The sequence below is a fragment of the Sphingobium estronivorans genome (genome assembly GCF_008692605.1).
Lineage (GTDB): Bacteria > Pseudomonadota > Alphaproteobacteria > Sphingomonadales > Sphingomonadaceae > Sphingobium > Sphingobium estronivorans.
In genome coordinates this window covers 1-57,671 of the sequence record NZ_LFCT01000021.1, presented here as the reverse complement: position 1 = coordinate 57,671, position 57,671 = coordinate 1, and the positions used below count along the sequence as shown (strand labels likewise).

Sequence of the window (57,671 nt, the reverse complement as noted above, 5' to 3'; positions counted from 1 at the left end):
ATGTGTTGCTGATCGAAGGGCTGTTCTTCGGGCTCAAGGCAGCCGTTCTGGCGATTGTGGCGCAGGCGGTGGCGCGCGTGGGCTCGCGCGCGCTGAAGAACAATGCCATGCGCGGCCTTGCGCTCGCGGCTTTCGTCGCGATCTTCTTTCTCGGCGCGCCCTTCCCACTGATCGTGCTGTCGGCTGGGTTTATCGGTTATCTCGGTGAGCGCATCGGCGTCGCCCAGTTCAAAGGCGGCGGCAGCCATGGGGCGGCCAGCGGGGAGGTCATTCATGACCGCGATACCGCCCTTGGCGAAGCGTTGCCCGAACATGTCAGGCCCAATCTCGGTTGGTCGCTGCGGATATGCTCGGTGCTGCTGCTGCTCTGGCTCGGACCGGTTCTGGCATTATTCCTGACGCTGGGGCCGGATGACGTGTTCTCGCAAATCGCCAGCTTCTTCAGTCAGATGGCGGTTGTGACCTTCGGTGGCGCCTATGCGGTTCTGGCCTATGTCGCGCAGGAGGCGGTGGGCACCTTCGGATGGCTACGCCCCGGTGAAATGCTCGACGGCCTCGGCATGGCGGAAACCACGCCTGGACCGCTCATCATGGTGACGCAGTTCGTGGGCTTTCTTGCCGCCTTCCGCGACGCCGCGCCGCTCGCCCCGTTGCTGGCGGCGACGTTGGGTGCGATCCTGACGACGTGGGTGACGTTCGTGCCCTGCTTCCTGTGGATTTTCGCGGGCGCCCCCTTCATCGAGCGGCTGCGCGGCAACAAGGCGCTGTCCTCGGCGCTGACCGCCATCACAGCCGCCGTGGTGGGCGTGATCCTGAATCTTGCGATCTGGTTCGCCATCCACACATTGTTCCGGCAGGTCAGGCCGGTCACGACACCGGCCGGATCGCTTGACGTGCCGGTGTTGGCGTCGATCGACATCCCGGCGGCATTGCTGGCGATCGGGGCCATGATCGCGGTCTTCCGCTTCAAGCTGGACGTCCTGCCCATTCTGGGCGCGTGCGCAGCAATCGGGGCGGGCTATGTCCTCCTTGTCTGACGAGAGGCTGGAATGACCGATCCCCTGCGGAGGCCAAGCTCCTGAGCGAGCCGAGCGCGCTCATTGCGGGGTTCGGCACTCTGACTGGTGGTGGAGCGGATCGGTCTGGAGGCAGGGCCATTGCGACACGTGTTTCGACGATCGCCCGGCCGCTGCCGCCGCAACCGCCGATGACGACGCCGACCTTGCCGGTCCTTTACTGCGCTTTCTCCCCAAGCAGTGCCAGCGTCGCTGAAAAGGCTTCGCGTGCGCGTTCCAGCGGGCTGAGCTTGCGCTGCAACCGCGCCTGATTGGGCGTTTCAACACCCAGTCGAACATGGGGCGGAAGGACGCCCAAAATTCCGGTCAGCGGAAATTCGCCTTCGCCGGGATAGAGCCGGTTCGCGACCGATTCCGGTCCGATCTCGTCCGGCGCAATGACAAGCGGACCGTCGCAGATCTGCACATAACCGACATGGTGCGGTGCAATCGCGGCGAGCGTCTGTGGCGATCCCCCGGTACGGATCAGGTGAAGGCAATCGACAACCAGTTGGGCGTTGACCCCAGCCGCCTCGATCAGGTCGACACCGTCCTGCAAGGTCCGCGTCACGCCCATCGAAATCGGTTCGACAAGGGTTTCCAGCCCATGTTTCGCGCACAGGGCATGAAAAGCCGCCAGCCGTTCGACAATGTCGGGACGAGGCACGCCGAAATTGATTGCCGTTGCCGTCCGCGCGCCCAGGCTCGCGCCAAAGGTCAGCGCCGGCTCATAGTCCGCTATTGGGCCGTCGATGTTCAGGTTGAACACTTCCAGATTGCCGAGCGAAACCCCGCAATCAGCCATGGCGCGCGCGATCTCTCCGTGCATTGCCGGCGTCGCCAGCATCACAGGATAGAGCGCGGGTTCCTGCACCCACAGGCTGGCAGAGTGGTATCCGGCCTCCGCAGCGATGCGGAACAGGTCAGCGGACCCAATATCGGGCAAGGTCAAACAATCGAGGCTGAGGTCGTTCATCCCTGAGCTTCGAAAACGGCATAAACTTCGGCGATGGAGGGATTGCGCCGCAGAGTCTGGCCGCCGCTGACATGGAGGACCTGCCCGGTGACGAAGCTGGATTCTTCGCTTGCCAGCCATAGCGCGGCGTTGGCGATGTCGGCTGCGACGCCGGGCCGCTGCAACGGAATTTCGCGCATGTAGAGCGCCCGCATCGCCGGGATGGCCATGCCCCCGCCCGACATCGGCGCGTCCGCCACGCCGCCCGCCGCGATGCTGTTGGCGCGAATGCCCTTGCCGCCAAACTCGTTTGCGATGGTGCGGATGACATGATCGATCCCCGCCTTGGTGCCCATATAGGCGGCATGGTCCTCGAACATGATCGTCGCGGTAACCGAGGAGATCTGGATGATCGATCCGCCATCCTTCATGTTGCGCACCAGCGCCTGGAAGAACTGGAAGGGCCCGGTGAACTGCACCGCAGCCATCTGTTCCAGTTCTTGCTTGCTGGTTTCGAGGAACGGGTTGAGCAGGCCCCAACCCGTGCTGTTGACCCCGATATCCAGCCCGTTCATCTTCGCGGCGGCATCCTCCACCGCCTTGTTGATGCTGCCCTCGTCGGTGATGTCGCAGGCGACCCAGTCCGCGCCAATCTCGTCTGCGATCTGTTTCAGGGGGTCGACCCGGCGCCCGGCGATCACCACCTGCGCGCCATGATCCCTGTAGGTGCGCGCGATGGCGGTGCCGACATTTTGGGGCGCGACCCCCAGGATCAGCGCCTTTTTGCCGCCGAGTCTCTTGTCCATACAGTCTCTCCTACAGAGCGGCGAAGTCGATCTCGCGAATGGGATTGCTGCCGTCCCATGTCTTGGCGGCGGCGCGGCCCTCGATGAAAAGCTGGCGCGTCCCTTCGCCCTCGATAAATTCGAACAACACGCCCTTTTCGCCGGGCGCCTCCAGATAGGCGACCTTCGTGGCGGCGTTTTCGGCGCGGAACACGACCTTCATCCCGTCCTTGAGCGCGTCCTCCACCGTCGTATCCAGATTGCCGGTCAGCCAGGCGATATGATGCATGCCGACGAGCAGCTTGCCCGCTTCGTCGCGATAGGGGCAGGGGCCGTCATTCTTCAGTTCGATAAACTCGATCTGGGTATCGTCCTGCCATGCCATGGCGACATCGATCATGACGGTGCCGGTCCGGCCATAGCATTGGCTTTCCATACTGACATTGCGGAACACGATCCAGGGGCCAAGACCCATGGTCTCGCTCCAGTGGCGGACGCTGGCGTCGAGATTTTCTACGACGAAGCCGATCTGATCGATCGGGCCATATTTCTGTCGGCTCATGGTCATTCCCTTATCGTGGCTGCATGACGCCCGGCGCGGCGCCCGAAGAAGGAGGCTTCGCCAAGGCAGGTGCCCGACGCATAGCCCGTGCTGTCCTGCGCAATGTTGGAGGCGCAGGCCCCCGCCGCATAGAGGCCGGGTATAACCGCGCCATCCGCGCCCAATACCGCACCATCGACGGACACTTTGAGCCCGCCCAGCGTGAAGCCGGTATAGACCGCCTTGCCGAAAGACAGGTCGAAGGCCGCATAGGGGCCCTTGTCCAATGGCTTGATCCATTTGGGATATTTGTGGAATTCCGGGTCTTCGCCGTTGGCGGCATGGTCGTTGTAAGTGGCCATGGTCGCCTGCAAGCTGCCTTCCGGCAGGGCCAGCCCCGCCTCCATCTCGGCGATGGTCTCGAACCCGTCGACAAGGCTCTGGTTGGTCAGCGATGCAAAGCGTGGATAGGCGAAGATGTCCGCGTCCACGACCAGATAGACGGTTCCCGCCGGCTGACGCGCGCAGGCCATGCTCGACCGGCTGTGATAGCTGTCCTCCGCGACGAAGCGCTTGCCCTCGCGATTGACGAGAATGCCCTTGAGCAAATCCTGCGGCGGATAGAAGGGGGAGGTGAGAAACGCCTCCTCCATATGTTCGGTCGCGCCGCCCGCCGCCATGCCCAGCCGGATTGCAAGTCCGTCGTCATGGGGGCTGCCCTGGACGAAGGCGGATTGCAGGATCGGCGCATGGCGCGCGACCATTTCGGCATTCTGGCCGAAGCCGCCGGCGGCCAGGATCACCGCCTTGGTCGCCTGCACGAAGCGCGTCTCGCCGAAACTGCGGATGCGCACGCCGACGATCCGGTCGCGCTCGCGCACCAGCGCCTCGACCTTGCTGTCGACCATCGCCGTCGCGCCCAGCGCCGCCGCGCGTTCCGACAGGATGCGCAGCGCCAGCGCGCCGCCGCCTTCTTCCCCGTCGAAAGCGACCTTGTGCCCCCGCGGTGCTGGCTCGGCCTTGTCGCGATAGGGCCAGACCTGCTCGTTACCAGTCCAGATCAGGCATTCACGGCCCGGCTGGACGACATTCTTCTCCGGATAATAGCTGCGGTCGAAAGGAATGCCCTGCGCCTCCAGCCAGTTGAAATGCGCGACGCTCCCGTTGGCGTAAAGGTGGATTTTTTCATGGTGCGGTTCCAGCGAAGCCGCCTCCAGATAGCGCGCCATGGCATCGGCGCTGTCGTCGAAACCGCAGGCCTGCTGCACCGGGGTTCCGCCGCCCAGATAGAAATGCCCCGCTGCTGCGGACGTGCTGCCCGACCCGCCGCTGCTCCGTTCGATGACGATGACGGAGGCGCCCGATTCGGCCGCTTCAATCGCGGCACAGGCGCCCGCCATGCCGAAGCCGACGATCACGACATCGGCGCTTTGCGTCCATTGGCCGACGCTCGATACGTCAATGATTAACTGCTCGTCGGCATTATCCATGCTGAACCCTCTCCTTAGGGAAAGGGATTTATACCGAACTATGAGTCTGGTCAATTAGGACATCGCGGACTGCGCGGGATCAGTCGATCAGACGCTGGCCCAGTTCTTCGGCAAGAATGGAAATATAGGCGTTGGCATCATCGGACGGGATGCTGCCCGGTCGCGTCAGCATTCCACATAGCTGATCGAGCCGATTCAGCAGAAGATGCAGCCGCGCCCGCTGGAACCGGGCCGCATGATCCGTGCCCATCGCGGCCGCAAAGCCGCGCAGCCCCGCCGTCGCCAACCGGTCGATCAGCGCGTCGCGGTCATGATCCAGGCGCATCCGGAAATTCTGCTCGAAAATCGCCAGTTGCTCGACCAGTGGCGTCACATAGCCATGGGCTACATACAGCTGGGCCAGCTCGGCGATCCACTCGCGAAGATCCCTGTTTCTCGCGGGGTCCAGTTCGGCCAGCCGGTCGAAATGGCCAATCCAGTCGGCCGCGATGCCGTCATAAATGGCGAGGGCGAGGGTGAATTTGGATTCGAAATGATCGTAGAAGGTCGCCCGGCTGATTTTCGCCGCGTGGATGATGTCGTCGATCGTCGCATAGACATAGGGCGTGGCCGCGAAGATATTGGCAGCAGCGTCCAATATGGCCGCACGGGTCTGCCTGCGCCGTTCTTCCTGATAGGGGCTGCGTCCGGGCGGCCTGCCGCGACGCGGCTTCGCAACAATCTCATCCATGGTGCCTGATGTGCGGATGAAAATCGGCACAGTCAAATTCTCTTACGCGAGCGGCAACCCCAGCAGCACCTCCAAAAGATCGCCGTGCGCCGACCGCGGCTTCCTATAGTCTCACAACCCGCAGCCCTCAATCGGGCAGGGCATAGGCGACGACCTGATCGCCGAGCTTCGTCCCCATGAATTGATGCCCACCCGCCGCGATCACGACATATTGTTTACCGGTGCGGCTAGACGTGTAACTCATCGGGCTGGCCTGTCCGCCTGCGGGAAGCCGCCCTTCCCAGAGCAGTTTTCCGCTTTGGGTGTCGAAGGCGCGCAGATAATGGTCGATCGTCGCCGCGATGAAGGTCACGCCGCCCTTCGTCACCACCGCGCCGCCAAGGTTGAACACGCCCGGCACCGCGATGCCAAGGGGGGCGTGGTCGCGGGTCGTGCCCAGCTTCGTTTGCCAGACGATCTGGCGCGTCTTCAGGTCGACCGCCGACAGCTTGCCCCATGGCGGCGCGTTGCACGGCAGGCCCAGGGGCGACATGAAGGGCGCGAAGTCGACGGCATAGGGCGTGCCATATTGCGGCGACAGGCCTGCGTGGCCATTGCCGGCGCTCGCGATGATCTGCTTGTCGGCTTCCTTGCGCGGCACCAGCCGGACCGTCAGCGGCATTGCCGAGCTGTTGACGATCATGATCCCCCGCGCTTCGTCCACCGCCACGCTGCCCCAGTCGATCACCCCGAAATTGCCAGGGAACTGGAGTGTGCGGTGGGTTGAGGGCGGGGTGAACTTGCCCTGATAGCGCATCTGCTTGTACTGGATGCGGCACCATAGCTGGTCCAGCGGGGTCGCGCCCCACATGTCCGCTTCGGTCAGCGGCGGCGGCGTGAAGCTGGGCATGCCCGTCGACCAGGGCTGGGTCGGCGCATAGCGTTCCCCGGGCACGTCGCCCTTGGGAACCGGCCGTTCTTCCACCTGCGCCAGCGGTTTGCCGTCGCGCCGGTCGAGCAGGTAGATGTCGCCATGCTTGGTCGGCTGGATCAGTGCCGGGACCGTGCCCTTGGGCGTCGGCATGTCGATCAACACCGGCTGCGATCCGACATCATAATCCCACAGATCATGATGCACAGTCTGGAAGGACCAGCGCGCCTTGCCCGTCACCGCATCCAGCGCGACGACCGAACTGGAATAGCGGTCGGCCAGCGCCGTCCGGGTGCCGCCGAAGAAATCCGGCGTGCTGTTGCCGGTCGGCACATAGACCAGACCCAGTTTCGGATCGGCGCTGAACAGCGTCCATGCATTGGGCGTGCCGGGGGTGTAGATCGCGCCCGGCTTCGCCGCCGCGGCGTCTTCCGGCCGGCCCAGGTCCCACGCCCAGAGCAGCTTGCCGTTGCGGGCGTCGAACGCGCGCACCACGCCAGACGGCAGGTTGGTCGCCACGCCGTCCAGCACGAAGCCGCCCACCACGGCGGCATTGCCAATGATCGTCGCCGGGGAGGTCGAATATTGGAACCCCGGCTTGGTCGGCCCAAGCCCCTCCAGCAGCGAAATCTGGCCGTTGGTGCCAAAGCTGCGGCAAGGCTTGCCGGTTTTCGCGTCGAGCGCGATCATGCGCCCGTCGATCGTGTCCACCAGCACGCGGGTCGGACAGTCGGCGACGGCTTCCTGCGCCTTGAAATAGGATACGCCGCGGCACACGAGCATGGCCACGCCCTGGTCGTTGGTTTTGGGGTCGTAACGCCACCGTTCCTTGCCCGTATCGGCATCCAGCGCGACCACGACATCGTGCGGCGTGCAGAAATAGAGCGTGTCGTCCACCTTGATCGGCGTCGCCTCGAACATGAAAGCCGATTTGGTGTTGGGGTAGTTGGCCTGGATGTCGCCGGTGCGATAGGTCCAGGCGACTTGCAGCTTGCCGACATTCTGCGGCGTGATCGCGCTGGCGGGCGAATAACGGGTGCCTGACTGGGTGCGCCCGAACTGCTCCCAATCATTGGGTGCCGTCGCTTCATCGGGCGAGACCAGCCCGGCTGCCTGCTTATGTTCGCCGGCCCCCCCGTTCAGCGGGAACAGGGCCGCGCCGATCAGGACGGCGATGCCGGCGACGGCTACCGTTCCTTCGCCCAGCCGCGCGGCTGATTTGCGCGCGGGCGCATCGCGGAACGCTCCCTGCACCCACGGCATCACCACATAGAGCGCCACGGCCAGCGGGCCGCCGACACGCGGCAGCAGCTGCCAGAAATCGGTCCCTACCTCCCACACTGCCCACAGCAGGGTCGCCAGGAAGACGCACAGATAGATTTGCGCCCCAAGACGGCGTCCGCGACAGATGAGAATGCCTGCGACGATGCAGCCAATGCCCGCCAGAACATAATAGGGTGATCCGCCCAGTCCGGCCAGCCAGCCGCCGCCGATCGCGAGCGCCAGCCCGACAAGCAGCAGAAATCCGCCAAGCGCCCACAGACCTATCCGTCCAGCCATCCTATCCTTCTCCCAAAGATTCGGCGGCTGAATCCTGTCCGTACCGCTTTCATCTGCCCCGTTCCGCCCCGGCGTCACGGCCGAATTCTGCGACAGGGGTTCCGCATTCGTGATTCGATCAAACTGCGGATATATTCATGAATATGCGGTCATTGCCTATAGAATATCATGCTATACGGCAAAATTTCTACGCATCCGCATAATATGGGAATTGTCTCGTCTGCGCGAGCCGGGAAAAGCCGTTCGCATCATTGAGGCTATTTTCACAATATCCGCGAAATGCCCGATAGAGGCCCGAGCGTCCCGGGCTTGGCAGCTATGGCGGCATGGGCGCGGGCGCGCCGACGCGGGCGCCGCAACGGGGTCACACCCCAGCGCTGACCTGCAGCGGTTTCCAAGGTCCGATGCGCGTCTACTCCATTTTGACGAGGTCAGGCATCGGCGGACGTGCAAGATCGCCAGACCACGCCAAGAGATGCACGGGGTCGGACGGGTCCCCAGCAGCGGATGAGGGGGCACTCGAAGGCAAGGTCGGGATCATTACCGGCGCGGCATCCGGCATCGGGTGGGACGCGGCAGTATCGAATGCCGGGACAACAAATATAGAGGGTTCAAAGGACGCATCCAGCCGACGGCGGATAGCGTTCCACAATCAAGGAGCGAGGATCATGGTCAGTCTGTCACATCGCGGGATTTGCGTGAGCGATATCGCGGCATCGGAACGCTTCTATCGCGAAGCGCTGGGCTTCGAGCCTTATCAGGACCACGGGCTCATCGAAGGTCCCGACATGTCCCAGACGATGGAGATCCCGGACGTCCGGTTGCGGGCGGTGATGCTCAAGCGCCCGGATGGACCGGTCATCGAACTGCTGCAGTTTCTGAATCCGCCAGCCACCGGCCCCCGCGAAAAGCGGTCAACCCTGCAATATGGCCTGGTGCACATTTCCTTTTATGTCGACGATATCGACAGCTGGGCGGCGCGTATCGCGGGCGCGGGCGGCACGGTCCATGAAGAGACCCGGGCCTATTTCGCCGGTAACACCACCACGATGCTTTATTGCACGGATCCGGACGGCGTGCGGGTTGAACTGATGAAGGCGTCGGGCGAAGCAGAGCGTTTTTCCCACAGCGGCATTTGCGTGGATGATATTGACATTGCCCTCTCTTATTATGACGCGCTGGGGTTCGCGCCCGCGGAAAACTATGTCCTCGATGAGGGCTATGACTGGCTGGGCGTCATCAACGAAGTGCCGGGGATCAAATTGCGCGCGCAGATGATGCGGGACCCCGCGGGCAACACAATCGAGCTGTTGAAGGTGTTCGAGCCGGCCTGCTTCGGGTCGCGCGAACGCCAGCCGCTCAACCGGTTCGGCCTCACGCATCTGGCCTTCTGGGATGACGATCCCGAAGCCACGGCGGCAAGGCTCACCGATCGGGGCGGCTATTTCGTCGAACAGGCCCATGTGAAGACCCCTGTCATCGAACTGCTGCACGGTGCCGACCCGAATGGCGTCCGTATTGAATTGATGCGGCCGGTTGCCTCTGCCGGTTAGAGTATCGCGCGGCGCTGGAGCATGTCCAAGGCGTGATGCGTCAGCATCGTAGCGCCTTGATATTAGAGCATCGTGCGGAAAAGTGGCAATCGGGCGCGTGTTGCGGAAGTCGATCGCGACTGGAATTAGGCGAAAGCGATCCGCTCCGGTCGCACGAGGCGTGACCGGAGCAGGTCGCTGGCCTATGGAAAGGCGATTGACCTTTTGTGCGATGCGAGGATTTTGCCGATGCGCGACGCGCCCATGATTTTGCACGGCTATTGGCGTTCGGGCACCAGCTACCGGACGCGGATCGCGCTGAATGCGAAGGGTCTTGCCTATGAGCAGGTGAGCCATGACCTGCGCATTGGGGAGCAGCGCGCCATGGACTATCTGGCGCTCAATCCCCAGGGGCTGGTCCCCGCATTGGAGGTGGACGGCCGGGTCATGACGCAGTCCACGGCGATTATCGAGTGGCTCGAGGAACGCTATCCCGACCCGCCCCTGCTTCCCGGCAATGCGGAGGACCGGGTCGTCGTTCGCGCCATGTCGTTGATCGTGGCCTGCGATATTCACCCGCTCAACAATGTGCGGGTGTTGAACCGGCTTCGCGATGGAATGGATGCGGGCGCCGATGCGGTGAAGGCGTGGATCGCGCACTGGATCGTTGCGGGCTTTGAGGCGCTAGAGCCGTTGATCGCGCGCCATGGCGGGGCATTTTGCTTTGGTGACGGGCTGACCATGGCGGACTGCCATATCGTGCCGCAGGTCTATTCCGCGGAGCGCTTTGGCGTCGCGCTCGATGCCTTTCCGTATCTTGTCGAAACCGTGATGCGTGTCCGCGAACAGCCCGCCGTTATGGCGGCCCATCCCGACCGGCAGGCAGGGGCGGGGTAGGAGGCCGGGCTGCCGTGCTTCCGGGCTGACCGCGGCGGCCGGCATGTCATCCAATCGCGGAGCGCCTTGTCGAGTCGGGGATCGAGCGTTATCAGCATCCTAAGAGGGGTTCACCCCGAATAAGGAGTCAGCCCCATGCCGGTCGAGCCATTCGACGACGAGCGCGCCCAAGCCGATCGGGCCGGCATGTCAGCATCGCACGCGCAGGCGGCGAGGGCGCATCCGCCGCTGGAGCGCGACCGTTTCGGCCGCGCGGAACGCAGGCATGACGGTCCCGTCGATGGTGATGCGCCGGTGTCCCGCAGCGACCTCCGCAAGGGCCCGGAGGAATTGCTCGAGCAGAACAAGGTGCTTGTCAATTGGGGGGTGCTGCTGATCTCGTCTGCGGTGATCCTGACCTTCTCGGTTTGGGCCATCCTGATGCCCGACGAGGCCCGGGCGACGATGAAGACTGCCGTCGAATGGATCGCGACGAACCTCGGCTGGTATTATGTGCTCACCATCACCCTGGTCATCGGCTTCGTGCTCTTCGTCGCTTTTTCCAAAGAGGGCGATGTGCGGCTCGGGCCGGATGACTCGCGGCCGCAGTACAAGCTCGTGACCTGGGTCGCGATGCTGTTTGCCGCCGGCGTCGGGATCGATATGCTGTTCTATTCCGTCACCGGCCCGGTGGCGCAATATCTGCATCCCCCCTCCGGCGAAGGCGGCACGCCCGCGGCGACGCAGGATGCCGTCGTCTGGACAATGTTCCATTATGGCATCGCGGGCTGGTCGATCTATGCGCTGCTCGGCATGGCGATGGGCTATTTCGCCTATCGGTGGGGGATGCCACTGTCGATCCGCGCGGCCCTTTATCCGCTGTTCGGCAAGCGCGTACGCGGCTCCCTGGGCGACGGCATCAGCATTATCGCGCTGGTCGGCACGGTGTTCGGCGTCGCTACCTCAATGGGTATCGGCGTCGTTCTGCTGAGCGTCGGCTTCGCGGTGATGTTCGGACTGGAGCCGGGCCTTACGCTCCAGATCGCGCTGGTCGTGGGTGCCGTGATCCTGACCATCGCCGCCACGACCTCCGGCGTCGATCGCGGCATTCGCTGGATTTCCGAGCTGAACCTCTGGAGCGCGGCGGTGATGATGGTCTACATCCTCGTCACCGGACAGACGGCGTTCCTGCTGAATGCCCTGGTCGAGAATATCGGCCAGTTTTTCGTTACCCTTCCCGTGCGGACGCTGCAAACCTTCGCCTATGAGCCGGGCGGCGCGGAATGGATGGGCGGATGGACGTTGTTCTTCTGGGCGTTCTGGCTCGCATGGGGGCCTTTTGTCGGCGTGTTCCTGGCCCGCATCTCGCGCGGACGCACGCTCCGCGAATTCGTGATCGCGGCGATCACCGCGCCCGTGCTGTGCGACTTCATTATCGTTTCGCTGTTCGGCAATTCGGCCCTGTACCATGTGCTACAGGGCGACAGGGCCTTCGCCGAACTGGCGGTGCAGAGCCCGGAACGCGGCTGGTACGCCCTGCTGGAGATGTTTCCAGCACCCATGTTCCTGGTGGGTCTGGCGACGCTCTCGGGCTTGCTGTTTTACCTGACGAGCGCGAATTCAGGCGCGATGGTGACGTCGAATTTCTCTGCCTCCATCCCGGACCCGTCGCAGGACGGGCCAAAATGGCTGAGAATCTTCTGGGCCGTGCTGACCGCCGTGCTGACCGTGGCGATGCTGTTGGCGGGCGGCGTGACGGCGATGGAATATGCCACGCTGATCTTCGCCCTGCCGGTCACGATCATCGCCTATCTGGTGATGGCGTCCTTCTACAAGGCGCTGCGGATGGAGCGGGCCGAGCGCGAGGGGCAGGTGCTGCGCAGGCGGTCCATGGCCCCGATCGGCGGCCATGTGCCGGAACGGTCGTGGAAGCAGCGGCTCGAACGGCTGCTCGCTTTCCCGACCCGGCGGCAGGCGGCCCAGTTCCTCGACCGCACGGTGCGGCCGGCGCTGGACGATGTCGCCGCTGAATTCCGCAACCAGGGCTATGAGGTCGAACGGAGCGCCGTGACCAACGCGAGCGGGATCGAGGAACCATTGCTGCGGGTGTCGATGGATATATTCCCCGCCTTCCATTATCAGGTCGCGATCGTCGCGGCGCCGGTGCCTATGTTCAGTGGCCGCATGTCGCGGGAGACCGACGTCTATTACCGGCTGGAGGTGTTCACGCCGAGCGGCTCGGGCGGCTATGACCTGATGGGCCTCACCAGGCAACAGGTGATCGACGATGTGCTGGAGCGATATGAGGCGCACCTCACGTCGCTCACCTCCGCTGCGGAAATCAGGAACTCCTGATCGACGCTGTCGCGTGGCTACAGGCACGGGAAACCGCCTTTTCAGCCGCTGGTCGAAAACAACGGATGCTCTCGCGATGGTTGACGTCGAACATAGAGGCGGTCACCGCGCGTAGCGCGTCGACGCTGCCAGTCCGTCATTGACTTTAAAGGTACCATCGTTACATTAAATCCCTGCCGGTTAGATAAGACGCAGGCGATGCAAGCATCGGACAGAATAAAGACCGGGAAAGGAGTGGAGGCTAAGGATGAGGTCAATCGTTTCGCGCACCGGCGAATTCGGTGCACGTCCTTCGCCCTTGCTGTTCATCCGGGATTGCATCCTCGCGAGCAGCAAGTCGGAAAATGAGCGAGTTGCTGCGCGGGAGGACGCGAGGGCATGGCCGGTAAATCGAAAAGGGACGCGATGAACCTTTCCCGCCTGGTTCAGGACAGCAGCGTTTCCCGTTGGGACGATGACGTCGACACGCTCGTGCTGGGCTTCGGCTGCGCGGGAGGCTGCGCCGCGATAGAGGCGGCGCGCGGCGGCGCGCGTGTATTGGTGGTCGAGCGGTCGAGCGCGCCGGGCGGGAGTTCCGCCCTGTCGGGCGGCGTCATCTATTGCGGCGGCGGTACGGCGATCCAGCGGGCCTGCGGTTTCGACGATAGCGTCGAAGCCATGCGGGCCTATCTCATGGCGTCGACCGGCGATTGCCCCAATGCGGAAAAGATCGACCTGTATTGCCGCGACAGCGTGGCGCATTTCGACTGGCTGGTCTCGCTCGGCATCCCGTTCAAGGCCAGTTACTGGCCCCACAATTACGAACCCACGACGGACGACTGTCTCTATTATTCGGGCAGTGAGGAATGCGCCCCGTTCAACCGTCTGGCGAAACCGGCGCCGCGCGGCCACACCGTCCAGGCCGAGGGGTCGTGCATGGGCGGCCGGCTGCTCATGGAAACGCTCGTCGACGTCGCGCTGCGCGAGGGCGTCGAGGTGATGACCGACGCGAACTGCATCGCGCTGGTGGCTGGCCGGGACGGAGCGATTGTCGGCGCGGCCGTGCGCCACGACGGCGAAACGCGGTATATCCGCGCGCGTGGCGGCGTCGTGATCGCCACCGGCGGTTTCGTCATGAACCGCGAGATGGTGGCGCGGCTCGCGCCCGCCGCCTCGCGCACCGCGCCGCTCGGCAATCCGTTCGACAACGGCTCGGGCATTGTGTTGGGCGAGGCGGCGGGGGGCGCCACCGCCAACATGCACGCCGCGATCTACAGCTGCCCGGTGCTGAACCCGCCGGGCCTGATCCGGGGCATTCTGCTCAATGAACGGGGGCAGCGGTTCGTCCCCGAGGATGTCAATCACAAACGCATCGGCGAGCATGCCGTGCTGCGTCAGGACGGCCGGATCTTCCTGCTGGTCGACAGCGAGATATTCGAACAGCCCGCCGGGGTGCGGCCGATTGTCGCCACCGGCGACACGCCCGAGGAACTGGAAGATGAACTGGGCTGGCCCCGCGGGTCGATCGGCGCGACGCTGGCAGTGTATAACCGCCATGCGGACGAAGGCCATGACCCTCTCTTCGGGAAAAAGGCGAAATTCGTCAAACCGCTGACCGCGCCGCCCTATGCCGTGTTCGACTGCGGCATAGAGGCGACCGGCGTCTATTATTCCTTCACCCTGGGCGGTCTTTGCACCGCTCCCACCGGCGAAGTGCTGAACGCGGAGGGCCGGGCCATTCCCGGCCTTTATGCGGTCGGCCGCGCCGCCACGGGTCTCAGTGCCCAGTCGGGCGGCTCGAGCGGCCTGCAACTGGCCGAAGGCACCTATTTCGGACGGCTGGCGGGCCGCGCGATCGCTGCCGCGCTCAAGTCGGAAGCGGCCTGATTACAGAAAGGATTGTTCATGGCATTGGCATTGCAGCCGTTCGGCACATATAGGGTCAGTTCCGATCTGTCGTCGCAAAATCCGGGGCCGGTGGCCTTCCGGTCGGCCAGTCGGCTGCATGACGGCAACTGGACCAACGATCTGTTCGGCACCGCGACCCTGCTGTTCGGCATGGGCGGATATCTGCAAGGCGACCATGGCGCGCACATCCAGATCCGCGCCGCCTTCGAGATTGAGGACGGCACGCGCTTCTTCATCGAATATATTTCGCGCGGGGAAATGAAGAGTCACGCCGCGGGCCAAACGCCCGTCATCCTGACCGGCCAGATCGACATCGATCCGGCCCATGAAAAATATGCCTGGCTCAATCACACGCAAGTCGCGGGGCGAGGGATGCTGACCCTCAATCCGGTTATCCAGACTTACGAAATGTATGTCCTGCGCTGATGGCAGATCGTCGGATCGGTCTGATGCGTCAACAGCATAAAATTGGAGAGGGAATGCCGGCCCGGTGCGTGGATCGCATATCTCAGAATCCATGACTCAGGGTCGCGCGAACATTACGCGGTTCACCATAAATATAACCGCCAAACCAGCTATGACCCACTTTCTCCGTCTCGCCGGTGGCGGGATTTTGCGTGATCTGGGGAGGCCGGCTTTCCCAGCAGGCTGAACCGCCCAGGCTGAAGACCGGGACCAGCCGGCTACCGTGCCGTCGGCATAGCTATAGGGCCATTGCGCCCACATCACGCCGCTGTGCTGGTCCTTCCGATCGCGCGGTGTCAGGTCCAGTCCGGCGGCGGCGGCATTCCTGTCTGTGCCGCTGCCTTAGACGACGATGATATCGGCTTCGGTTCGATTTGAAACGTCGCCGCCACGAAAGAAAGGTTGAAAGTCGGAAGACACGAATGGGCCATTGTCCACCCCCTGGAATGACTCGATTTTAGAAGAAGGCGGCCGTTCAGAACCGGAAGCCGACGGTGCCCATCACGTTGCGCGGTGCGCCTATGAAGCAGTCGCCCCGCGCCAGGCAGGAGGCATAGAATTTGTTGTTGAGCAGGTTGGTGGCGTTGATCGCGAAGCGCCAATTCTGCCAGCTTATCTCCGCCAACGCGTCAACGGTGGTGCGCGATGGGGCGACGATCGACCAGATCGAACTGGTCGATATGCTCTTGCCATTATAGACAACGCCCCCGCCTAGGCGCAGCTGGGCCGCGTCGGGCAGGCCGAATGTCTTGGTTGACCAGATCGACGCGGTGTGGCGCGGCATGTAGTCGAGGCTGGTGTTCACCTGCGACTTGAGCTTGCTGTAACCATAATTGGCCAGCAGTTCGAAATTGCCGGGCAGGGTGTGGCTCGCTTCGATCTCGAAGCCCTTGGTCGTCAGTTCGCCTGACTGGGTCGTGGCGCCGTTGGCCAGATAAAGGACACGATTGCGTTCCTTGATGTGGAAGGCGGTGGCGGTAACCAGCGTCTTGACGTCGGGTTGCCATTTGATGCCGACTTCATATTGGGTGCCCGTCTGGGGCTTGTAAGGAGCGCCGAAGGTGCCGTCGCCATTATCGATGGAGCCCGCCACCGGCAGGAAACTTTCCGTGTAGCTGAAAAAGGGCGAGATGCCCGCGCCGATTTCGCCGATGATGCCGGCGCGGAAGGTGGTGGCATTGTCCTTCTGGCCCGAAGAGCCGGTGACGCGGTCGCGGCGCGCGCCGAGCACGACGGAAACGCGGTCGTAGAAGCGGATCTGATCCTGCAGATAGATGCCCAGCTGCTTCTGCGATTCCGTGGTGAAGGGGCCGCTGGGATCGTAGGTCAGCAGCGCATCATAATCGATGTCGTAGAGGTCAACCAGTTGACCGCCGCCATCATAGCGCTTGCCCACCTTGTTCCAGCTATAGTCGATGCCGACCAGCAGTTTATGCTTGATGTTCGCGCCGGTGTTGAAAGCGAATTGCAGATTATTGTCGGTCGAGAAGACGTTCATCCGCGCGTCGCTGGCATCGGCGGTCAGGCCGATGGTGCGTCCATCGGTGCCGTAGACCGAAAAGGGATCGGTGGGATTGCTGTAGCTATCGGCATAGTGGGTGTTATATTCCAGGTCGCTATCGATATAGCGGGCCTTCATGCTCAACTTGATGCTGTCCGAAAATTGGTGGGTGACAGAGCCGCCGCCCTGGAGCGAGCGGCCGGCATAGCGGTCCCAGCCCGGCTTGCCGACGAAGCTGTACCGATCGAGTTGCTCGCCCGCGACGGTGTTGGGCCGGAAGGTGCCGACGATCGGCAGGAATTGCGAGGTCGAGCCGGTATCGTCCTCCTGATAGAGGCCGGTCAGCACGATATCCGTGTCGGGCGTGGGCTGCCAGCGGATTGACGGCGCGAACATCACGCGGTCGTCGGAGACGTGATCGATATAGGTGCCGGCATCGCGGACACGAGCGACGGCGCGGATCGCCAGATTGTCGGCCAGCGCGATATTGACGTCGCCCATCGCCTCCTTGCGATCATAGCTGCCATAAACGAGGTTCAGTTCGCCGCCCGTCCTGAACGTGGGCGTCTTGGAAACCAGGTTGACCAGACCGCCGATCGAGCCCTGACCATAAAGTACGGAGGCGGGGCCGCGCACGATTTCCACGCGAGAAAAATTGTACGGGTCCGATGTGATGCTGGCATAATAGCTGAAGATGTCGCGCATGCCGTCACGAAACTGCAGCGCGTCGATGCCGCGAATGTTGAAACCGTCGACGCGGGTATCGCGGCCATAGGGATTAGCCAGGACACTGGCGCCATATTTGACCGTGTCGCTGATGCTGATCGCGCCCTGTGCAATGAACTGGTCCGACGTGATGACCGTAATCGGCTGCGGCGTTTCGACCAGCGGGGTTTCGGTCTTGGTACCCGCATATTGCGACGCGGTGACGATGATGGAATCGCTCTGCTCTGCTGTCTGGTTCGCATCGACGGCGCCGTCATTTGCCAGGGCCGGCTGGATCGACAGCAAGCCTGCCACGCCGGCGATAGCGAAATTTTTCATGTACATTCCCTTTCTGCTGCAAGCCGGGGGCGCAATATATAAGATGAAACCGATTCTCAATAGCAATTTGCTTGCTCCCTCGCTGTTTGGGCGCTATCGGTGGGGTGATCGGAAGGAAGGCTGCCGAGGGAGGGCGCGTGTCTCAATCATTGCGGAAATGGATCCGCCTGTTCCTTGCCGGGCCGGGCGCGGTTTTCGTTTCGCTCGTCATCATGGGGGGAATGCCGCTCTGGCTCCCGCGCGGCGCTGCGGGCGTCGACAATCTGGTGCTGCCGTTGATCCTGGTTCCGTTGATATGGGCTGCGCTGTTCTTCCATGCTTGCCTTGATCGCAGGCTTGCCCGCGTGGCGATCGTGGCGGGCGTGCTGTTTCTCGTCCACGGGGGACTGATCGCGCACAAATTCTCCGAGCCACGGCCTGCCGCAAAGGAGAGCGGTCAGTGATCCATCTGAAAAAGGACCAGACCAAGCTGATGATTGCCGTCCACGGCTGGGCGGGCATTATGTTGGGTCTGCTGCTGTATGCCGTGGTGTTCACCGGCATGGCAGCGGTCTTCGCCGAGGAAATCGGCAGCTGGTCCTCCGGCCATGTCGAAAGTCGATCCGCTTTCGAGCGGCCGATCGACAGCGCTGTCCGGCGCCTTGCTGCTCAGACGCCGCCCAAATATCATGAAGGCGTCGATCTGTTCGAGGTGGGCGATCATAATCTGGGCGTTTTCTTCCACCGCCACGAAACCGATCCCGACGGGACATTCGTCAGCCGCGGCCTCTATTATCGGCTCAATCGGGAAGGCACGATCGCCAACACGCAATTCGGGACCGGAGAAGAAGTATTCGGTGCAAATAATGACGACGCACTCAGCCACTTTCTGGTCGATACCCATGTCCGTCTTCATGTGCCCAATCCCTGGGGGTTGCTGCTGACCGGGATTGTCGGCCTTGTCATGCTGGTGGCGGCGATTTCCGGTCTGCTGATCCACCGGCATCTGCTCAAGGACATCTTCACGCTGCGCCGCAACGCCAATCCGGTTCTGGTCGATCGCGACCGGCACAGCGTTGCGGGATCGTGGAGCCTGCCCTTCGCCTTCATCCTGGCGTTTACGGGCAGCTTCTTTTCCTTTTTCGGCACGATCGGCGTGCCGATTGTCGCGATGGCGGCCTTTGGCGGCGACATACAGGCGCTCAACGATACGGTGTTCGGCAATCCCGGCCGTCCCGATCCGCGCCCCGCCGTCATCGGCAATCTCGACCGTATCGCTGCCGATGCCATTGCTCGCAGCAAGGAGGTTCCCACCTTCGTCTCCATCGAGAATTTCGGCCGCGCCGATGCAAAAGTGACAAGTTTCCACCCGCCGCGCGATGGCGACATCGAACCTGTGACCTTGCTCTACGATGGCGCGAAGGGACGGTTTATCCAGACCAAGCCGTCGATCGGCACGCAACCGTCCACCGGCGGCACGCTGGCGGCGATCATGGCGCCACTCCATTTCGGGAATTTCGCGGGCCTGCTGTCGAAGGCCGTCTGGTTCGCGCTGGGCTTCGCGATGTGTTACGTCACGATCACCGGGATGCGACTATGGCTGGCGCGTCGCGGAGAGACTGCGCGTTCGCTCGAATGGCTGGATCGGACCGTCGCCGTGGTGGCGTTTGGCCTCCCGCTGGCGCTGGTCGCGGCTGCGGCCGGATTCCTCGTAACCATGCCGCTGGGCTCGGCAACTTTCTGGACGCCGACAGCTTTTCTGATCGCGTCTGCGGTCGTGAGTGTCGCCGGATTTTCGCTTCGGTCAGCGATGCTCGCGCCCCTGCTACAACTTGCTACCGGGCTGCTCATGATGGCGCTGCCGACCGTGCGACTGGCGATGGGCGGCCCCGGCTGGCCCACCGCGATCGAAGCAGGGCAGCCTGTCATCGCCGCTCTCGACCTTGCCTTCGTCCTCGGGGGGATTTGCATGATCCGGCAGGGGGCCAAGGCTCGACGGGCCCGAACGCCAGCGGCGCCCTTATCGACCCCGGTTGCCATCGCATGAGTGTGGAGACTTGCCTCGCGACAGGCCTTTCCGTGGCTTGCATCATGGGTCTGGCCCTTGGCGATCCCAAGCGGCTCCGCGCGGCTGGCCTGAAGGCGCAGCCCACCACGGCGCGAAAGCGTATCGCGGTCACGCTTGTCGCGTTGCTTCCCGGCATGGCGCTGGCCCTGAGCGGCGATGCTTCGGCATTCCTGCTGTGGTTGGGGGCCTGCGCCACTGCTGGCTGGTTCACAACCATCTGGCTCGGCAATCCAGGGCAGAGCATCGGCCAGCGCCGCAATCGCCGCCGATAGCTCGCCAGTGTCGTGCAGGGTCTTCATATCCCCGCAACGCCGCCAATTATGAAATCTGCGCAATGCGAATCATTCTCAATTCGCTTATATCGTCATGACTGGCTTCAAGATCGCATTCCTCTCGTAACCGCCGCCGCTCATTTCGCCGCCATGCGAATGGCGCCGTCGAGACGGATGACCTCGCCGTTCAGCATCGGGTTGGCAATGATCTGCTCAACCATCAGCGCATATTCGTCGGGCTGACCGAGGCGGCTGGGGAAGGGCACCTGCTTGCCCAGAGAATCCTGCGCTTCCTGCGGCAGGCTGGCGAGCAGGGGCGTCAGGAAGATGCCCGGCGCAATGGTCATCACGCGGATGCCGTAGCGGGCGAATTCGCGCGCGATCGGCAGCGTCATGCCGACCACGCCGCCCTTGGAGGCGGAATAGGCGGCCTGGCCGATCTGCCCGTCATAGGCGGCGACGCTGGCGGTGTTGATGATGACGCCGCGTTCCTCGAGGGCGACCGGCTCTGCATCATGAATGCGCGCCGCGAATTTCGAGAGGACATTGAAGCTGCCGATCAGGTTGATCGTCACGATCTTCGCAAAATCGGCGAGCGGGATCGCCTTGCCGTCGCGGCCGATGACCTTGGCCGGGGGCGCGATGCCCGCGCAGTTGACCAGGATGCGGGCCTTGCCGTTCAGGGCTTCGGCCTGCTCGATGGCGGCTTCCACCATTGCTTCGTCGGTGATGTTGACCGGGACGAAATGGCCGCCGATGGCTTTTGCGTGCGCTTCGCCCAGTTCGGCATTGAGGTCGAAGATCGTCACCTTCGCGCCCGCTTTGGCGAGGCGCGCCGCCGTCGCGCCGCCAAGGCCCGATGCGCCGCCGGTGACAATGGCGGCCAATCCGTTGATGTCCATGTCTAACCTTTCCTGTCAGTAAAGCTGGCTGGCCATTGGCGACCCGGCGGGTTTCCAGTCCGGCCGATGGTCAGTCGTTCTGCGCCTTTTCGCCGAGGTCGGCGAGAAGCGCTTGCAATTGCTGGAACTGTTCGCTCCATCCGCTCGTGCTTCCGGAAGCGATCGCGTCGTCGAGCGCTTCCTTCGAGGGATAAAGCTCTTGAACGGTGACCAGCGTTGTGCCGTCTCGTTCCTCGAAGGTCACCGTCGTGATGGGTCCGTCGCTATCGCCTTCCTCGTTCGTCCAAACGATGCGGGCATTGGGCACAACCTCGATATATTTGCCGAAGAAGGCCATCGGCTGTTCCGAAGAAGGATGCCCCATCACCAGGCGGTAGGAGCCTCCGGTACGGACATCGGCTTCATAGGATAGGATCGTCAGTTGAAAGGATTTGGGCGCCCACCATCGCTGGAACAGCTCGGGCCTGGCCCATGCCTCGAACACGAGCCTCGCCGGTCCCCTGACGGTTCGCGTGACGATCAGTTCGCGTTCGGATGTCCGCTCCATAGCGGTTTCGGCATCATTCAGGCGCATCGGCTTCCTCCTTCATCCTCAATTCCCCGACAATCTCGTCCAAAGCGTCGAAGCGCGCCGCCCAGAGCCGGCGATGCTCCTCGATCCAGGCCAACTCCGTTGCCAGGTCGCGGCGGCCCAGCCGGCAGGTACGGACCCGCCCGATCTTCTCGGTCATGACGAGCCCGGCCTGCTCCAGGACGCTGACATGCTTCTTCATGCCGGTCAGGCTCATGTCGAAGCTCTCAGCAAGAGTGGAGATGGATTCGTCCGCCCGTGCGAGCCGCGCCAACACGCCGCGCCGCGTCGCGTCCGAAAGCGCGGCGAAAGATGTATCCAGGCGATCGATTTGACACTGAACCATATGGTTCAGTTAATAGCCGGGATAGAAGCGGTCCGCAAGGGGCGGTTTTCGGAATGCGCGTCGACGCACCGTTCACCGATTGAAGTTCCTTCTTCCGTACGATACAAGGCGGTACTGAATTGAATTGAGGCGGAGCAAAAATGCGCAAATTATCGAAGCTGAACTGCGGAAAGGGCTATCTGGCACTGATGCTGGGGAGCGCCGCGCCGCTGGCGGCCCAGACAGTGTTGCCGCCGCCGGTTCAGCCCTTCGCGGGCAAGATCGGACAGACCTATGCCGATTCGACTCCGGCCTTTCCCAAGCCCGTCGTTGCTCCTGCGGGCGCCCCGAATGTGCTGCTCATCATGACCGACGATGTGGGCTTCGGCTCCGCATCGACTTTCGGCGGGCCTGTCCCCACGCCCAATCTTGACCGGCTGGCGGCGCGGGGTCTGGTCTACAACCGCTTCCATACGACCGCCATGTGCTCGCCCACCCGCGCCGCGCTGCTCACCGGTCGGAACCATCATGCAGTGGGCAATGCCGTGGTGAGCGACATCGCGACCGGCTATCCCGGCTATTGGTCGACGATCCCCAAAAGCGCCGCGACCGTTGCGGAGGTGCTGCGCCAGAATGGCTACAACACCGCCATGTTCGGCAAGCATCACAATATTCCCGGACAGCAAAGCTCGATTGCCGGCCCGTTCGATCAATGGCCGACCGGTCTTGGCTTTGAACAATTTTACGGATTCATCGGCGGCGATACCGAACAATGGACGCCCAAGCTGTATCGCGGCAATGCGCCGGCGGAGCAGAAATACGATAAGGATCCCGATTATATCCTCGACCGCGACCTCGCGGACGAGGCGATCCGCTATGTCCATACGCAAAAGGCGGCGGCGCCCGACAAGCCCTTCTTCCTCTATTATGCCCCCGGCACCGCCCATGCGCCGCATCAGGCCCCGGCCGAATGGATCGCGAAATTCAAGGGTCGGTTCGACAAGGGCTGGGATGCCGTTCGCGCCGAAACGCTCCAGCGCCAGATCGCGATGAAGATCGCGCCCGCAGGAACGAAGGCGACGCCCCGGATCAAGGATATTCCGGCCTGGGACAGCCTCACCCCCGATCAGAAGCGCGTCTCCGCGCGGATGATGGAGGTCTATGCGGGCATGCTTGCCTATCAGGACGCGCAGGTCGGCCGCCTGCTGGATGAACTCGACCGGATGGGCGAGAGCGGCAACACGCTCGTCATGTTCATCGAAGGCGACAATGGCGCCTCGTCCGAAGGGGGTATGCAGGGCAGCACCAACGAACTGGGCACGTTCGCCAACGGCGCGAAGGAGGATATGGCCTGGCTGACCAGCATGGTGGACAAGCTGGGCGGGAAGGACAGCTACGGTCATTTCCCCGTCGGCTGGGCCTGGGCGGTCGATGCGCCTTTCCCCTGGATGAAACAGATCGCCTCGCATCTGGGCGGCACGCGCAACGGGCTGGTGGTATCCTGGCCCGACCATATCAAGACGCGGGGCATCCGGTCGCAATTCACCCATGTCAATGACGTGATGCCGACGATCCTGGAGGCGGCCGGCATCAAGGCCCCCGACAGTGTCAATGGCGTGAAGCAGCAGCGGATCGACGGCGTCAGCTTCGCCTACAGCTTCGACGCGCCCAAGGCGCCCGAACGGCACGATACGCAATATTTCGAAATGATCGGCAGCCGCGCGATTTACCATCAGGGCTGGCTGGCCAGCACCACGCCCGCGCGCATGCCATGGAAAATGGGGGATTCGGGCCGTTCGCCCATGGCCTATGACTGGGAACTCTACAATCTCGACAAGGACTATGCGCAGGCCAATAATCTGGCGGCGCGCTATCCGGACAAGCTGAAGGAACTGGAGGCGCTCTGGACTACGGAAGCCAACAAGAACAATGTCTTCCCACTCGACGACCGGCAGACGCATGAACGCGCTGCGGCCTGGCGGATGGCCTTTGCCTCGCACCGCAAGAACTTCACCTATTGGGGGAAAGGCATCAGCCTGCCCGAAGGCGTCGCGCCGTCGCTTCAGGGCCGCTCCTTCCAGATTGTGGCCGATGTCGACATACCGCAAAGCGGCGGCAATGGCGCGCTGGTGTCGCATGGCAGCAAGTTTGGCGGTTGGAGCTTCTACCTGAAGGACGGCAAGCCAGCCGCCCATATGGCGCTGACGCAGCAGCCCAACCATCAATGGGACGTGGCCGCCACCGCGCCGATCCCGGCCGGTCCCGCCAAGATCGCCTATAGTTTCGACTATGATGGGGGCGGCTATGGTCGCGGCGGCGTGATGCATATCAGCGTCAACGGCAAAGAAGTCGCGAGCGGACGGATCGACCGTACAATCGTGGTGCCGGCTGGACTGGGCGAAACCTTCGACATCGGTGACGATACGGGCGCGACGGTGGTCGACTATCCCAACGGTCGCGAATTCAACGGAGAAATCCGCAAGGTGGATCTGCTGCTGAAATGAGGCGAATCCTCTCCGCCAGCCTGCTGGCGGCATAGGCCGCGCTGTTGCCCGGTCCGGCTCGCTGCGGGCAGGACCGGGGAAGAATTTCGATGTCGCGTGAAAACGGGAACTGCGGTGAGGCGCCGGGCGTGGCGTCGTCGTCTCATGCGCATTGGATTCCTCTTCAACCACGACCAGATTCATCAGATCGCCCACAGCCTGCCCATCGCCATGGCGCTCGCCAAGGGCGGGTTCGATGGCGAGATCATTGTCGCGACCACGAATGACCGGCTGGCGGCGGAGGTGGAGCGACTGGCGGGCGAATGGATCGGGTCGGGCATCGCCCATGTCCGCCTCTCCCTCCCGCCCCGGTCGGCGCGGATCGCCGACTTGCTCGGGAACTTCATCCCCGCAGGCAAGCTGCTATTCTATCGCGACAATCTGGATTTCTTCCGCAGCCTCGACATGCTGGTCGTCGCGGAAAAGACGTCTCTGCTGCTCAAGACGCGCTACGGCCTCAACGATCTCGTCATGATTCATACCCGCCATGGCGCGGGCGACCGCGCGATCGGCTTCGACGGGGCGAGCGCCCGTTTTGACCATGTCCTCTGTTCGGGCGAGAAGATCCGCCGCCGCCTGATCGTGGAGGCCGGGGTCGATCCCGACACGATCAGCATCGTCGGCTATCCCAAGTTCGACATGGTGCGCCAGGCGGGCCGCACCCACCATTTCACGCGCGAGCGGCCGGTCGTGCTCTACAACCCCCATGTCTCGCCGCATCTTTCCTCCTGGTACCGGCACGGCCGGGCGGTACTCGACCAATTCGTGCGGCATACGGACAGGGAACTGATCTTCGCACCCCATGTCATGCTGTTCGAGCGGCCTTTCGTGCTCACCATCGACAGGCTGTCGGTCAATCGGGCAGGGACGATCGAGAACCGCTATCTGCATGGCGACAATATCCATTTCGACCTTGGCAGCCGCGCCTCGACCGACATGAGCTATACGATGGCGGCGGACATCTATCTGGGTGACGCCAGCAGTCAGGTCTATGAATATCTGCTTCGTCCGCGACCGTGCATCTTCCTCGACAGTCACCGGACCGACTGGCGCGGCGATCCCAATTTCGCGCATTGGCGCATGGGCGAGGTGATCGGTGATCCGGCGGAGTTGGGCGCGGCGCTCGACCGTGCGGAGGACCTCCATGTCCGTCAATATCGCGCGGTGCAGGAGGCCATGTTCGCCGACAGTTTCGACCTGGACGGCAGGCCTTCCTCCGAACGGGCGGCCGAAGTGATCGCCGCGCTGGCGGAGCGCCGGGCCGCCCGCCGCGATCCGGCCTCGACGGGCCGCGCCGCATGAATCCCCTGCTCACGATCATCCTGCCCTTCTTCAATGAGGAGGGGTGGATCGGCGCGACCGTCGACTCCCTGGCCGGGCAGAGCGACCAGCGTTTCCGCCTGTTGCTGGTCGACAATGGCTCTACCGACGCAGGGGCGCGGGAAGCCGCCGTCCAGGCCGCCCCGCTGGGCGAACGGGCCGTCATCCTTCCCTGCGCCACCCCCGGCAAGATCCACGCGATGGCGCACGGCCTGGCGCATGTGACCACGCCGCTAGTCGCGACTTGCGACGCCGACACTCTCTATCCGCGCGACTATGTCGGGCAGATCGTCGCCCTTTTCCGGGATCATGCCGACGCGGCGGCGGTGATGGCAATCGACCTCCATGCCCCGGAAAGCGCGCGCCGATCCCGCAAGCGCATCACCTTCATCCTGCGCAAAAGCCGTCGCTTCGCCGCCAAATGCCATGCGGGCGGCTATGCCCAGGCCTTCCGCACCGATGCGCTGCGGGCCGCGGGCGGCTTCGACGCGGCCCGCTGGCCCTATGTGCTGGAAGACCATGAGATCGTCCATCGGGTGATGGCGCATGGCCGGAGCGTCTATCACCCCGCCCATATCTGCTTTCCGTCCGACCGGCGGACATCGCGCACGGCGGTCAGTTGGACCCGCGGCGAGCGGCTGCTTTACCGCTATGCGCCGCGCGCCGCGATGGACTGGTATTTCTATCGCTTTCTGGGCCGCCGCCTCGCAGCCCGCAACGGCATGGGTATTGCCTTGCGCCGGAAAGACTGGTCTTCCAACGGCGCATGACGGATCGCAGCGGGATCACGGGACGAATTTTCAGAGGGCTGGGACTGGTGCTGGGTGGAAAGGCCGGCGCCGGGCTGATCAGCCTTGCCTATCTCATCCTTGCGGCACGGGCCCTGGGCCCGCGCGACTATGGCATATTGGTGCTGGTTCATGGATATGTGACGGCGGTGGTCGGCATTGTCGAATTTCCGGCCTGGCAGGCGATCGTGCGCTATGGCGCCGAAGCCTGTGCGGAGGATGCGCCGCACAGGCTGGCCCGGCTGCTGCGCTTCGGCACGACGGTCGAACTGCTGGGCGGCGCGGCGGCGATCGTCGCCGCCATGGCGCTCGCGCCTTTTGTCGGGCCGCATCTGGGATGGCCGCCAGAGACGGTGGCCTTCGCCATCCCCTACAGTTTCGCCGTGCTGGGATCGGTGCGATCGGCCCCGGCGGGCTATTTGCAGCTGATCGACCGCTTCGACCTGATCGGCCTGCATAATATGGTGCAGCCGCTGGTGCGCTTGATCGGCGCGACGCTCGCCTGGTGGCTCGGCTGGGGACTGAAGGGCTTTCTCTGCGCCTGGCTGGCGGCCGCCTTGGCGGAGTTCGCGGTGTTGTGGGGCATGGGCCTGATCTGCGCGCTCAACCGGCTGGGTCCGGCGCTACGCCGTCCCGAGGCCGGCAGCGCGGTGCAGGACAATCCCGGCATCTGGCGCTTTCTGGTCGCGAGCAATGCGGACGTCACCCTGAGCGAGCTGGCGGGCCGCATCGCGCCGCTGATCGTCGGCTGGATACTCGGTCCCGCCATGGCGGGCCTGTTCGCCGTCGCCCAACGCGCCACCGTCATCATCGCCCAGCCCGCCCAGATATTGGGAAACACAGCCTATGCCGAACTGGCCCGCATGGTCGCCGCCGGCCAGGGCGGAGCGCCGCTGCGCCGGACATTGATCCGGGTCATCGGCATCGCATTGGCCGCCGCTGCCCCGGTGGTGATCATCGCCGCGCTTTTCCCCACGCCCATCGTCACCCTGCTCGCGGGTCCGGCGTTTAAGGCGGCGGGTGGCGTCACGGTCGTGCTGATCGCGGCGCGGATGATCGCGGTGGTCGGCCCGCCTTGCAGCGCCGCACTTTCCGCCATGGGCTTCCCGGCGCTGTCGATGAGCGCCAATCTCTTCGCCAGCCTGATCTTCCTGCCGGCGCTGCCGTTCCTCCTCCACCAATGGGGCCTGATGGGCGCGGGCGCGCAAGCCGTCGGGCAAGCCCTGTTGGCCAGCACCCTGCTTGCCGGCCTCGTCTGGCGCCGGAGCCTCGTCCATTGAGGATCGCTTATGTCATCAACTCCGGCGAGGGCGGCGGTGCGGCCCAGCCGGTACCCGCCATCGCTGGCGTCCTGCGCGATGCAGGCGCGCAGGTGCGGGTCTTCGCGCTGACGCCCCGTGACCGGCGGGGCCTGCCCGCCATGGTGGAAGCGGGGTTGGACCCGGCCGTGCGCGAAGGCGGCCTGACCGATCATCTCGCCGCCGCCTTATGGTTGCGGCGGGCGTTGATCGAATGGCGCGCGACCCATATCTGGACCTCGCTCAGCCGGGCGACGATATTGGGCCTGATCCTTGGCCCGATGATGGGCCTGCCGGTGATAAGCTGGCAGCATGCGGCCTTCCTGAAGCCCTGGAATGAGCGGCTGATGCGTTTGCTCGCCTCCCGCGCCCTGCTGTGGATCGGGGATTCCCAATCCGTGACGGCGTTGACGGCCGAGCGGCTGGCCGTCCCCCAGGACCGCCTTTTCTGCTGGCCGATCTTCGCCGCCGATCCCGCCATGCCGCAAGCCCGGCCCTGGCAGCCCGGCGAGCCGGTCCGCATCGGCACGCTGGGTCGCCTCCATCCGGTCAAAGGCTATGACGTGCTGATCGCCGCGCTTGCCCGGTTAAAGGGCGAAGGCTTCACTCTTTCCATCGCGGGGGATGGCGCGGAGCGGGCCCGTCTTGAGACCCTTGCGCGGGAAACCGGCGTGAAAGTCGAGTTTACCGGCTACACCGACGATCCCCGCGCCTATCTGGCGGGCCTCAACCTCTATGTGCAGCCTTCCCGTTCCGAAGGCTTCTGCATCGCCGCGCATGAAGCCTTGACCGCAGGTCTGCCGGTTGTCGCATCCGCGGTTGGCGAATTGCCTTTCTCCATACGCCAGGGTGAAACTGGCCTGACCGTCGCGCCCGGCGACGCAGAGGCGTTGGCGCAGGCGCTGAAAATCCTCATGGCCGATGCCGCGCGGCGTCAGGCCATGGGCGATGCCGCCCGCCGCGACATGCTCGACCGCTTTTCCCGGGCGCGGTTCGCCGCCATCGGCACCGAAATACTCAGCCATATCCGCCAAGCCCGCGCCTGACGTCGAGCATCAATCCGCGCAACGAGCGGTCGATCCGCTTCACGTCGAACAGCGTCACGTCGCCGCAGGCAGTCAAGCTATGCATCCCGTCCCGATAGGCGTCGGCTGAAGCGGGGATCGTCAGGGCGTCCCCGGCTTCCCCCACGAAGGCGGTCTCATCCAGCCGATCGATCCACAATGGCCGGATCGCCCCGCCATAGGTCGTCGCGCAATCCTGCACCGGCACCATGATGCGGCCGTTAATCGCCACCGGCGCACCTCCGGGCCGGGCCGAGCGCGGGTCGATCCGTACCGGATTGCCGGGATGCACCGTCCACGGCCCGCAAAGCCGCTCGGCCCAGGCGATGTGGAGATGCGAGAGCTTCGTCATCTTGCTCGTCGCCGGGGAATAGAAAAGCCACCACCGCCCGTCATGCCGCAGGATACTGGCGTCGACCGGCACGCAGTCCAGCATGATCCGGCATTCCGCGCGCCAGTCCACAAGTCCGCCATGATCGCGATAGAGCGTCAGTCCGCCCGACCGATGCGCTTCGGGCAGCATCCATAGGGCGCCTTCCCCGGCAAAGACCTGCGGGTAGGACAAATGCCATGGCTCGACCAGGCAGGGACGGCGCTCGAGGAGATGCCCGTCCTCGTCGAGCACCAGCGTCTCGATGGTCCCGTGCCGGATGCGATAGTCATAATGTTCCGCGAAGACATGCAGCCGCCCATCCTCGCCTCGCCAGCCGAACGGGTCGGCCAGAAACTGGAAATTCGGCTCTTCCGACAGCCATGTCACCGGACCGGTGATACCGCCCGCCGTCAGGATCGTCGCGATGGGCTGGGCGACGATCCCGCATTTCCATATGTCCTTGCGTCGGGGCATCGCCGTTCGCCCTCGCACGGCTCGGTAGACAAGCACAAGGCCTTTTCAGTGCGGCGCTCCGCCATCCGCCCGGTATCCGATCGGGGACGCAAAGGGGCAAGGCATATCGGCGTTTCCCCTATTCAGAAGCGCGCCACCACCGAATGCCCGCGTCGTCCGTTTCTTCCATCGCGAGCTTGCGGCTGCGCAGGCAGGCCAGATGGGCCAGACTCTCCCCGGTGGCGAGGCCCAGGACATGTTTGTCGATCTGGCGTTTGAACAGCGCGGGAAAGACGTCGATGGCCCTTTTGGGCGTTGTCAGGAGGGCGAGCAATCTTTCCAGCCCGGTTTCATGGCCATCGACCAACGCATCGATCCGGGCATGCAGGCCGTGGAACGGCTTGCCATGGGCGGGCAGGACCAGCACATCGTCCGGTACGCGCCCACGGATCGCCTTGAGCGTGTCCAGCCAGTCGCTGAGCGGGTCGGCCTCAGGCTCCAGCGGTTGCACCGAAACATTGGAGGAGATTTCCGGCAGCACCTGATCGCCGGAGATCAGCAATTTCGCCTCGGGACAATGGAGCAGGGCATGTTCGGGCGAATGTCCCTTGCCCACGACGACGATCCATTCGCGGCCGCCGATCGAGAGGCGTTGACGGTCCTCCAATGCATGGAAGTTGTCGGGCAAGGGGTAGAGCGCCTTGCCGAAATCGCCGAAGCGCGCGCGATAATGGTCCAGCGCATCCTCGTCCCAGCCCACCGCCTTGTAGAAGCGGATCGCTTCTTCGGGCGCCTCCTGCCCGGTATAGGAGGCAAGCACGCGCAGGGTCATATATTCCAGCCGCGTCATCCAGAGGCGCGCCGGCTGCTTCTGCGTCAGCCATCCGGCCATGCCGCTATGATCGGGATGAAGGTGCGTGACGATGATCCGGCGCACCGGCCGACCCGCCAGGGTCGATGAAAATGCCCGGCGCCAGGCGGCTGCGGTTTCGGTGGTCCGCAGACCTGTGTCCACGATGGTCCAGCCATCGCCATCGGCCAGCGCCCACAGGTTGATCGCCTCGATCTTCCCGTCCATCGGCATGCGCAGCCAGAATATTCCATCGGCAACTTGGGTTGCAGTGCCATCGCCGATCGCCGGCGGCTCCATGGAGGGATAGGATGGATCAGCCATTATCTTGCGTTCCTGTGTGTTGCCTTTGCTTTTGCATGAGTCGGCACGGCGCCTCAAGGGGGAGGTTCGGGTCCATGTCCTGACCTATGCTGCTCGGGTTCCGCGATCGGTTCATGAAAAGTTTGAGGTCACATTGTGTTCGTGGATAAAGCGATCGATGTGCCGCAGGAATTTTGTTGGAGGACAATGATGACGTCAGATCTCGGTCGGTGGGAGGCTATTCTGGGCGAACTCGACCGGCGGCAAAATTTTGCCCGCGCAATGGGCGGTGGCGCCCGCCTGCGGCGCCATGGCGAGGCAGGGAAGCTGAACGCGCGCGAGCGGGCTGCGGCCCTGTTCGACGATGGCAGTTTCGTCGAGATTGGGGCCTTGACCGGCATTCTCAGCGAAACGAGCGAAACGCCCGCGCCCGCCGACGGCCTGATCGCCGGTTTCGGACGGATCAACGGCCGTCCGGCGCTGGCGGGGGTCGAGGATTTCACCGTGCTGGGAGGATCGATCGGCGATGCCGCGTCCGACAAACGGTACCGCCTGACGCAACTGGCCGCGCAGGAGAGGGTGCCGCTGGTGTTCATGCTGGAAGGCGCCGGTCATCGGCTGACCAACACGCATCCGGGGCGCAGTCCCAATGATCTTCAGGGTCTGGCCGAACTGTCGGGGCAGGTGCCGATGGTCAGCCTTGTGCATGGCGCTTCGGCCGGACATGGCGCGCTGACCGCGCCCCTGTCGGACTTTGTGGTCATGACGCAGGCGGCGTCCATGTTCGCGGCCGGCCCGCCCCTGGTCAAGGGCGCCATCGGCGAGGTGGTGACGAAAGAAGAACTGGGCGGGCCGCAGATGCACGTCCTGGCATCGGGCGTCGCGCACAATCTGGCGGATGACGATGCAGCCGCCATTGCCATGGCGCGGCAATATCTGTCCTATTTCCCCCTCAATGCGTGGGAACATCCTCCGCTTGTTCGGGACGGCGATCTCGGACGGCGTCGGCTGGACGATATATTGGGATTGATCGATCCCGATCCGCGCTTCCCCTTCGACATGCGCTTGCTGCTGGCCATGCTGGTCGACGAAGGCACCCTGTTCGAGGTTCAGCCGAAATATGGCGCATCGCTCGTCACTGCCCTTGGGCGACTTGGCGGTCAGAGCGTTGCCATCGTGGCCAATAATCCTGCCGTGGGCGCAGGTGCCATTGACGCCGCAGCCGCGCAAAAGGCGGCGCATTTCATGGATGTCGCAGGCGCTTTCCATCTGCCCGTCCTGTTCCTGACCGACAATCCCGGAGTCATGGCGGGTACGGCGGCGGAACGGTCGGGCGTTCTTCGGCACGCGGCCCGCATGTTCGTGGCGCAGCATCGGCTCAAGGTGCCCAAGCTGCATGTTACCCTGCGCAAGGCCTTTGGTTTCGGCTCCTCGATCATGGCCATGAACCCCTTTGACGGCCAGACGATCTCATTGTCCTTTCCCGCCATCGCCCTGGGCGCGATGCCGGCGGCAAGCGGCGCCGACGCTGCCGGACTGGATGCGGCGACGCGTGCCCGCATCGCCGCGGAGCAGGCAGGAGGCGCCTATCACCTGGCGGACAAAATGGGTTTCGACAATGTCATCGATCCTCGCGATCTGCGCAATGCGTTGCTCGATGGGCTGATCCTAGCCGAAGGGCGGCGGAACAGGGGAAGCGAACCGGTGCGGCAGGCGGGGATCACGCCCTGATTGTTAACTTGCGGGGGCGTTGGGCGTCCCCGCATCATGCAAAATTATTGCGGTAAATCAACAATATTTTGATCTATGGATCGTAACCCGACTTCTTTAGGGCGCGTACGAAAAGGAGCATGAGCACGATCACCCGCGATCGTGACAGGATCCATTGTGTCACGGTTCGCTGAGATGACGGTTACGCCTGAAGGCGGGAAGAAACGCTTGCAACTTCCCACCCTCCACCTCGATCCACAGAAATTACTCTTTTCCTTCAGCAGCCTGCTTGCCGCCGCCATCACGCTTGCCATCGCATTTTCCGCCAGCTTGCCTCGGCCCTGGTGGGCGCTGCTGACCGTTTACGTGACGGCACAGCCCATGGCAGGCGCCTTCCGCCCCAAGGTCCTGTATCGTCTGGCGGGAATTGCCACTGGCGCGGCGGTCACGATATTGCTCGTGCCTAATTTGCAGAATTCGCCTGAATTTTTGGTTCTGTGCCTCGCCGCCTGGACCGGCTTCTGCATCTACCTCGCCGTCCTCGACCGGACGCCGCGCGCCTTTCTGTTCCAGATGGCTGCCTTCAGTTCGGCGGTGATCAGCTTTCCCTATCTGGACGATCCCGCCAATATCTTCGACACCACCATCGCGCGCGTGGAGGAGATGACGGTCGCCATATTGTGCGTTACGACGGTCCACGCGCTGTTGCAGCCGTGGAGCGCCACCCCGGTCATCCGCGCACGGGCGCAATCCTTTATCGGCCATGCGCGACGCTGGGCGGCGGAGGCGCTGTCCAGCCGGCATACCAAGCTGGAGCATGACCATCGCCGGATGCTGGCCGCTGACGTGACCGAACTGGGCATGATCGCGTTTCATCTGCCCTTCGACCAGCGTTGGGCGCCCGCGACCAGGCGCCGGGTGACGGCCCTTCAGCACCAACTGGCCACGGTCCTGCCGCTGGCGTCCGCGGCGGCGAACCGGCTCGATCTGCTGCGCGCGGATCATGCGCTTTCGCCTGAACTGAGCCGATTGCTGGACGCCATCTCCGCCTGGCTGGTGGATGAGGACAGCCGGCCCGGACAGGCCACACCGCTGATCCGGCAAAGCCGGATCATGGCGGCGAAGGCGGAAGCGGATCGAAGCTGGACCGCGCTGCTGACGGCGAGCGCCTGCATCCGCATGGCGGAGTTTCTATCCGCCCTGGCCGCGAGCCGACGCCTCACCGACAGGATCGGCAAGCCCGGACGGCCCGGCATCCCCGCCATGCAGGCCGCATCCTTCGCGCTGGCGCGGGATCATGGCGTGGCGGCACTGGCGGGCTTGGCGACCGCCATGGCGATCGTCATCTATTGCGCCGTCTGGATCCTGCTCGCTTGGCCGAACGGTTCGGCAACGGCGGCCTTTGCTGCGCTGATCACCTGTTCCTTCGCCACTCAGGACGATCCCGCGCCGGTGATCGGCCGCTATCTGCTGGCGACGCTCAAGACCTTTCCGCTCGCCGCCCTTTATCTCTTCGTCATCCTGCCGCGCGTCGACGGGTACGAAATGCTGATCGTCACGCTGGCTCCGGCGCTGTTATGGATGGGCTATGTTCAGGCCGACCCGAAGCGGTCGCCCCAGGCGCTGCCGATGTTTTCCTGCTTCATCGTCGCCATGGGTTTCCTGGCCCGGTTCCAGGCCGATTTCGCGCTGTTCGTCAATACCGGCCTGGCGCAGATCGGCGGGATCGTGACGACCCTTGCCATCACCAAGATGTTCCGGTCGGCCAATATGGCGTGGACCGCGCGCCGGATCTTGCGGGCCAACTGGGCGGACATGGCGCAGCTGGCCGACATCCGCCGGCCTTTCATGCCGCAGCGCTGGACCGCCATGGCGGTGGATCGGCTGGGACAGATCGCGGCGCGGATGGCCATCGTCGCGCCGGGCGACGATCTGCATGCCGCCGACGGACTTGCCGACCTGCGTATCGGCCGTAACATCATTCCGCTCCGCCGGGCGCTGTCCCATGTGCCGCACGATGTCCGCCACAGCCTCGGCCAAGTGCTCGCCGGTCTCACGCGTTTCTACGCCGCCTGCTGCCGCCACGGCCGGGCGGAGGCGCCGCCGCCGCTTCTGCTTGCGGCCATCGACCGGGCGCTGCACGCCCTGCTTGGCCTGCCGATGGACGAGTTCCGGCGCGCGGCGCTGCGGGCGCTGGTCGGCATGCGCTGCAACCTGTTCCCGACCGCAGGCCCGCCCGGTCTGGAGGTCACGGCATGATCGAGGAAATCCACCTGCTGGGCATTTACATGCCCGCCGCGCTGGCCTGGGCCGTGCTGGCGGTCATCCTCGTCTATCTGCTGCGCGCGCCGCTGCATCGCCTTCCGCTCCACCGGTTGCTCTGGCACCCCAGCCTGCTGGAACTGGCGTTGTTCGTCCTGTTCTGGTGGGGGCTGGGCGCCCTTGCCGACGCCTTCCTCTATCGATGGTTTGCTTCCTGATATGCTGCATCGCCAAAATCTGCTCCGTTCGGCCATGACGCTGTTCGTCATCCTCGTCATTCTTGGCGGGATCTATGCGCTCTGGCTGCGTTATCAGGTCGAACCCGTCACCCGCGACGGCAAGGTGCGCGCCGATCTGGTGCCGGTGGCGGCGGATGTGAGCGGTCTGGTGACGGACGTGCGCGTCAGCGACAACCAGCCGGTCAGGAAAGGCGATATTCTCCTCGTCATCGACCGTCCGCGCTACCAGCTTGCGCTGGACCAGGCGGTGGCGAACCTCGCCAGCCAGCAGGCCGCGCTGGATCAGGCCCTGCGTGAGGATCGCCGCAACCGGGCCATGGCCGAAGCGATCGCGACGGAAGCGGTCGAGCAGGGAAGGGCGCGGGTCGACCAGTTGCGGGCCAGCATCGGTCAGGCGGTCGCCGCGCGCAACCTGGCCCGCTTCAACCTGGACCGAACCTTCGTTCGCGCGCCGGTGGACGGCACGGTCGCCAATATGTCATTGCAACCGGGCGTGTATCTCACGGCGGGCAAACCGGCGCTGGCTCTGGTCTACGGCAAGTCCATGCGGGTGGAGGGCTATTTCGAGGAAACCAAGCTGCCCGCCATCCGCGTCGGCGATCCGGCCAGCATCTATCTGATGGGGGTCGCCGACGAGATACAGGGCCATGTGCAAAGCATCGCCGGCGGCGTCGAGGATCGCGAGCGCGCCGGGGCGGACGGCCAACTTGCCAATGTGAATCCCTCCTTCACCTGGGTCCGGCTGGCGCAGCGCATTCCCGTGCGGATCACCATCGACAAAATCCCGCCGCAGGTCCGCATGATCCCCGGCCAGACGGCGACCGTCATCGTCCATCCCCGCAAGGACGGCCGCAGCGTGCACAGGAGCCTGCCATGGTGAGGCGGCCTCTCTTCCTCTCCCTGCTGAGCCTGTTGACGGGCTGCGCGACCGTCGGGCCGGATTATCGGCTGCCGGAAACCGCATCCGTCAACGCGCCGGGCGCGCAAGGGAATTTCCTCTCGGGCGGGACGGTCGCAAAGGCCGATCCGCTGCCCGATCATTGGTGGAAACTTTATGACGACCCCCTGCTGGACGGCCTGATCGAAAAGGCGCTGGCGGCGAATACGGATCTGCGCGTTGCCGAGGCCAATCTTCAGCGCAGCCTCGCCTTGCTCGACGCGCGCGGCGCAAGCCGGGAGGTTCAGGGCAGCCTGAGCGCGGAAACCAGCTATGCCCAACGATCCGCCGAGGCCGAGTTGCAGCATGTGCAGCCCCCGACCCGCCCAATCTATAATGCCGGCATCGCCGTCAGCTACGATCTCGACCTGTTCGGTGGTCTGCGGCGCGGGATCGAGGCGGCGGGCGCGGACACCGAGGCGGCCGTCGCGGCTCGCGATCTGGTGCGCGTCAATGTGGCGGCGGAGACTGCGCGCGCTTATGCCGACGCCTGCAACAGCGGGTTCCAGATCGATGTGCTCAGCCGGTCGATCGCGTTGCAGGAGAAGGGATTGCGGTTGACGGACGTGCTGATCCGCTACGGCCGCGCCGCGGCCTATGAGCGGGATCGACGTCAGGCCGCTCTTGAAAGCAGCAAGGCGCGCCTGCCCCGGCTGGCGGCCCGCCAGCGCAACGCCGCCTTCCGCATCGCCGCCTTGCAGGGACAGACGCCGGATAGGGCGGATGACGGACTTCTCAAGTGCCGCCATCCGCTGGCGCTCACGCAAATTCTCCCGGTCGGCGACGGCCGCGCGCTGCTGAAGCGCAGGCCTGACATCCGCATGGCGGAGCGCCGGCTGGCGGGATCGACGGCGCGCATTGGGGTCGAGACGGCGGCGCTCTATCCCGACATCCGCCTGGGTGCTTCCGCCGGGTCGACGGGCGCGGCGGCGGATTTCCTTTCGCCACTGACCAACCGCTTCGGCTTCGGTCCGCTGATCGGCTGGACGCTCAACCGGCATGCGGCGCGCGCCCGGATCGCGGCTGCGCAGGCGCAGGGCAGCGCCGATCTCGCCGCGTTCGACGGCGTGGTGGTCAAGGCGTTGCGCGAAGTGGAAATGGCGCTCAACGGCTATGCGGCCGGGATGGATCAGCAGCGGATCCTGGAACAGGCGCGGACGGACGCCGAGCGGGTCGCGCAGCGCACGATGCAGTTGCGCCGGGGCGGCAAGATCGCCGAGTTTCCGGCATTGGAGGCCGAACGCGATCTCGTCGCCGCGGATCAGGCGCTGGCCGAAAGCCGGGCAGCGACGAATGAGGATCAGATCGCGCTTTTCCTGGCGCTGGGCGGTGGATGGACGGTCGCATCGGCGAAGGAATGACGGCGCGAGGGCCGCGCCGTGCCTCTTGTGGCGCTCTCCCGCCCTTGCTAAAAATATGAAGAAAATGCATTTCATCGTGCATTGAGCGCAAGGATTTGCATGAATGGATATTGGCGTCGCCCGCACCTTTCTGGAGGTGGTGAAGACGGGGAGTTTCGTGGGCGCCGCCAATAATCTCCATCTCACCCAGACCGCCGTCAGCGCCCGCATCCGCGTGCTGGAGGAGCAACTCGACCGGCCGGTGTTCATCCGCAACAAGGCGGGCGCGAAATTGACGCCGGCCGGGGAGCAGTTCCTGCGGTTCGCCACGACGCTTGTACAGGTATGGGCGCGCGCGCAGCGGGCGGTTGCCCTTCCGCCCGGCCGGGAAACCGTGGTCACGGTCGGGGCTGAACTCAGCCTGTGGAGCCCCTTGCTGCGCCATTGGCTGTTGTGGATGCGGCGCGAATGCGCCGAAATCGCTGTGAGCACCCATATAGAGACGTCCGACCGCCTGATGGAGCAGGTGCAGGATGGGACGCTCGACGTCGCGGTGCTTTATGCCGCGCCCAGCCGGCCCGGCGTGATCGCCGAACTGCTGTTCGAGGAAAAACTGGTGCTCGTCCGCACCACACCGGCCAATGGGCCGTTGGCGCCGGAGGATCATGTGCGGATCGACTGGGGCGAGGAGTTCGCCGCCAGCTATCAGGCGGCGTTTCCTGACCAGCCCAATGCAGTCGTATCGATCAGCTATGGTCCGCTGGCGCTCGATTACATACTGGAGACGGGTGGAAGCGGCTATTTCCGAAAGGGGTTTATTCGCCCTTATCTGGAGGAGGGGCGGCTGGCGCTCGTGCCGGGCAGTCCCGAATTTTCCTATTCGGCCTATATGGTGCATTCGACCAAGGCGGACGCCGGCGTGATGGATCGTGTCCGCGCCGGGCTTCATGCCGCGGCGGCGCCATGACGGATCGCAGGTCCGGCTTCATGGGACGGTTCCTTGTGATCGGTGCCATTTCCTCCTCCATCGCTGCGCCTTCCGTTGCTCAGGAAACGACTCTTCTGGACGAAGGCGGCCATGTCGTCGTAACCGGCACCCATATCCAACGCAGCGATTATGATTTCGCCAATCCGCTGGTCAGTGTCACCGCCGAGCAACTGGAGCGGTCCGGCAATGTCCAGATCATGGATACGCTCGCGCAAAATCCGGCTTTGCTGAACTCCCTTGGCGGCTACAGGACGGCAGGTTCCGAAGGCGACTTCGGCGCGGTCGGCGTTGCCCTGCTGGACCTGCGCGGGCTGGGGGAGAACCGGACGCTGGTGCTGGTCGACGGGCGCCGCCATGTGGCGGGCGTGTCCGGGACGGCCGCCGTCGACATCAACACGATCCCTATCGATTTGATCGAAGGCGTCGATGTGCTGACCGGCGGCGCTTCCGCCATCTACGGCGCCGACGGCGTGTCGGGCGTGGTCAATTTCCGGCTGAAGCGCAATTTCGACGGTTTCAAGGCCAGCGGCCAGATCGGCATTTCCAGCCGGGGGGATGCCGGCCAGCGCTACGGTTCGCTCACTTATGGCATGAATTTTGGCGGCGGACGCGGAAATATCGCCTTGTCCTACGAATTTCGCGAACAGGACCGGGTCAGCAGTTTCGACCGCCAACGCACCGGCAATCCGCTCAAAACCTATGGCATCGTCCGCAATCCGGCGGATTTTCCAGACGATCCCGAAGTGCCCGACCGGATTCCCATCCCTGATCTGCGCTATGCCGACAGTTCGCCCGACGGCGCGGTCGTCCTGAACGTCGCCGATTGCGGGAACGACGCTATCGGCATTTGCGATCCGGTATTTACCGGCTCGGGCAAGTTCTATGACCGTGGTACCCTGCTGCCGTCATCGGGTGGACTGACGCAGGGCGGCGACAGCACGCCGTTGGCGGGCTATCAAGGCGATCTTCAGGCCTATAATCGGGTCCATAATGTCAATCTGCTGTCGCATTATGATTTCAGCGATGACGTCTCCTTCTTTTTCGAAGCGAAATATGTCCGGAACAAGACATTCACCCTGAATCAGCCGTCCTTCGACTTCTTCACCTATCTGACGCCGGAAAATCCCTATCTTCAGGATCGATTCGGTATCGATGCGACGGTGCAGGGCGCGCTCGTGTCCCGGGACAATTTCGATCTCGGCATACGCGGGGAAAGCGACGACCGGGAAACCATGCGCTTCGTGGGTGGATTTCAAGGCCGGATTTCCAACTCCGCACGCTATGAATTATCCTATGTGTTCGGTCAGACCCGGTCGCAGATCGAATTGACGAATTTTCGTATCGCCGATCGCTATTTCGCCGCGCTCGATGCGGTCCGGGACCCGGCGACCGATGCGGCCGTCTGCCGATCCACCCTGTTCCCCGATGGGAATATCGATCCCCATAATTACGACGCGCCGGCATCCACCTTCACCCCCGGCCCGACCAGCGGCTGCGTGCCGCTCAATATTCTGGGCAGCGGCGTGCGCAGCCAGGCCGCGGTCGATTGGATCGACGCGAACATGGTGAACCGCGCCAAGTTGCAGCAGCATGTCCTTTCCGCTTCGATTTCCGGCGACTTCGGCCAGTTTCTCGAACTGCCGGGCGGCTCTGTCGGCTTTGCCATGGGCGCCGAATATCGGAAGGAAAAGAGCAGCTTTTTGCCTGACGAGCTGTTGCAGCAGGGCGCCATTGCCGACTTTTCCCTCCGATTGCCCGAGCAGGGCAGCTTCGCCGTGAAGGAAATATTCGGCGAATTGTCCTTTCCGGTGCTCAAACAAATGCCCTTGGCCCATAATCTGAGCTTCGGCGCCGCGCTGCGCCTGTCGGACTATTCCACCGTCGGCAAGGCCATGAGCTGGAAGGTGGACGGCAGCTATGCGCCCATCCGCGACCTGACATTTCGCGGCACTTGGTCGGCGGCCGTCCGCGCGCCCAATATCACGGAGCTTTACGCGCCGCGGAATGGTGCTTTCTCCTTTATCGCCGATCCGTGCGATCCTGTGTTTGTCGGTGAAGGCACGCCATATCGCGCCGCCAATTGTCGGGATGCCTTGCAGGCCGCCGGTCTGACGCCGGCGCAGATCGCCAGCTTCAACCCGCAAAATGATCCGGTCGCAACGATCACCCTGCCGGGCACTTCGGGCGGCAATCCAGATCTTCAGCAGGAAAGCGCGCGCACCTGGACCGCGGGCATGGTGTTCAGGCCCAGCTTCATCCCCGGATTGCTCGCGTCCTTCGACTGGTACGACATCAAACTCAAAAATGCGATCAATACGCCTGACGCGCAGGATATCGCCGCGCTCTGCGTGGATCAGCCCACGCTCGACAATGTCTATTGCGAGAATATCAGCCGCGCCAACGGCACCGGCTATATCTCCAGCTATTTCGTCAAGCCGCAGAATGTCGCCCATTTCCGCACGGCCGGTGCCGACATCAGGCTCAACTACAGCCTCGACACGGCGCGGATTGGGCAGTTCCGCCTCTCGTTGGTGGGTGGCTATCTTGATCGGCTGGAGTTCATCCCCACGCCGGGCGCGAATGTCGATGTCGACCGGCTGGAGGCGTATTTCCCAAAATGGAACGCCACCGGCGATCTTACGTGGAAATATAAAGCGCTGACGGTCAATTACGGCATGAGCTGGTTCAGCAGGACCCGGCGCTACACGAGCGAGGAACTGGCGGCCAATCCCGATATTTCGGACGCCCACTATGTCTGGTACAAGGAAAAGTGGCAGCATGACCTGTACCTTGCCTATGATGTCGAGCATCGTTTTCGCCTTTACCTTGGCGCGAACAATCTGTTCGATCAGAAGGCATCGGTCGCTGCGGTGAGCGACAGCTATCCCGTCAGCTTCGTGGGCCGTTATTTATATGCCGGCGTCAAGTTCGGCCTCTGATACCATCGCGCTCGGTCTTCGACCGATCACAAGTGGGTTTCGCTCAGGCGCCGCGCGGGCTTTACCAAGGTCCGATGAGTCAAACTCCTCGCGCCTTGGTATGACACGCCGCTTCGCCAAAAAGCCTGTTTCATCCCGCGCCCCGGCGGGTCCGGGGCGCGCTTCTGTCAACCGCGTCAGAAAGGATAGGTCACGCCGTAATAATCATAGACTGTGCGGCCATAAGCCCGGTCGAAATCGGGCTCCTTGCCCACTGCGTAACGCGGTGCCTGTTCCAGCACGGACTTGTCCAGATCGATGGCATAGCCGCCGCGTGACGGATCATAGGTGAGGACATTCCACGGCAACGGATAATATTCGCTGCCAATGCCGAACAGTCCGCCAAATTGCAGGACGGCATATTCAACGCGGCCTTCCCGCTTTTCCACCATGAAATTATAAATTGAACCCAGCTTCTCGCCCTCATGGTTATAAACGGACGTACCCTCCACCTTGTTGGATGCAATCAGGCGCGTGGTTTCCTCGGTCGCAATCGGATCGGCCATGGTTTCTCTCCTTCCAATATCAATTTCAGGAAAAACGAAATCGCCGTCAGGTCGATCCGAACCTGTTACGGATCCCGGAATGGAATTGGGGCGAAGCGGTGCACGGACATGATGGGCGGTGGCCAACCAATCCCGGATAATTCGGATAGTCGCCTTATCCGCATCCAGAGATTGATGGAGGTTAGCTACGCAGCCGAAGGCTGGCAGTAGCGCTTGATTCCTTGCCCGAAAAATCGCTAGGCAAAAATTCAGTGCCCTTTTCGCGAGATCCGACGGATATGAAAAAATCAGAAGAAGCCCGGTTCGGATCGCGCCTGGACGCATGGTCATTTATCGGTCTGGTTCTGGGGCTGGCTTTTTTCCTCATCAGCGGTGCTGTCGCCTATCTCAACATCCAGACGCTGGGGGAGAATGACCGGGCCATCCGCCATACCCATGAAGTCCTGATCGGCCTCAACGATCTGCTGTCCTCCGCCCAGGACGCGGAGACGGGGCAGCGGGGCTATATCCTGACTGGCGACGATACTTATCTGGAGCCATATCGGGCGGCGGTCGCCGACTTGCCCCAGCGCCTTGAAACGGTCGCCCGGCTGACGCGGGACAATCCCGCCCAGCAGGCCAGCATCGGTCCGCTGAAACGCCATGTCGATGCCAAGCTGGCGGAACTTCGCGACACTGTCGAACTGCGGCGCGCCAAGGGCATGGCCGCGGCGATGGCCGTGGTGACGAACGACCGTGGCAAGGGTGAGATGGACGCCATTCGCGCGCAGCTCAATATCATGGCGCGGGAAGAACTGCGCCTGCGTCAGGTCCGGCTCGATGAGATGGCGGCCGCCTCGCGGACCGCCATCACCAGTGGGCTTGTGTCCGGCCTTCTGGGCGCGGCGCTGACGATCGCCGTCTTCACGCTGGTCCGGCGGAGCAGCCGGGCGCGCCTGCGGGAACAATGGTTGCAGGCGGGGCAAATCGGGCTGGCCGACGCGATGCGGGGCGACCAGTCCGTCGAACAGCTTGGCCAGGCGATATTGGCATTCCTCGCCCGGTATCTGGGATTTCAGGGGGGCGCGCTCTTCACCGGCGAGGATGGCCATTTCCGTCGGATGGCCACTCTGGGCGTTCCGGCCGATGCGGAGGTGCCGCTCGACTTCGCCGTCAGGGAAGGTCTTCTGGGCCAGGCAGCGGCGGAGGGCCGCCGACTGGTGATCGACGACGTGCCCGACCGCTATCTGACCATCGGTTCCGCCTTTGGCCGTGACCGGCCCCGGCATCTCGTCATTCTGCCCTCGACGGCCGACGATGTCGTCAACGCGGTGATCGAACTGGGTTTCTTCGAACCGGTGGATTCAGCGACCCTTGCCCTGCTGGACGAGGCTTGCGGCGCGATCGGCATCGCGCTGCGGTCGGCGCATTTCCGTGCCCGGCTTCAGGATGCGCTGGAGGAGACACAGCAACAGGCCGAGGAATTGCAGGCGCAGGGCGAGGAACTGCGCGCCAATAATGAGGAACTGGAGGCGCAGACCCGCCAGTTGCAGGACGCCGCCGGCCGGCTGGAGGCGCAGCAGCGGGAACTGGAGCAGAACAATGCCCAGCTTGAGGACCAGACCCGTCAACTCCAGCTCCAGCGTGACGATCTGGCGCGCGCGCAGGCTTCGCTGAAAAATCAGGCGGGCGAACTGGAACAGGCCAGCCGCTACAAGTCCGAATTTCTTGCCAATATGAGCCATGAGTTGCGCACGCCGCTCAACTCGCTGCTCATCATGGCGCGCTTGCTGGCGGAGAACCGGGGCGGCAATCTGAGCGCGGAGCAGGTCCGCCACGCCGAAACCATCGAAACATCCGGCAACGATCTGCTGACCCTTATCAACGACATATTGGATATTTCGAAGATCGAGGCGGGCAAGCTCGAACTGCAACCGCGCCGTTTCCGCACGACGCCGTTGCTGGACAAGATGCGGGCGGTCTTCGGCCCGGCGGCGCAGGCAAAGGGCCTTGCCTTCCGCGTCGAGGCGCAGCCAGGCGTCGAGGAGATCGAGTCCGATCAACAGCGGCTGGAGCAGGTGCTCAAGAATTTCCTGTCCAACGCCGTCAAGTTCACCGAACGCGGCGAAGTGTCGCTGGGCGTCGCGCGGCTGGAGGACGGGCGGATCGGCTTCACGGTCCGGGACACCGGCGTCGGCATCCCGGCGGACAAGCAGCAGTTGATCTTCGAAGCCTTTCATCAGGGCGACGGGACGGTCAGCCGCAAATATGGCGGCACCGGCCTTGGCCTCTCCATCTCGCGCGAACTGGCTCGCCTGCTGGGCGGCGACGTGAAGGTGGAGAGCGCGGAAGGGCAGGGCAGCAGCTTCTCCCTGATCCTGCCGGAACGCTTCGAACCCGCGCTGGCCGGGGTGGAGCCGGTGCGGCCGCGTCCAGCCAATCCCGCGCCCGCGCCCATGCGCCCACGCGGTCCCGCCGTGGCGGAGGACGACCGGGAAGGACTGGAGGGCGGCAGCCGCGTCATCCTGATCGTGGAGGACGATCCGGTCTTTGCCCATATCCTGCGCGACATCGTTCATGAACAGGGCTTTCAATGCCTGATCGCGGGCACGGCGGACGAAGGCGCGCTGATGGCGCGGCAATATCTTCCCAACGCCGTGATCCTGGATATGAACCTGCCCGATCATACCGGCCTGTCGGTGCTCGACCGTATCAAGCGCGACGTGCGCACGCGGCATATACCGGTGCACGTCGTATCGGTGGACGATGACAGCCAGGCGGCGCTGTCCAGCGGCGCGATCGGCTACCTCTTCAAGCCGGTGAAGCGCGAGCGCCTGGTGGAGATGCTGGAAGGGCTGGAAGCGCGCATGGCGCAGCGGATGCGGCGCGTACTGGTGGTCGAGGATGACGCCCAGCAGGCGGAGAGCATCAAGCTGCTGCTGGCGTCCCGCGATGTGGAAACGGTGGAGGCGCATTCCGCCGCCCAATGTTTCGACATGCTAGGCCGCGATACTTTCGATTGCATGGTGCTGGACCTGAACCTTCCCGACGCCACCGGCCTTGATCTGCTCGAACGGCTGAGCGCCGATGACAGCGTGGGTTTCCCGCCGGTCATCGTCTATACCGGCCGCGATCTCAGTCAGGATGAGGAATTGCGGCTGCGCAAATATTCCAAGTCGATCATCGTCAAGGGCGCGAAATCGCCCGAACGGCTGCTCGACGAGGTCACGCTGTTCCTGCATCAGGTCGTGTCCGAACTGCCCGAGCCGCAGCAGCAGTTGCTGGCCCAGTCGCTGAACCGCGACGAGGCGCTGGAAGGCCGAAATATTCTGGTCGTGGAGGACGACATCCGGAACGTTTATGCCCTGACAAGCATTTTCGAACCGCATGGGGTCAATGTCCGCATCGCCCGCAACGGCCGGGAAGCGCTTGTCGCGCTTGACGAATCCGCGCGTGCGCTGTCCGCGCCGGTCGATCTGGTATTGATGGACGTGATGATGCCGGAAATGGACGGTCTTTCGGCCACGCGCGAAATCCGCAGCCAGTCCTGGGGGAAGGATCTGCCGGTGATTGCGCTGACGGCCAAGGCGATGCCGCGCGACCAGCAGGAATGCCTGAACGCGGGCGCGAACGACTATCTGGCCAAGCCCCTGGATGTCGACAAGCTGCTGAGTCTGGTGCGCATATGGATGCCGCGCTGAACGAGCCCGACATCGCGTCCCATGAGGGGATCGAGCTGGATTTGCTGCTGGAGGCGATCCGGCGCCATTATCATTACGACTTTCGCGGCTATTCGCGGGGGTCGCTCCATCGCCGGCTGGCGCGCGCGCAGCAACGCTTCGGCTGTACCAGCCTGTCGCAGCTCCAGCACCGCATCCTTCGCGACGGAGCGGCCTTTGCCGACCTGATGGCGTTCCTCACCATCCAGGTCAGTGAGATGTTTCGCGATCCCGCCTATTTCCGGGCGTTGCGCGAAAGAGTCATTCCGCATCTGCGCACCTATCCGTCGCTCAAGGTGTGGATCGCCGGATGCGCCAATGGCGAGGAATTCTATTCGCTCGCCATCCTCTTTCGTGAGGAAGGACTGGAGGAGCGCACCATTTTCTACTGCACGGACATCAGCCCCGCCGCGCTGGAAAAGGCCGAGACGGGAATATACAGTCTGGACCGTATCGCCCAGTTCACGGAAAATCATCGCCGGTCGGGTGGGAAAAGCTCGCTCTCCGATTATTATACCGCGGCATATGGCGGCGCCCTGCTTGATCGCTCGTTGCGCCGCAGGGCGGTTTTCGCCGAACATAATCTCGTCAGCGATGAGGTGTTTTCCGAAGTGCAACTCGTGTCCAGCCGCAATGTCCTCATTTATTTCGACCGCGCGTTGCAGGATCGGGCGCTGGGATTGTTCGGGGAATCGCTAGTGCGCGGCGGTTTCCTGGGACTGGGGTCGAAGGAGACGCTGCGTTTTTCGCAGCATGCCGCCGCCTTCGCCGATTTCGATGAGGATGAGAAGATCTATCGCCGCAACACCATGGTCCTGAAGGAGACCCCCCATGCAACGTGAGCCGGTCAAGATATTGGCCGTCGACGACGTGCCGGAAAATCTTGCCGCCTTGGACGCCCTGCTGCGTTGTGAGGGGTTGGAACTGCTTCGGGCCGGGTCCGGAATAGAAGCGTTGGAACTGCTGCTGGTGCATGATGTGGCGCTGGCGCTGCTTGACGTGCAGATGCCAGGCATGGACGGCTTCGAACTGGCGGAATTGATGCGCGGGACGGAGCGGACCCGCCGCGTACCGATCATCTTCCTGACCGCCGTGGCCACGGATGAGCGCCGCCGTTTCCGCGGCTATGAAACGGGCGCGGTCGATTATCTGCTGAAGCCGGTCGATCCGCAAATCGTCCGCAACAAGGTGGATATTTTCATCGAGCTGTTCCGCCACCGACAGGAACTGGCCCACGAGCGGGACAGCCATGCCGCCGCACTGGCCCGGTTGCAGGCGCATAGCGACAATTCGCCGCTTGCCCTTGTCGAACTGGACGCGGACCAGCGCATTGTCGCCTGGTCTAAGGGTGCCGAGCGTCTTTTCGGCTGGCGGCATAGCGAGGTCGCCGGTTTTTGCCCTGCGCAGATCAAGTGGCTGCATCAGGAGGACGCCGGCGGTTTTGCCGCGTTGATTCAGGAAATGATCGCGGGCGACCGGCCTCGTGCATCGATGACCTTGCAGTTTAACAGCATGGAAGGGGCGGTCCTCCATTGCGAATGCTATGGTTCCGCACTGCTGGATGGCGCGGGCGGATTGATTTCCGTGGCGTTGCAGATACTCGATGTGACCGACCGGAAGCGGGCCGAGGATACCCGGAAACTGCTGGTCGGCGAACTCAATCATCGGGTGAAGAATACGCTCGCATCGGTCCAGGCCATCGCCACGCAGACGCTGCGCCACAGCAGCGGTCCCTCCGATTTTGCCCCGACCTTCATCGGTCGCATTCATGCGCTGGCCGGCGCGCATTCGCTGCTCAGCAATGCGACCTGGCAGGCGGCGAGTTTGCGCGACCTGGTCGAGGGCCAATTGTCGATTGGCGCCATCGACGTGGATCGGTTCGAAGCCACGGGACCCGATCTGGACCTCCAGCCGGAACCCGCGCTGCACCTGGCTCTGGTCCTGCACGAACTGGTGACCAATGCGCATAAATATGGGGCGCTGTCCGTGCCGGGCGGGCGGGTTTCGCTGAACTGGCGCGTAGAGGACAAGCGGTTGATGCTGGATTGGCAGGAGCAGGGCGGTCCTGCCGTCTCGCCACCGTCGCGTCGCGGGTTCGGTACGGCGCTGATCGAGCGCAGCCTGCGCGCCGATGGGGGAAGCGCCGAACCGCGTTACACCGCCGATGGAATGGGATGGACCCTGACGCTGCCAATCCTGTCGGGCGTTCGGCAGAGCAAGAGCAGCGCCTCCACCCCGCTTGGCAGGGGAGGGCGGTCGGCCACAGGTCAGCAGCAACCGGCGGACCTGCATGGGCGTCGGCTTTTGCTGGTGGAGGATGAAACACTGATCGCTTTCGAACTGACCGCTATTCTAAAGGATGCGGGCATTGCCGTATCGGGGCCGGTTTCCACCGTGGATCAGGCGCTGGAGCAGATCGCTCAGGCGGATTTTGACGGAGCTCTGGTGGACGGGAATTTGCAGGGACAATCGGTGGACGCGATCGTCCATGCCCTTGCCGCGCGAAACATCCCTTTCCTGTTCGTCAGCGGTTATGACAGCGATCATCTTCCTGCCGAATTCGAAGGCGTGGCCGTCATTGGCAAACCTTTCAAGCCGGAGGCCCTGCTAAGCGCTGTTGCGACGATGGGCGAAATGCCGATACGGCAGGCGGGCTGAAATCCCGCCTCAATCCCGGTTTCGGGGTACCATCTGTACAAAGAACGTCCCCCTGGCAAGACCAGGGGGACGTTCTTTTTTTGGCAGTTTGTCAGCTTCCGAAATTATAGCGCAGGCGCAGGCCATACATGCGCGGTTCGCCGAAGATCTGCGACTGCGAAGCGACCTGATTGTACACGCCGCTGTTCGACATGAAATAGGCCTTGTTCAGCAGATTCGTCCCGAATACCGACACGTCGAGATCCGTGCCCAAGGCCTTCTTCCAGTCCAGCGACGCGGACAGCAGGCCGAAGGACGGCAGCTTGGAGCCCGGTTCCCAGGTCACGTTCGTGCCGGGGAACTTATCCAGCTGGTTGCCGGCCTGCTGGCGGCTGGACGTCCACGAATAGCTCATGAACAGGCTGACTTTGCCGATATTATCCGGAGTGGGCAGGGTAAGCCGACCATAGACCGAGAAGATATCCGGCGCCAGATATTGCAGCGGAATGCAGCGCAGGTCTGGGGTGGTCGTCCGCGCGAAATTGTTCGAAGCGGTCGAGTTGCAATCGAAAACCGGCTGAGGCGCATTATAGGAGAAGGACTTGTAATGCGCATCGGTGTGGCTGTAGTTGCCGCCAATCTCAAGTGCGTCGATCGGCTTGAACATGGTTTCCACTTCCACGCCGCGGATCACCGCCTTGGCAGTGCTCAGCGTTGCCGCACCAGTCTGGTTGGTGGTCGGGTTGAAGTCGGCCAGACCACGCTGGATGTGGTTGTAATCCATATTGAAGCCGTTGACGTTCAGGCGAACGGGGCGGCCGGCAATACGGAAATCGGATTTGAAGCCCGCCTCCCAATCGGTCACATATTCAGGACCGAACTGCGTGAATTCCAGATTGACCGCATAGGCATTGAAGCCGCCCGCCTTATAGCCGCGCGAAACCTTGCCATAGATCATCAGATTGTTGATCGGGCGATAGTCGAGGCCGATGGTCCAGTTCGGAGCCGAACTGCGCAGATGCCCTTCATACCGGCAACCCGGCGTCGCTGCGTCGATGGGATTGGCCAGATTGGCGCGCGCCACCGACACACCGTTGAACGAGCATCTCACATTGTCGGGGCCGGTGCCCGAATATAAGGCGGGGTTGTAGCCGATGGTGAAACCGTCGATCCGGTCCCAGGTATAGCGATAGCCAGCCGTCAGGCGCAGGCGATCGAGCGCCGGAACGAAAGCGCCGAAATCGAGCGTGGCCTGCGCGAACAGCGCCTTCGATTCGTTGGTCACGCCGACGATGCGGTCCCCCGCGCACGCCAGGGACCCGGCTTCCCCTGGCAGGGCGCATACGGTGGTCCCGTAATAGTGCATCGTGCCGCCGGGCGATTGCTTGGAATAGAAGCCGCCGAGGGTGTAGGTCAGCTTCCTGTCAAGCGCTTCGCCCTGAAGCTGAAGCTCTTCGGTGAACAGGTGGAAATCGTCCTTCGGCGCGGTCCGGCTCAGCGACGTCACGCCCGTGTCGTTGAGGTTGATGATCGTGCCGTCCTGATCGCTCGCATAAAAGGATTTGAGCGAGGCATAGCTGATGATGTTACGCAGCTTCAGCCCATCGGCCAGCGCGATGTCCGTGCTGTTGTTGATGCCCCAGGTTTCGACCTTGGCGAAATCGTCCAAGCCATGAGCGACCTTGCGGATGCCGCGCTGCTGCTGATCGGCGATCAACTGGCGGAAGGCGTTGCAATTGGGATCGGCATTGGCCCCGCTGGCCGGGCAGAAGTTGAGCGTGGCCCCGACGGCGGCGGGCAGGGTGGCTGCCCTGGCGCTGAATCCCTGAAGCAGCGGATAGTTGAAGGCAATGGGAACGATGCCGGTGCCATTGGTCTTCGAATAGCCGTAATAGGCCATGGTATAGTTGGTGACGGCTTCGACCGGCTGCCATTCGACGCCGATGCGACCCATGCGCCAATGCTCGTTGTCGCGATCCTTGTTCCAGTGGATGTCCTGGGTGTAGCCGTCGCGGTCGCGCGACGCGCCGACCAGACGGACCCGCAGAGTGTCCGTGACGGGCAGGTTCAGCACGCCTTCGAACTCGGTCATGTTGTAATTGCCGAATGCGCCGGACAGATGGCCTTCCAGCCGGTCGGTGGGACGCGCCGTTGTCAGCAGCACCGCGCCGCCCGTGGTGTTGCGGCCGAACAGGGTGCCCTGCGCGCCGGACAGCACCTGAACATTCTGAAGGTCGACGAAATTGCCGGGCCCGCCCTGCTGGCTGAGGCTGAAGCCGATCGGGAGCGGCACTTCGTTCAGGTAGACGACGACGCCCGGCGAACCCTGAAACGAAGCGCCCTGGCCGCGAATGGAAGGCGACATGACGTCGCGATTGGCCTGACCGTTCGGCGCGATGGTCAGCGAGGGAACCTGGCTTTGCAGGCCCTGCACATTGTTGATGCTGCGCTCGCGCAGGCCTTCGGACGAAACCGCGGTGATGGTGATCGGCACGGTCTGGGAGCGTTCTTCACGGCGCTGCGCGGTCACGATGATTTCCGTGAGACCGCTTTCCTGCGATGCGCCCTGTTCGCTGCCCTGAGCGGCCATTGCGATCCCCGGCGTCAGGCCGGCCACGGCTGTGCCGGCCAGCAATGCCAGTCGCATCATGGATGTTCCTGCGGATACCATCTTCTCTCCCTTTCCAATCAAATGCTTTTTGAGGCGCTGGCATCTTGCTTCCCGGTCGCCCGATGCCGGGTTCGCGAAGTTTTTCGGCGCCGCAACATTAAAAAACGGCCAATTTGCAATATGTCATCTTGGCCGGATTGCCATTGACGGAAACCCGGCCTTTTCTTCGCGATGATTCAAGTCGCTTCTCATCGCGTATAATTATTACTTGTAATTTACGCAAATGATTTTTCAAACTTCACATGTAAATTTAAATGCGTAAGACGAATTGGCCGATTGGGCCGCCATTCATCGGTAATTCAACGATCGAGGCTGTAGGCGACGACATAATCGCCGATGGTTGTATGCATGAATGCATGTCCGCCCGCTGCGATGACGACATATTGTTTACCGGTTCGGGGCGAGACATAGCTCATCGGCAGGGCTTGGCCGCCGGCGGGCAGGCGGCCCTTCCACAATTCCTTGCCGCTCTTCAGATCGAAGGCGCGCAGATAATTGTCCATCGCCGCGCCGATGAAGGCCAACCCACCGCGCGTCACCATCGCGCCGCCCTGATTGAACACGCCGGGCACGGGAATACGCAGCGGCGCGTGATCGGCCGTGGTGCCAAGCGGCCGCTGCCACAGGATCTGCCGCGTCTTGAGGTCGATCGCGGTCAGCCGGCCCCAGGGCGGCGCATTGCACGGCAGGCCGAGCGGTGAGACGAACGGACGCTCGGTACGAACCGCATAGGGTGTGCCGCGCATCGGCGAGATGGCGCCGCGCCCGTCGAGAACGATCTCGTCCGTGGCGGGGGCTTCCTTACGGGGGATGAGTTTCAGGGTCAGCGGCATATAGGATGTCGGCACGATCATGACCTGACGCTCGGCATCCACCGCGATGCTGCCCCAGTTCATGATGCCGTTATTGCCAGGGAAGATCAGGCTGTTGTCCAGCGAAGGCGGCGTGAACCGGCCGGAATAGCGCAGCTTGCGGAATGCGATGCGGCACCAAAGCTGATCGACCGGGGTTGCGCCCCACATATCGGCTTCGCGAAGGGGCGGGGGTACCAGGCTGGGGAAGGCCAGCGAGACCGGCTGGGTGGGCGAATAGCGCTCGCCGGGCATATCTCCCTGCGGGACGGGACGTTCCTGGACCGGCGCGAGCGGGCGGCCGGTGCGCCGGTCGAGCAGGAAGATCTCGCCCTGTTTCGTCCCCTGGATCAGCGCGGGAACGGTTTGCCCGTTGATCGGCATGTCGACCAGCACCGGTTGCGAAGCGACATCATAGTCCCACAGGTCGTGATGCACGGTCTGGAACGACCAGCGCGTCTGGCCGGTTGCGGCATCCAGCGCCACGACCGAACTGCCATAGCGGTCCATGTCCGCGCTGCGCTGGCCGCCGAAATGGTCGGGCGAGGGGTTGCCGGTGGGAATGTAGACCAGACCAAGCTTCTCGTCGGCGCTGAACAGGCTCCAGGCGTTGGGGGAGCCATGGACATAGGTTTCGCTCGGCTTCAACACCGCATTGGGATCGTGCCGGCCGGCGTCCCAACTCCACAGTTCTTTGCCGCTGAGAACGTCAAAGGCCCGAACCACGCCCGATGGATTCTGCGTACCCATATTATCGAGCACGAAGCCGCCCACGACTGCGGCATTGCCGACGATCATCGGCGGCGAAGTCACGAACTGGACGCCGGGCTTGACGGCGCCAAGGCCGACATGGAGCGAAATTTCCCCGTTGCGGCCGAAATCCTGGCAACGCTGCCCGGTCTGCGCATCGAGCGCGAGCATGCGCCCGTCTATGGTGCCGACCAATATGCGGCTGTGGCACGCCTTGATCGCAGGATCGGGCGCCTGATGATAGGCGACGCCGCGGCAGGCGAGGGTGTAGACCCCGTTGGCAGCGGTCTTGGGATCATGCCGCCAGCGTTCCTTGCCGGTGTCCGCGTCCAGCGCAATGACGATATTATGTCCGGTGCAGAGATAAAGCGTGTCGCCAATCTGAAGCGGTGTCGCCTCGAACATCTGCGGCTGACGGGGGTCCTTGGGAAGATCGCCGGTGCGATAGGTCCAGGCGACCTTTAGCCCGCTGACATTGGCCGGGGTGATCTGACTGGCGGGCGAAAAGCGCTGGCCCGCTTTGCTGCCGGCATAGTCGGACCAATTCGTCGCGGCCTGCGGCGTGAGCGGACCGGCCGATTGTGCGGTTCCCCCCTGCCAGTGCAGCGTCAGCGCGGCGATGCCGACGATGAGCAGCGCCACCGCCACGGCGACAGGCGCGCGTGACCTGGAGCGGGTCGCAGGCGGTTCCCTCGAGGCCCGTTCAGGACCGAAGGCATGGCGGACCCAGGGCGTCAGCATGTAGAGACCCAGGACCACGGGGCCGCCAAGGCGAGGCAGCAAAAGCCAGAATTGCAAACCGACCTCGGCCAATGCCCAGACCAGCGTCGCCGTCAAGACGATGAGATAGAGCCACAGACCAAGCCTGTTGCCGCGACAGATGAAGACGCCCGACAGCAGGCAGGCAAGCCCTGTCGGCAGGTAATAAAGCGACCCGCCCAAGGCCGCGAGCCAGCCTCCGCCCGCCGTCAGCAACACGCCGACCAAGATCAGCAGGATACCCAGCGGCCACAAAGCCAGTCGCTTTTTCGTCATGTCTTCGTCACTCCTGCCCGGCCGGCGCGCCCGCGCCCTTGGGATCTATTTCCAGCTTGACGATGTCGCCCTTGAACGCGGCTGGGCCCGTATAGTCGTCGGTGACCGGGGTGCCGGCATCGAGGCCGATGTCGAACGTGTCGGTGATCTCTGTCGGCATCACTAGCGCCCGTTCGATCCGGCCCGATGCCACTTCGCGGTCGTTGACGCTGATGCGCATCAGCCCGCCGCTGCCTGGCCCCTTGTCGGCGGTGAAATCATAGCGGACCGTCGCCGCTCCCGAAGGGACAGGTTCGCGCCCCGCGACGCGAAACACCCGCTCGGCCTGTGTGGATCCGGCCATGGTGACGACCGGAAGCCCGTTCTTCAGATAAAAGCTCCAGCCCCCGAAATGACCGCCCAGCGCCGCCAGAACCCCGTCCTGCGCGCCGCTGGCGGTTCGGATTTGGGCCGTCAGCGTGAAGCTGCCGGTCAGACGAGGCCCGGTATCGAAAGGAACGCTGATATTCTTGCCCCAATAGACATAATGGCTTTTGGGTTTCGAATGGGCGAGGACGGCTGCCGCGCGCTTGTCGACCTGGTCGTCGACTGGAAAGACATTATTGCGTTCCGCTTCGGCGGCGAACAATGCCTTCATTTCGGCCAACTTCTGCGGATTGGATTTCGCAAGATCATGGCTCTGCGAAAAATCCTTGTCCAGATTGTAGAGTTCCCAGGGCCAGTCGGGGATCGGCGTGCCCTTGCGGTTGTAGTTGATATTCTGCGGCGTCGTGCCGGCCCACCAGCCGTCATGATAGATGCCGCGATTGCCGATCAGCTCGAAATATTGCGTGTGCCGATGGCTTGGCGCCTTGGGGTCGGCAAAGCTGTAGCTCATGCCCACGCCGTCCATCGGCCGCTGCCGCGCACCGTCGACGACATCGGGCTGGGGAAGGCCCGCCGCTTCCAATATGGTCGGCGCAATATCGATGACATGGTGGAACTGCGTGCGCAGGCCCCGTTCCTTGATATGGTCGGGCCAGGAAATAACGAGCCCGTTGCGGCTGCCGCCCAGATGCGAGGCATAGGTCTTGGTCCACTGGAAGGGCGACCCCATCGCCCAGGCCCAGCCCGCCGGATAATTTTCAAAGGAGCGCTTCCCGCCCAACTCGTCCAGCCGCGCCAGCAGTTCCTCGTCGCTCTCCTTCACGCCGTTGAAGAAGGTGCCCAGCATGTTCATGTTGCCGTCGACGCCCGCTTCCGCCGAGCCGCCATTGTCGCCCTCGATGAAGATGACCAGCGTGTTGTCGAACTTGCCCATGCGCTCCAGCTCGTCGATGAGACGGCCGAACTGCGCATCCTGATAGGCCAGCATCGCGGCATAGACTTCCATCATCCGCGCGCTGATCTGCCGCCGCGCAGGCGTCAGGCTCGACCAGGCGGGGATATAGTCGGGGCGCGGCGTCAGCGCGGTGTTGCCCGGAACGACGCCGATCCGTTTTTCCCGCGCCAGCGTTTCGGTCCTGACCTGATCCCAGCCCTGGTCGAACTGGCCCTTGAATTTGGCGATCCAGTCGGCCGGGGCCTGATGCGGGAAGTGGGCCGTGCCCGGCGCCAGATAGATGAAGAAGGGCTTGTCGGAATCGGCCGCCTGCTGGTTGTGGATCCAGTCGAGCGCATCGTCGACCAGCATCTTGTCCAGCACTTCGTCCTTCACGGCGGGGACCGGCGTCGTGCCGCGATAGAGGGGGGGCTCATACTGGTTGGCCTGCGGCCCGATGAAGCCGTAGAAATATTCGAAGCCCAGGCCCGTCGGCCACTGATCGAACGGCCCGGCCCGGGAAGCGGCCCCCGCCTGGACATTGTGATGCTTGCCGAACATCGCCGTATTATAGCCGTTGAGGCGCAAGGTCTCGGCCACCGTTGCGGCGCTTTTCGGGATCACCCCGTTATAGCCGGGGAAGTCCATGGCGAAATCGGTGATCGCGCCGGTACCGACGACATGGGAATTGCGTCCCGTCAGCAAGGCCGCGCGCGTCGGCGAGCACATGGCGGTGGTGTGGAAGCGGTTATATTTGAGCCCGCGCGACGCCAGACGATCGAGATTGGGCGTCGGGATCGGCCCGCCAAAGGTCGATGCCGCGCCGAAGCCGACATCGTCGGTCATCACCAGCAATATGTTGGGCGCTCCGGCGGGCGCCTTGACCGGCACGGCGGCGGCGGGGACGGATTGGGCGACGGTCGGCCCGATCTTGCCCGCGAAGGGTTGCGGCGGCTTGGGCAGAATGACTTCGCCCCCCGGGGCGGCGCGGCCCTGGACGGGAACCCCGGCACACACCAGGCCCACCAACGCCGCCGACACGAACCAATGCCGTGAACCCAAACCGTGCCGCATTTGCCTCTCCATACTATCGCTGTGCCCCTTCAGCTTGTTGCTTGGGGGGCGGTTATGCTCTTGTCGGGTCAATCAACACCTTGCACTGGCCGACAGCCGTGCGCAGCGCTTCGAAGGTTTCCGGCAACTCGGCAAAGCCGATTGTCTTCGTGTGCATCGGCGTGACTTTCGCCACTCCGCGCGCGATCAGATCGATCACCTGCTCGAAATTCTTTTCGGTATAGCATTGGGCGAACTGGACATTCACTTCCTTGCTAAAGCCGACGAGCGGGGTGATGCTGTCCTCGCCAAAGCAGACGCCGGCCACCACCACACGGCCACGGACGCCAGCCAACTGGATGGTCTGTTGAATGAGACCGGGAATACCGACGCATTCAAACACGACGTGCGGCGCACAGCCGGTCAGCGCGCGGAAACGGGCGCCGACATCTTCCGCCTTCGGATCGATCGTGGCCGTCGCGCCCAGATCCATCGCCAGCGCCCGACGGGTCGCGGCGGGTTCGCTGACGACGACATGCGCGGCGCCCGCCAACCGGGCGAACAGCGTGACCGCCGCGCCGATCGGCCCCGCGCCGATCACCAGAACCGCTTCGCCCTTGCCGATCCGACCCAGTTCGACGGTGTGATGCGCGACCGCGAGCGGCTCGACCATGCCACCTTCGTCGACCGACACGCCAGTCGGAAGCCGCTGGAGCATCGACGCGCGGGCGGCGACGAACTGCGCATAAGCGCCGGGCTTGTTCGCCTGCGTGCCGGTGAACTGCCCCTGCGAACAGAGCGCGGGCAAGTCCATGTCGCAGGCGTCGCACTGATGGCAGGCGTGGAGCGGCAGCGCCGTCACCCGGTCGCCGACCTTCCAGTCGCCCTTGATGCCGGTGCCCAACGCCACGATCTCGCCGGCAAATTCATGCCCCAGCACGGTGCCCGGCGGCACCGCGCCATATTGCGTGATATGAAGGTCGGAACCGCAGATGCCCGCGCGCGCCACCCCGATGATCACCTCATCCGCTTGCGGTGTGGGGTCGGCCACCGACCCCACCGACAGCGGCTTCCCTATCTCCTGAAAAAAGGCGGCGCGCATGGGTCTTATCCTTCTATCTTGGCGTCGATGCATCCCACGCGGGCCGACAGGCCGCCATCGACGGGCAGCACCGCGCCGTTGACATAACTGGCATCGGGCGACGCCAGAAACAGCACCGCTGCCGCGATCTCCTCAGGTTCGCCGCAACGCGCATAGGCTTCGATCCGTTCGCGTGTTTCCTTGCCGCTCTCGGTCGCCTCGAACCAGGCCAACAAAGGCTTGGTCGCTGCGTTGGGCAGCACGCAGTTGATGCGCACGCCGCTCTTGAAATTCTCCACCGCCGCGGTTTGAGTGAGGCTGATCACGCCGGCTTTCGCCGCGCCATAGACGCCCAGACCCGGCGCGCCGCCAATGCCTGCCGCCGAACTGATATTGACGATCGAGCCGCTCTTTTGCGCCCGCATCGGCCGGAGCGCCGCACGAACGCCGTAGAAGGTCGAGGACAGGTTGCCATTCACCACCCGATGCCAGTCCTCATCGGACAGCTCACCCAGGAAGCCGGGCGTGGTGAAGCCGACATTGTTGACGAGAATGTCGAGCCTGCCAAAGCGCCGGACGGCCTCATCCACCATCGCGTTTACCTCGTCCGCGTTGGTGACGTTGCAGGCCCAGGGAATGGCGTTGTCACCCAGCGACGTGGCGACCTCTTCTGCCTTGGCCAGGTCGATGTCGCAGATGAACACCGTCGCTCCTTCCGCCACCATGCGGCGGGCGATCGCTGCCCCGATGCCGCCGAAGCCGCCTGCACCGGTGACGATGGCAATTTGATTTTCCAACCGCATAGTCGATCCTTTTTTTCAGGGCATGTAGACGCCGCCG

Annotated in this window: 42 protein-coding genes (1 of these 42 running past the window's edge); 24 read left to right on the top strand and 18 right to left on the bottom strand. The window is 63.6% G+C overall.

Features of this window, described 5'->3' with window-relative positions; all coding sequences use genetic code 11:
- Positions 1-1,037, top strand: partial view of a chromate efflux transporter gene (chrA, locus tag F7P65_RS15195; RefSeq protein WP_150293187.1) — the 3' portion only. Its footprint begins 364 nt before the window's first position; the window shows 1,037 of its 1,401 coding nt (coding positions 365-1,401); the start codon falls outside the window, past its left edge; its stop codon occupies positions 1,035-1,037.
- A 196-nt stretch (positions 1,038-1,233) separates the two neighbouring features.
- Here chrA and F7P65_RS15190 read toward each other — a convergent pair whose 3' ends face one another.
- From F7P65_RS15190 to F7P65_RS15165, 6 genes are all read right to left on the bottom strand, one after another.
- Complete coding sequence (locus F7P65_RS15190; protein ID WP_150293185.1) at positions 1,234-2,031, bottom strand: sugar phosphate isomerase/epimerase family protein; 798 nt, start codon at positions 2,029-2,031, stop codon at positions 1,234-1,236.
- Positions 2,028-2,816 (bottom strand): SDR family oxidoreductase, encoded by a 789-nt coding sequence (locus F7P65_RS15185; RefSeq protein ID WP_150293182.1) that lies wholly within the window; start codon positions 2,814-2,816, stop codon positions 2,028-2,030. Before F7P65_RS15185 ends, F7P65_RS15190 begins: the two co-directional genes overlap by 4 nt.
- 10 nt (positions 2,817-2,826) lie before the next feature.
- The gene (locus tag F7P65_RS15180; protein ID WP_150293180.1) at positions 2,827-3,357 is read right to left on the bottom strand and encodes a VOC family protein; all 531 of its coding nucleotides are present in this window, start codon (positions 3,355-3,357) and stop codon (positions 2,827-2,829) included.
- A gap of 2 nt (positions 3,358-3,359) precedes the next feature.
- Positions 3,360-4,826, bottom strand: a complete 1,467-nt coding sequence (locus F7P65_RS15175) for an FAD-binding protein (protein ID WP_150293178.1) — start codon at positions 4,824-4,826, stop codon at positions 3,360-3,362.
- Between the two features lie 79 nt (positions 4,827-4,905).
- A complete protein-coding gene (locus F7P65_RS15170; protein WP_240334322.1) occupies positions 4,906-5,586 on the bottom strand; it encodes a TetR/AcrR family transcriptional regulator in 681 nt (226 codons plus the stop codon).
- 97 nt (positions 5,587-5,683) lie between these two features.
- Positions 5,684-8,026, bottom strand: a complete 2,343-nt coding sequence (locus F7P65_RS15165) for a membrane-bound PQQ-dependent dehydrogenase, glucose/quinate/shikimate family (protein ID WP_150293174.1) — start codon at positions 8,024-8,026, stop codon at positions 5,684-5,686.
- A 668-nt stretch (positions 8,027-8,694) separates the two neighbouring features.
- Here F7P65_RS15165 and F7P65_RS15160 point away from each other — a divergent pair.
- The 5 genes from F7P65_RS15160 (at position 8,695) to F7P65_RS15140 (ending at position 15,102) form a co-directional block, all read left to right on the top strand.
- Positions 8,695-9,579 (top strand): VOC family protein, encoded by an 885-nt coding sequence (locus tag F7P65_RS15160; RefSeq protein WP_162854639.1) that lies wholly within the window; start codon positions 8,695-8,697, stop codon positions 9,577-9,579.
- 228 nt (positions 9,580-9,807) lie between these two features.
- Positions 9,808-10,455 carry a maleylacetoacetate isomerase gene (gene maiA, locus F7P65_RS15155; RefSeq protein ID WP_240334319.1) on the top strand — a complete coding sequence of 216 codons (648 nt, stop codon included), beginning with the start codon at positions 9,808-9,810 and terminating at the stop codon, positions 10,453-10,455.
- 135 nt (positions 10,456-10,590) lie between these two features.
- Positions 10,591-12,789, top strand: coding sequence for a choline BCCT transporter BetT (gene betT, locus F7P65_RS15150; protein WP_150293171.1), 2,199 nt, complete (start codon positions 10,591-10,593; stop codon positions 12,787-12,789).
- Positions 12,790-13,194: 405 nt separating this feature from the next.
- On the top strand, positions 13,195-14,655 hold the full coding sequence (locus tag F7P65_RS15145) for an FAD-dependent oxidoreductase (protein ID WP_150293169.1): 1,461 nt from the start codon (positions 13,195-13,197) through the stop codon (positions 14,653-14,655).
- 18 nt (positions 14,656-14,673) lie between these two features.
- A complete protein-coding gene (locus tag F7P65_RS15140; RefSeq protein ID WP_150293167.1) occupies positions 14,674-15,102 on the top strand; it encodes a DUF3237 domain-containing protein in 429 nt (142 codons plus the stop codon).
- A gap of 514 nt (positions 15,103-15,616) precedes the next feature.
- On the opposite strand, the gene F7P65_RS15135 is transcribed toward F7P65_RS15140, so the two are convergent.
- Positions 15,617-17,686, bottom strand: a complete 2,070-nt coding sequence (locus F7P65_RS15135; RefSeq protein WP_240334318.1) for a TonB-dependent siderophore receptor — start codon at positions 17,684-17,686, stop codon at positions 15,617-15,619.
- A 137-nt stretch (positions 17,687-17,823) separates the two neighbouring features.
- Between F7P65_RS15135 and F7P65_RS15130 the strand changes: the two genes are divergently transcribed.
- From F7P65_RS15130 to F7P65_RS15120, 3 genes are read left to right on the top strand one after another with little or no spacing between them, the layout of a single operon-like run.
- The gene (locus tag F7P65_RS15130) at positions 17,824-18,129 is read left to right on the top strand and encodes a hypothetical protein (protein ID WP_150293163.1); all 306 of its coding nucleotides are present in this window, start codon (positions 17,824-17,826) and stop codon (positions 18,127-18,129) included.
- The gene (locus tag F7P65_RS15125; protein WP_150293161.1) at positions 18,126-19,712 is read left to right on the top strand and encodes a PepSY-associated TM helix domain-containing protein; all 1,587 of its coding nucleotides are present in this window, start codon (positions 18,126-18,128) and stop codon (positions 19,710-19,712) included. The genes F7P65_RS15130 and F7P65_RS15125 overlap by 4 nt, the downstream gene beginning before the upstream one ends.
- Positions 19,713-19,756: 44 nt before the next feature.
- Positions 19,757-20,005: a hypothetical protein gene (locus F7P65_RS15120; RefSeq protein WP_150293159.1), complete on the top strand. Its 249-nt coding sequence runs from the start codon at positions 19,757-19,759 to the stop codon at positions 20,003-20,005.
- A 137-nt stretch (positions 20,006-20,142) separates the two neighbouring features.
- Here the strand turns inward: F7P65_RS15120 and F7P65_RS15115 are convergent, their stop codons facing one another.
- The 3 genes from F7P65_RS15115 to F7P65_RS15105 form a co-directional block, all read right to left on the bottom strand.
- Positions 20,143-20,907: an SDR family NAD(P)-dependent oxidoreductase gene (locus F7P65_RS15115; protein ID WP_150293157.1), complete on the bottom strand. Its 765-nt coding sequence runs from the start codon at positions 20,905-20,907 to the stop codon at positions 20,143-20,145.
- Between the two features lie 70 nt (positions 20,908-20,977).
- On the bottom strand, positions 20,978-21,481 hold the full coding sequence (locus F7P65_RS15110) for an SRPBCC family protein (RefSeq protein ID WP_205452094.1): 504 nt from the start codon (positions 21,479-21,481) through the stop codon (positions 20,978-20,980).
- The gene (locus F7P65_RS15105) at positions 21,468-21,824 is read right to left on the bottom strand and encodes an ArsR/SmtB family transcription factor (protein ID WP_150293155.1); all 357 of its coding nucleotides are present in this window, start codon (positions 21,822-21,824) and stop codon (positions 21,468-21,470) included. Before F7P65_RS15105 ends, F7P65_RS15110 begins: the two co-directional genes overlap by 14 nt.
- Before the next feature lie 140 nt (positions 21,825-21,964).
- Here F7P65_RS15105 and F7P65_RS15100 point away from each other — a divergent pair, with 140 nt between their 5' ends.
- The 5 genes from F7P65_RS15100 to F7P65_RS15080 all read left to right on the top strand — a co-directional run bounded on the left by F7P65_RS15100 (position 21,965) and on the right by F7P65_RS15080 (position 28,798).
- Positions 21,965-24,307 carry an arylsulfatase gene (locus F7P65_RS15100; protein WP_150293153.1) on the top strand — a complete coding sequence of 781 codons (2,343 nt, stop codon included), beginning with the start codon at positions 21,965-21,967 and terminating at the stop codon, positions 24,305-24,307.
- Between the two features lie 144 nt (positions 24,308-24,451).
- Positions 24,452-25,648 carry a hypothetical protein gene (locus F7P65_RS15095; protein ID WP_150293151.1) on the top strand — a complete coding sequence of 399 codons (1,197 nt, stop codon included), beginning with the start codon at positions 24,452-24,454 and terminating at the stop codon, positions 25,646-25,648.
- On the top strand, positions 25,645-26,436 hold the full coding sequence (locus tag F7P65_RS15090) for a glycosyltransferase family 2 protein (protein ID WP_150293149.1): 792 nt from the start codon (positions 25,645-25,647) through the stop codon (positions 26,434-26,436). Before F7P65_RS15095 ends, F7P65_RS15090 begins: the two co-directional genes overlap by 4 nt.
- Entirely contained in the window at positions 26,433-27,734 is a 1,302-nt protein-coding gene (locus tag F7P65_RS15085) for a lipopolysaccharide biosynthesis protein (protein ID WP_150293147.1), read from the top strand. The genes F7P65_RS15090 and F7P65_RS15085 overlap by 4 nt, the downstream gene beginning before the upstream one ends.
- Positions 27,731-28,798, top strand: coding sequence for a glycosyltransferase family 4 protein (locus F7P65_RS15080; RefSeq protein WP_240334317.1), 1,068 nt, complete (start codon positions 27,731-27,733; stop codon positions 28,796-28,798). Before F7P65_RS15085 ends, F7P65_RS15080 begins: the two co-directional genes overlap by 4 nt.
- Here F7P65_RS15080 and F7P65_RS15075 read toward each other — a convergent pair.
- Positions 28,770-29,663: a glucosamine inositolphosphorylceramide transferase family protein gene (locus F7P65_RS15075; protein WP_205452093.1), complete on the bottom strand. Its 894-nt coding sequence runs from the start codon at positions 29,661-29,663 to the stop codon at positions 28,770-28,772. The genes F7P65_RS15080 and F7P65_RS15075 overlap by 29 nt on opposite strands.
- A gap of 118 nt (positions 29,664-29,781) precedes the next feature.
- Entirely contained in the window at positions 29,782-30,816 is a 1,035-nt protein-coding gene (locus tag F7P65_RS15070) for an MBL fold metallo-hydrolase (RefSeq protein ID WP_150293143.1), read from the bottom strand.
- 186 nt (positions 30,817-31,002) lie between these two features.
- Here F7P65_RS15070 and F7P65_RS15065 point away from each other — a divergent pair, with 186 nt between their 5' ends.
- From F7P65_RS15065 to F7P65_RS15035, 7 genes are all read left to right on the top strand, one after another.
- Positions 31,003-32,526, top strand: coding sequence for an acyl-CoA carboxylase subunit beta (locus F7P65_RS15065; protein ID WP_205452091.1), 1,524 nt, complete (start codon positions 31,003-31,005; stop codon positions 32,524-32,526).
- Between the two features lie 174 nt (positions 32,527-32,700).
- On the top strand, positions 32,701-34,764 hold the full coding sequence (locus F7P65_RS15060; protein ID WP_150293263.1) for an FUSC family protein: 2,064 nt from the start codon (positions 32,701-32,703) through the stop codon (positions 34,762-34,764).
- Positions 34,761-34,985: a DUF1656 domain-containing protein gene (locus tag F7P65_RS15055; protein WP_150293141.1), complete on the top strand. Its 225-nt coding sequence runs from the start codon at positions 34,761-34,763 to the stop codon at positions 34,983-34,985. The genes F7P65_RS15060 and F7P65_RS15055 overlap by 4 nt, the downstream gene beginning before the upstream one ends.
- Before the next feature lies 1 nt (position 34,986).
- Entirely contained in the window at positions 34,987-35,886 is a 900-nt protein-coding gene (locus F7P65_RS15050; protein WP_150293139.1) for an efflux RND transporter periplasmic adaptor subunit, read from the top strand.
- Positions 35,880-37,304, top strand: coding sequence for an efflux transporter outer membrane subunit (locus F7P65_RS15045; RefSeq protein WP_150293137.1), 1,425 nt, complete (start codon positions 35,880-35,882; stop codon positions 37,302-37,304). The genes F7P65_RS15050 and F7P65_RS15045 overlap by 7 nt, the downstream gene beginning before the upstream one ends.
- A 103-nt stretch (positions 37,305-37,407) precedes the next feature.
- Complete coding sequence (locus tag F7P65_RS15040; RefSeq protein ID WP_150293135.1) at positions 37,408-38,250, top strand: LysR family transcriptional regulator; 843 nt, start codon at positions 37,408-37,410, stop codon at positions 38,248-38,250.
- Positions 38,247-41,210 (top strand): TonB-dependent receptor plug domain-containing protein, encoded by a 2,964-nt coding sequence (locus F7P65_RS15035; RefSeq protein WP_240334316.1) that lies wholly within the window; start codon positions 38,247-38,249, stop codon positions 41,208-41,210. Before F7P65_RS15040 ends, F7P65_RS15035 begins: the two co-directional genes overlap by 4 nt.
- Positions 41,211-41,386: 176 nt before the next feature.
- Here the strand turns inward: F7P65_RS15035 and F7P65_RS15030 are convergent, their stop codons facing one another.
- Complete coding sequence (locus F7P65_RS15030; RefSeq protein WP_150293131.1) at positions 41,387-41,755, bottom strand: PRC-barrel domain-containing protein; 369 nt, start codon at positions 41,753-41,755, stop codon at positions 41,387-41,389.
- Between the two features lie 278 nt (positions 41,756-42,033).
- On the opposite strand from F7P65_RS15030, the gene F7P65_RS15025 reads away from it, so the two are divergent.
- Genes F7P65_RS15025 through F7P65_RS15015 form a run of 3 tightly spaced genes read left to right on the top strand, consistent with a single transcriptional unit; the run spans position 42,034 to position 48,111 of the window.
- Positions 42,034-45,435, top strand: a complete 3,402-nt coding sequence (locus F7P65_RS15025) for a response regulator (RefSeq protein WP_150293129.1) — start codon at positions 42,034-42,036, stop codon at positions 45,433-45,435.
- On the top strand, positions 45,420-46,295 hold the full coding sequence (locus F7P65_RS15020; RefSeq protein WP_150293128.1) for a CheR family methyltransferase: 876 nt from the start codon (positions 45,420-45,422) through the stop codon (positions 46,293-46,295). Before F7P65_RS15025 ends, F7P65_RS15020 begins: the two co-directional genes overlap by 16 nt.
- On the top strand, positions 46,285-48,111 hold the full coding sequence (locus F7P65_RS15015) for a response regulator (RefSeq protein WP_150293126.1): 1,827 nt from the start codon (positions 46,285-46,287) through the stop codon (positions 48,109-48,111). The genes F7P65_RS15020 and F7P65_RS15015 overlap by 11 nt, the downstream gene beginning before the upstream one ends.
- Positions 48,112-48,202: 91 nt before the next feature.
- On the opposite strand, the gene F7P65_RS15010 is transcribed toward F7P65_RS15015, so the two are convergent.
- The 5 genes from F7P65_RS15010 to F7P65_RS14990 form a co-directional block, all read right to left on the bottom strand.
- Positions 48,203-50,740, bottom strand: a complete 2,538-nt coding sequence (locus F7P65_RS15010) for a TonB-dependent receptor (protein WP_240334315.1) — start codon at positions 50,738-50,740, stop codon at positions 48,203-48,205.
- Between the two features lie 320 nt (positions 50,741-51,060).
- Positions 51,061-53,397 carry a membrane-bound PQQ-dependent dehydrogenase, glucose/quinate/shikimate family gene (locus tag F7P65_RS15005; protein ID WP_150293122.1) on the bottom strand — a complete coding sequence of 779 codons (2,337 nt, stop codon included), beginning with the start codon at positions 53,395-53,397 and terminating at the stop codon, positions 51,061-51,063.
- Between the two features lie 7 nt (positions 53,398-53,404).
- Positions 53,405-55,771: an arylsulfatase gene (locus tag F7P65_RS15000; protein ID WP_150293120.1), complete on the bottom strand. Its 2,367-nt coding sequence runs from the start codon at positions 55,769-55,771 to the stop codon at positions 53,405-53,407.
- A gap of 52 nt (positions 55,772-55,823) precedes the next feature.
- Positions 55,824-56,852 carry a zinc-binding dehydrogenase gene (locus F7P65_RS14995; RefSeq protein WP_150293118.1) on the bottom strand — a complete coding sequence of 343 codons (1,029 nt, stop codon included), beginning with the start codon at positions 56,850-56,852 and terminating at the stop codon, positions 55,824-55,826.
- Positions 56,853-56,857: 5 nt separating this feature from the next.
- Entirely contained in the window at positions 56,858-57,634 is a 777-nt protein-coding gene (locus tag F7P65_RS14990) for an SDR family NAD(P)-dependent oxidoreductase (protein WP_150293116.1), read from the bottom strand.
- Between the last annotated feature and the right edge of the window lie 37 nt (positions 57,635-57,671).

What these genes read in the sequence shown, in the direction of transcription:
- F7P65_RS15090 (WP_150293149.1), top strand. Translation starts at nt 25,645, where the DNA reads ATGAATCCCCTGCTCACGATCATCCTGCCCTTCTTCAATGAGGAGGGG.
- F7P65_RS15045 (WP_150293137.1), top strand. Translation starts at nt 35,880, where the DNA reads ATGGTGAGGCGGCCTCTCTTCCTCTCCCTGCTGAGCCTGTTGACGGGC.
- F7P65_RS15180 (WP_150293180.1), bottom strand. Translation starts at nt 3,357, where the DNA reads ATGAGCCGACAGAAATATGGCCCGATCGATCAGATCGGCTTCGTCGTA.
- F7P65_RS15165 (WP_150293174.1), bottom strand. Translation starts at nt 8,026, where the DNA reads ATGGCTGGACGGATAGGTCTGTGGGCGCTTGGCGGATTTCTGCTGCTT.
- F7P65_RS15075 (WP_205452093.1), bottom strand. Translation starts at nt 29,663, where the DNA reads ATGCCCCGACGCAAGGACATATGGAAATGCGGGATCGTCGCCCAGCCC.
- F7P65_RS15115 (WP_150293157.1), bottom strand. Translation starts at nt 20,907, where the DNA reads ATGGACATCAACGGATTGGCCGCCATTGTCACCGGCGGCGCATCGGGC.
- F7P65_RS15010 (WP_240334315.1), bottom strand. Translation starts at nt 50,740, where the DNA reads ATGATGCGACTGGCATTGCTGGCCGGCACAGCCGTGGCCGGCCTGACG.
- F7P65_RS15025 (WP_150293129.1), top strand. Translation starts at nt 42,034, where the DNA reads ATGAAAAAATCAGAAGAAGCCCGGTTCGGATCGCGCCTGGACGCATGG.
- F7P65_RS15135 (WP_240334318.1), bottom strand. Translation starts at nt 17,686, where the DNA reads ATGAAAAATTTCGCTATCGCCGGCGTGGCAGGCTTGCTGTCGATCCAG.
- F7P65_RS15070 (WP_150293143.1), bottom strand. Translation starts at nt 30,816, where the DNA reads ATGGCTGATCCATCCTATCCCTCCATGGAGCCGCCGGCGATCGGCGAT.
- betT (WP_150293171.1), top strand. Translation starts at nt 10,591, where the DNA reads ATGCCGGTCGAGCCATTCGACGACGAGCGCGCCCAAGCCGATCGGGCC.
- F7P65_RS15095 (WP_150293151.1), top strand. Translation starts at nt 24,452, where the DNA reads ATGCGCATTGGATTCCTCTTCAACCACGACCAGATTCATCAGATCGCC.
- maiA (WP_240334319.1), top strand. Translation starts at nt 9,808, where the DNA reads ATGCGCGACGCGCCCATGATTTTGCACGGCTATTGGCGTTCGGGCACC.
- F7P65_RS15060 (WP_150293263.1), top strand. Translation starts at nt 32,701, where the DNA reads ATGACGGTTACGCCTGAAGGCGGGAAGAAACGCTTGCAACTTCCCACC.
- F7P65_RS15015 (WP_150293126.1), top strand. Translation starts at nt 46,285, where the DNA reads ATGCAACGTGAGCCGGTCAAGATATTGGCCGTCGACGACGTGCCGGAA.
- F7P65_RS15120 (WP_150293159.1), top strand. Translation starts at nt 19,757, where the DNA reads ATGGGTCTGGCCCTTGGCGATCCCAAGCGGCTCCGCGCGGCTGGCCTG.
- F7P65_RS15035 (WP_240334316.1), top strand. Translation starts at nt 38,247, where the DNA reads ATGACGGATCGCAGGTCCGGCTTCATGGGACGGTTCCTTGTGATCGGT.
- F7P65_RS15000 (WP_150293120.1), bottom strand. Translation starts at nt 55,771, where the DNA reads ATGCGGCACGGTTTGGGTTCACGGCATTGGTTCGTGTCGGCGGCGTTG.
- F7P65_RS15100 (WP_150293153.1), top strand. Translation starts at nt 21,965, where the DNA reads ATGCGCAAATTATCGAAGCTGAACTGCGGAAAGGGCTATCTGGCACTG.
- F7P65_RS15160 (WP_162854639.1), top strand. Translation starts at nt 8,695, where the DNA reads ATGGTCAGTCTGTCACATCGCGGGATTTGCGTGAGCGATATCGCGGCA.
- F7P65_RS15040 (WP_150293135.1), top strand. Translation starts at nt 37,408, where the DNA reads ATGGATATTGGCGTCGCCCGCACCTTTCTGGAGGTGGTGAAGACGGGG.
- F7P65_RS15030 (WP_150293131.1), bottom strand. Translation starts at nt 41,755, where the DNA reads ATGGCCGATCCGATTGCGACCGAGGAAACCACGCGCCTGATTGCATCC.
- F7P65_RS14995 (WP_150293118.1), bottom strand. Translation starts at nt 56,852, where the DNA reads ATGCGCGCCGCCTTTTTTCAGGAGATAGGGAAGCCGCTGTCGGTGGGG.
- F7P65_RS15190 (WP_150293185.1), bottom strand. Translation starts at nt 2,031, where the DNA reads ATGAACGACCTCAGCCTCGATTGTTTGACCTTGCCCGATATTGGGTCC.
- F7P65_RS14990 (WP_150293116.1), bottom strand. Translation starts at nt 57,634, where the DNA reads ATGCGGTTGGAAAATCAAATTGCCATCGTCACCGGTGCAGGCGGCTTC.
- F7P65_RS15140 (WP_150293167.1), top strand. Translation starts at nt 14,674, where the DNA reads ATGGCATTGGCATTGCAGCCGTTCGGCACATATAGGGTCAGTTCCGAT.
- F7P65_RS15020 (WP_150293128.1), top strand. Translation starts at nt 45,420, where the DNA reads ATGGATGCCGCGCTGAACGAGCCCGACATCGCGTCCCATGAGGGGATC.
- F7P65_RS15085 (WP_150293147.1), top strand. Translation starts at nt 26,433, where the DNA reads ATGACGGATCGCAGCGGGATCACGGGACGAATTTTCAGAGGGCTGGGA.
- F7P65_RS15050 (WP_150293139.1), top strand. Translation starts at nt 34,987, where the DNA reads ATGCTGCATCGCCAAAATCTGCTCCGTTCGGCCATGACGCTGTTCGTC.
- F7P65_RS15175 (WP_150293178.1), bottom strand. Translation starts at nt 4,826, where the DNA reads ATGGATAATGCCGACGAGCAGTTAATCATTGACGTATCGAGCGTCGGC.
- F7P65_RS15105 (WP_150293155.1), bottom strand. Translation starts at nt 21,824, where the DNA reads ATGGTTCAGTGTCAAATCGATCGCCTGGATACATCTTTCGCCGCGCTT.
- F7P65_RS15055 (WP_150293141.1), top strand. Translation starts at nt 34,761, where the DNA reads ATGATCGAGGAAATCCACCTGCTGGGCATTTACATGCCCGCCGCGCTG.
- F7P65_RS15110 (WP_205452094.1), bottom strand. Translation starts at nt 21,481, where the DNA reads ATGCGCCTGAATGATGCCGAAACCGCTATGGAGCGGACATCCGAACGC.
- F7P65_RS15065 (WP_205452091.1), top strand. Translation starts at nt 31,003, where the DNA reads ATGATGACGTCAGATCTCGGTCGGTGGGAGGCTATTCTGGGCGAACTC.
- F7P65_RS15005 (WP_150293122.1), bottom strand. Translation starts at nt 53,397, where the DNA reads ATGACGAAAAAGCGACTGGCTTTGTGGCCGCTGGGTATCCTGCTGATC.
- F7P65_RS15185 (WP_150293182.1), bottom strand. Translation starts at nt 2,816, where the DNA reads ATGGACAAGAGACTCGGCGGCAAAAAGGCGCTGATCCTGGGGGTCGCG.
- F7P65_RS15145 (WP_150293169.1), top strand. Translation starts at nt 13,195, where the DNA reads ATGAACCTTTCCCGCCTGGTTCAGGACAGCAGCGTTTCCCGTTGGGAC.